The following is a 57,671-nucleotide window of genomic DNA, read 5'->3' on the forward strand; positions in this document are numbered from 1 at the left end:
CCGAAGAAACTGATTTTGGAATCTATGGGCCTAGAATAATATTGTCTCAGATTAAGGAAGAATTTATTTGTTTTTTGCCTCAGTTCTTTGTTAGCGTTTCGTTGTTTTAGATTTAAAATATCTTTCTTTTAAACAAAATCATTTATAGAAGCTAATCTGGATTAAAAAAGTATAAGAAATAATAGGGTTTTTCTTTTTTAATTTGTCTTTATTAAAAAACACATCAAAATGTTTAGTGATACAGAAATTGCAAAAGAAATGGGACGACAACTTGTCAACACAGGTGTCGTGGATAAACGAACTTTAAGTAGCCTTATTAATAATGGTACTACCGAAAATGACGTAAGAGAGGTGGGAAATACTATAGACCAAGGTAAATTTAAAAATTATTGGAACAAAATGGAAAAATGGGTAAATGATAACGGAGGTGATTTTAAACAACTCAGTGGTAACTTAGCTCAAGGACGTAAAGAAGGTAATCCAAGAGGATTCACCGCAAAACCATTATATAATGATGCCTTTAAGGATGTTAATACTCATATAAATTCTGCTGGTTTTAAGCCTATCAAAGCAATTTCAAATCAATTACGCTTTATAGAAATTTATCAAGGTCTAGAGCAAAGCCAGTCCTCATCAAGGTCTTCAAGTCAGTCCTCATCAAGAAGATATAGACCAAGAAGATAATAAATAAAGTGAATTAGTGACAAGAAAGCTGTTATTAAAATCGTTAAAAAGAAAATAATATAAACCCTCAGTCTGTTTATATTTAAGTAGCTATTAGTCTGAGTATTGAAATGAACGCTAACGGCCCGGGACTAGGCCCTGCGGATGCGCAGCATACGCGTTAAGGGTCTGGGCTGGGCATCCGTGGGGCTTATCCCTTGTTGTGTTTCGTTTTGCTTCGGGAGGTCTCTACGGTTCTCTGAGGTCGCTCCCTATATTTTTGCGCCGCCCTTCCCGGGCCGTTGTGGCGTATTGAGCGCACCGGGAATCGAAAAAAGGTATGGGTACGGAGTGTTGCCCGTCTTGCTTTTTTCGATGTAGGGACGCGGCCGAAGGCAATTCGCCACAGCGGTTCGGCTAAGCGTAGTGCGGAGGCAAGGAAACTATTTCGTTTCCGTCTGCCGCCGTAGCTAAAGCTTATTGTTTTGCTTTTTCTTTTATTGTTCCAGAGCTAAATCCATAAGATTTAGCGACTTAGTAAATATACACAGACCTTTCGATTTTGCCCTATAGTCCGCATTACGTTTAGGTTTTGTTAGCAACTGGCTTTTCTTCTTAACCTACAATTGTGTCGTAATCCTTAATTAAAGCTCGCATTAATTTTTCACCACTTCTCCCAAGGTTTTTGTTTTTTAATCCCAAGTCTTTTCGCATTTCTACCATTATTTTGGTCATAAAAAGCAAATGTGTTCTAGAGTCCAATTCTTCATTTTCGTTTTGATTATACATAAATTGAAAATAGTCAGAAAATGCAATTATAACTTTTGGAGAAGCGTACAAAACATATTTTTTATAGAATTCATACAGTTCCGTCAGCATTTTATCAGGGTTGTTTTTTTTATTTACTTTTGTATTCGCAAATATTCCAATCATTAGGTTTACATATTGCTGATAAATCGCTCGTCTTTCCTTAGTTATTTCATTGGTTAACTCCTTTTTCTTTTCAATATTACTTTTTAATAAGTATCCTATTCCCGCACCAATTAAAGGTAATGTTACAGATAGTATAGTAATAATAGTTTGTGAATCCATTCGATTAATTATGTGAAATATCTATAGAAAGTTGCAATTCCAATTAGGAGTAGACCTATAATCCCACCAATTTTTTGAATACTAAATGATTTTCTTATGTAATCATTTTGCTCTAGATTATTCCAAAGTTTAATTTCTCGAACTCCTAATAATATTCCTATTATGAAGCAGATTAATCCAAATATTAGTTCATAATTCCACATCTAATTTTTCAGCTTGTTGCTAACGGTTAGTATATGAAAAGTAGGCGATTTTGAAGCACTAAACTTTCGGTTAAGCACGAACTTTGACACAAGCCAAAAGCTTTGATTTTATTACTGTTTCGCCTATTTTTTATATACATTGTTAGGCTTTGTTATTTTATTCTCACTATAAATTTCATAAATGAACTTGCCATTTCAATGATGATTTCTACTTCATTTTCATTTACATTGTCATTATGCTTTACATAAGTATTTTGATACTTAGAAAAGTAGTCAATTAGTTTTAGAAACATATTATTCAATTCCTTAGAACCGTTTCGTTCATTGATAAATTTGCCTAATTCCGCAATTTGATTTTCCAACGATTTACCATTTTCGAGAATAGTTTTTAGCAAAGTTTCCAATGAAAGTCTCAAGTCGTCCAATAAATTCCTTTGATGTATTCCATTTGAGTGCTTTTCTAAACAGTCATTGTAAAGTTTTAAAACTTCAGGATATTCAGAGAGCCAATGCTGTGTCTCTTCAACCAAAGATTCATTAATCTCTTCTTTTGCATTTCCTTCTCCTAATGCTCCATATCGTGAGATTAATTTTATTCTTAAATCTTTTACACCTGCGTTATTTTTAAAATGAGGAAGTTCAGATAGTTCTTTTATGATTTTAAACTGTTGTTCTGAACTAAACGCTTTTAAATTTTCTCGAAGTGCGGTTCTTTTATTGGGTAAATCTGCTGGAAATGGATATTCTGGATAAGGAATTTCGATGTCGAAGTCAATCGCATATGCTGCACTGTATTCGGCAATTCGACTTCCTGTTAATCCGTTTTGTGTTTCGGCTAGTGTGTCAGCTGCATAATTTATAAATGTTGTTGGAATCATTTAGTTGTTCTGTTTTTTTTAATAAAGCCTAACGGCCCGGGACTAGGCCCTGCGGATGCGCAGCAAACGCGTTAAGGGTCTGGGCTGGGCATCCGTGGGGCTTATCCCTTGTTGTGTTTCGTTTTGCTTCGGGAGGTCTCTACGGTTCTCTGAGGTCGCTCCCTATATTTTTGCGCCGCCCTTCCCGGGCCGTTGTGGCGTATTGAGCGCACCGGGAATCGAAAAAAGGTATGGGTACGGAGTGTTGCCCGTCTTGCTTTTTTCGATGTAGGGACGCGGCCGAAGGCAATTCGCCACAACGTGTTTGTATATGGTTTGTTGCGTGTTTTAAGCACCTAATTTAGTAAATAATTACCGACCAAGAAAGTCCGCGAGGACTTTCGTAAGTAGGCGAGAAGCCAGCAATAAATTATATACGGTGTTAGCCACTGGCTTTGTCACTTTCCAATTATTTTACTTGCAAAATCATTCGGCATTGTTGGTCCAGAATCGTCTTTTAACAAACCAGTATCAGCTCTACTGAATAGAGATTGCATAATTAAATTTTTATCCTTTTCATCTACAGCTTTATCTTTTATTAAAGCTAAATAAACATAAGTTAATTGTTCTCTTTCTTCTGCATCTCGAGCTAAATGAAATGAACTAAAAGCAACTTTGTTTAACGCTCTAATTCCAAAAGCAAGAAATGAAATAAAGGTAACATATACGATTGACCATTTTATAGCTTGTGCATTTCCTTTTACGAAACTCAATAACATTCCCTCTGGCGTTAGCCAAAGCAATAGGTAGAGAGTTATACAAGCAAATACTAAAAGACCAATTAACCAATAAATTGCTTTCCATCCTTCGTTTTTTAAAGTCGTGGCTCTTGATTTCCAGTAGTCAGCAGGTTTTTTTAATCTTAATAATTCTTCATATGTTTTTTCAAGGTCGCTTATTTTTGCTTTAGAATTTGAATCGAAATCTGAAAAACCTGTTTTTGAGTTCTCAAACCATTCGTTAAACAATGATTCTTTAGATACTTTAAACTCGTCAATTTTGTTTACATAATTTTTATAGTCATTTGATGAATTTGTCAAATGTTCTGTCAGCTGGGTTTCTGTTTCGTTTAATTGTTCTCGAAAATCATTTCTTAATTTACTTATTGAACTTTTTTCTTTATTTCGTCTATTAAGTAAATCTGTGAAGTCTTTAGTTTCAAATTCATATGCCAATATCGCTCCAATAAATTCCTGTTTGTTATTTGTTCTATGTGAACCAATAATAAAATGATAAGCACCTTGAAAAGCGTTAGGCTTTTCATTATGAATTTTCATTAAAAATTCAGTTTGTGGATTGTCATAAACAAAGTAATTTGAATTACCTCTTAATTGATTACTTTCTTGCCTCCAATAACTTTCAAGGTTTGATTCATTTTTTTGTGATTGATGTGAATTTATAAAGTTGTCTATTCTATTTCGAAGATTTGTGAAATGTCTTTTAGATTGTTCAAATTCATTCGGAATACTTTCTTGCTTTTCCCAACCGTTAATTTGTTGAGTTAAGAATTTATGAATAGAACTTAATCCTATTAGCTGAATGTCAAATTTAATATGAGCATAAACAATATTTACTTCAGCAGAATTAAACCAATTCGGTAATTCAGATTCCTTAATTTTATTTCTTAATTCTGTAGTTGTCATTGTCGTTTTTTCAGCTTGTGGCTAACGTGCTGCGGTATGGTGTCGTGCGGTTGACAGTCACGCGGAGTGTAGACTGTCAATCGTAAAACGACGACATGGTGCATATTATTTGCAATTTATAAAAAAACCGTATGCACTATACCGCTTGTTGTGCGCAGTGTTTATTTTATTACGATTTTGCCTATTATTTAAGAATCAATTAATTAGCAGTATAGTTAATACAAATAACCGTCCTTCTTGTCATTTCCGCAGTGATTTAGCCCGTTACGATATTGTGTTTTTTCATATGGCAATATCCCCCCGAAACGCTAAACAGAACTTCCTGGTTAATTTAGCTTAATATAAGATTTAAATTTAAGGGAATTTTGTTTCACATTGCGCACAACGTTGTTGTATATGGTTTGTTGCGTGTTTCAAGCAACTAATTTAGCAAATACAAACCGAATAGAAAATCCGCGAGGATTTTCGTAAGTAGGCTAGAACTAGCAATAAATTATATACGGTGTTACCCAACGTTTTTTATTCCGATTTTGTTTTCAATCCAGTCGTGAAAGTATATTATAATTCCAATTATGAAATGAAAACCAATTAATATTTGTCCTAATAATTCAGTTGAGCCTTTTGAGTACATTCCAAAAAGTCCAGAAACTATGTGATAAGCAGCTAACATAAATAAACCAACATTCGATTTCCGAGTCAAAATCAGCGTTATGAAAATCAGTTGAAAAATCAGTCGTCCAATTTGAGAAGGAAGTCTTTCTGCTCCAACTTTATTATAAACCAAAATCATTAAAATCAGTTCTACAATTAAAATCAGAATGATAGCTGAAATCAAAACAGGTCTTTCTTTCATTAGATTCGTTTTATTAGGAAAATCATACACGAGATAATAGTCAATATCAGAATTCCAATTGTTCCGTAAATCATTAAATCAATCCACATTCCAACATTGTGAATTCCTGCTGCAAATTTATTTAATAAAGGCTCAGATATAAATAACAGTAATAAAGTTAATAGTATAAATACTGCTAAATGAAATAATATAATTTTCCTTTTTCTAAACATTTATTCGCTCGGTATTGTTACAAAACCTGTCCAAATCATTACTACATAAATCAAACAGAATATTGAAAAAGCCTTAAAAAAAAGATTAAAAAATTTAAAAATCCCAGGCGCTTTCTCAACTATTCCTATGTTATTTCTGATATGAAAATCTTTCAATTTTCCAGTAATTATTGGTCCGATTATTCTAAAAAAGAAAAATCCGAAAATAAAAAATAATGAAAGTCCAATTTTAAATTTCAATTTCTACGGTTTTTGGTCAAATGTTGGGTAACGTTAAATATATGGCAAGTTGGGCAGAAAATAAGCGATTACTTTCAGTTTAGCCACAAGCCAAATCTTTTGTATTTTGTTTTAATTTTTCTCTTTTAATACCAAATCAAAAGATTTGGCGACTTTGCAAATAGACAGCAATTTTTGGGTTAAGCACTAATCGCCCAATTTGCTATATATAGTGTTGTAAAATCGTTTTATTTTTTTAACCAACCTTTAAGTCCAACAACGTCATTTCTGACCTCTTTTCTCCACTTTTTCCCAAACTCTCTATTCAAATGTTCAAATATCACTTTATTGTATGCTATTATTAATTCATTTTCTGGTCCAGTGCAACCAAACTCATAAAAGTATATTTTATAATCCTTTTCAAATTTGGGGTCAGTCGCAATTATTGTCGGTGCAATTCCACCAGCTAACAATAAAAATGGCATTCCATTTTTTATATCCATTTCCGCCATTTCCTCCGCTTTTTGTTTATCAGTTATGAAAGTCAGTTGTGAGGCTCCTGAATTGTTTATTTGTTCATCAGTCAATTCTCCAATTCTTGAGAATATTATTGTTTCATTGTCAGATTGAGAATTCGCATTAAATGCAAAAAGTCCGGTTATTATTACTAATATGTATTTCATTATTTTTCTGAATGAATCGTTGGTTCTAAAAAAACACTAAATTTTTATTACTCAATATTAATTACTTTTTCTATTTCTGAAAAATCAGAATGAGTAAACCATTCTTTTCGCTGAGTAAAGTGTCTTTTTAAATGTTTTACAACTAGTGGATATACGGCATTTGCCGCATAACATGGTTATTTTAGGATAAATCTAATACTTTTTACGCAAAATCTATATATTCGCTATAACTATGTCCGTTCGTTATTTTGTGAAAATATAGGAGGTTAAACGGCATAGTAAAAATATGGGTTACAGTTTTTTATGAATGCTAATGATGAGCGGGGGTTTTTTGCACTAGAGATTATATGACTCCTAATTCAACTTAAATTCAATTCAATAAAAAGAACGGTTTTATGTTGTAAATAGCTGTGTTTTCTAAATTGATTGTGTAAATTTATACGTAATACTATTGTAGTAAATATCGCAATTTAACTTCGTAAAATGATATAAAATACGGTATACCCTATGTCTTACACAGAAAGAAGAAGGTTTCTTAAGAATACTATTAAAGCGGCCACCGCAATGACTGCGTTTTCTTGTTTGGAAACCGTGGGCATGCCGAAAGCATACAAAACTATGGCAGACCATAAAAATGTACCTGCCAAGACACTTGCAAAAGACGAAGATTATTGGAACGAAATTAGAAAAGCCTTTCGCGTATCTCCTGACTTTATTAACCTTGAGAACGGATACTACAGTTTAACATCGTCTCCGGTTACCAACGCCGAGGTAGATTACCTAAAAACGGTAAATGCGAATCATTCTTTTTATTTGCGTCGCGATTATAAAAAAGACCGGGCGAGAGTCTTGATCGAAGTGGCGGAACTTGCCGGCTGTTCCCCTGAAGAACTGATATTATGCCGCAACACCACCGAGGCTTTAGATACGATAATCATGGGCCTTGATTTAAAGCCCGGAGACGAGGTGGTCATGACAAACCAAGACTATTACAGTGTCTTGCAATGTTGGGCCATGAGGGCCAGAAGGTTTGGCTCTGTCAACAAAATTATCTCCCTGCCTTTCCACCCCAAGTCAGATGAGGAAATCGTAGCCGCATACGAGCGAGCGATAAGCCCTAAAACCAAGGTTTTGATGGTTACCCATCTCATTAATACCACGGGCCAAATACTACCGGTGCGGAAAATAGCCGATATGGCACACCGCCATGGTGTGGAAGTAATATCCGATTCTGCCCATGCCTTTGCCCATGTTAATTTTAAAATACCGGATCTCGACTGTGATTACCTTGGTGCTAGTCTACATAAGTGGCTAGGGGCGCCTCTAGGTACGGGTATTTTATATATGAAGAAGGAAAAAATAGAGAAAGTATGGCCCCTTTACGGAGATGATAAATACCCGGATGACGACATGCGCAAATTTGGTCATATAGGTACGATTCCGTGCCATAATGAGCTGGCCATCACAGATGCAATTACCTTTCACCATAAAATAGGGGCGGAGCAAAAGGAAGAACGACTACGTTACTTAACGGACTATTGGTTGGACAAGGTCAGGGATGTTTCGGGGGTTATCGTTAACACACCGCGGCAGGCCCAACGGCATTGCGCCATTTCCAATGTAGGGATCAAAGGTGTAGATGCTACCGAACTGGCAGAAATTTTGTTTGAGCGATACGGGATCTTTACGGTAACCAAAAACAATCAAGAAATGAGCGGGGTTAGGGTAACCCCGCATTTGTACAATTCCCTATCGGATTTAGATAAGTTGGTATCGGCAATTCAGGAAATAGCCAGCACTTAAGTGTCGCGATGTTAATGTACTACTGCCTAAGTGTTCTTTTTTGTATTAAAAACTGAAGATGATCTGGTCTTCGGTATTATCGTTTAAAGATGGCGGAGACGCTAGGTTATACTAAAGAATGATTTTTGATGATCGACCGGGGTCAACCCGTTTTTTAAAATATATTTTCAACTTCCGCCGCTGCTAGCATTAAATAGTGTAAATCTGTGTTTTTAATAAACGGTTTTAACAATTGGCTTCTCGGTCCGAACATAGCTAACTCAACATAATCTGCGGAATGTTTCATGCTGATCCATCCTATTGAGGTGTGTTTCTGTTGTATTTCCGCCAATAATTTAAAAGGCAAATGCCTCGGGTTATAAAGTCCTTCCTCTGAATGTACATCTGTATAATGGCTTAATAATTGTTTCGTTTCTTCATTGGTAAGAACAATACCTGTGGCATAATTCACTCGCTCTTTGATTTGCGATACGGATGTCTCTTTTCCGATTCCACTCAAAATCCAGTCATTCGTATGCTTGTATTTCTGAAGTGAATCAAAATTACCATTCGCTTCATTTCCATAGATAAGGCCTGGGTTGGCATTGCCGTGGTCAGTTGTGATAATAACTAAAGTCTCTCCGTCTTGCTCCGCAAAATCCATGGCTACTTGTATTGCTTCGTCATGGGCTATTTGATCATAAATAAGTCCGGCAATATCGTTGCCATGTGCGGCCCAGTCTACTTTTCCCGCTTCGACCTGTAAGACAAAACCTTTGGGGTGGTCTTTCATGGCTTCTATGGCTTTTTGCGTCATCTCGGCAAGCGTGGGTACTTTTTGCTGTAGCTCCTTGCTATTTTCTCGGTCTATGGAATACGGAAATCCGTTATCATGAAAAACGCCTAAAATGGGTTGGTCGATAGATGCGGAAAGCATCTCACTTCTTGTTTTGACCACTTTATAACCTTTTGATGTGAAATTTTGGTACATGTCTTTCTTGTCTTTCCGCTTCTCCGGAGAAAAGTAGGTATCGCCGCCCCCCATCATCACATCAAATTTTTGTTGCAGATATTTTTCTGCGATTCGCTCTTGATTGCTACGGGATTTTTGATTTATACAGAATCCGGCAGGGGTTGCATGGGTTATGGGAACCGTAGTAACACAACCGGCCTTTTTTTCCGCTTTTTTGAATTTTTGCCATAACGGCATATGTTCTTCCCCTCTTGTTCCTATATTTAAGGAACCACTGTATACGCGCACACCGCAACCCCATGAAGAACTGGCCGCGGCAGAATCTGTGACTATAGAACTGGCCGAAGCCATGTCCATTAAGGACCTACTTACCCTATTGTCAGTGTACAACTGTAGCCAATTAGAGCCCGTTCCGTACTTTCTTGAAAGATATAGGTCTGTCATATGAAGTGTTCCCGAACTCATTCCATCACTAATGATCATGATGATATTCTTGGCTTTTTTTGTGTTTTGGGCCAAGTCATACCCCATATTATTAGCGGATGAATCAAAAGGCTTAAATAGAGATGATCCGATTATTCCTAAAGACCCATTTTTTAAAAAAAATCGTCTATTCATTTTAATAGAATTATTAATTGCTTAAGACTATACGTTAAACCGGTAGGCTGTCTTGAGTAATATTATAGTGGTAAATGATTTTTGTAGAACTTTACCCGTAAGAAGAAAGTAATAGATAGCATGATAGAACATACTATCTATTACAATACTACTTTGGGGCAATTAGGCAATACTCGTATTCAAGTGTACTCTGCTTGAATCTACACTTATAGATAATTTGGGTTTTGGGTTAAATTCGGGTTATAAAGAATCTCGTCTTGCGGTATGGGGTAAAGATTATATTTATCATCTACATCTTTTCCTTCATGATTGGTATTGCCTGAAGTATCTTGACCTTTCCAGTCCCAGTTATACCCTTTGGTAAATTTATTGAAACGAATTAGGTCTGTACGTCTTATTGATTCGGTCCATAACTCCCTTGCTCGTTCATCTAAAATAAAATCTAGGTCTAGTTGGGAATCGGTTATCGATCCGTCCGCTACATTCCTGTCCGAAATATAATTGCCGGAATTATAGGCACGATGACGTACTTCGTTTACAAAACTCAAGGCTTCCGCTCTTGATCCCGAGCCTCCGCGTAGAATGGCTTCGGCAGCCATTAAATAAGCATCGGCCTTTCTGAACATGGGAAATGCGATACTTACATACTGTTCTCTCTGATCTTCTCCCGTAGCCCTATCTTTTGTTACATTTCTCCACTTCGTAAAAGTATATCCCAAAGTTATGTTTTTCTCAAAAGGTTCGTTTTCTCTCCAGGTCTCCTTCTGATGCGGAACTACTGGGTTTTTGCTCTGGTCTCCTGTTAATGGCCCTCCGTAAAATAGTGCGCGTTTGTCTTTCTTTTTATCGCACCATGTGTCTAAAGGATCATAGGTTTGGTCTTCTATATCGAATTTATCGATCAAGTTGGTTTTTAGGCGTCCATTTATGTTCCAAGGAGCATCACTTGTTATTCCTAATTCCAAGCCTTGGTTGATCATAAATTTATGACTGGAGTACTTAATTAAAAAGTTAGTTCCACCATGGCTTTGGCTATTGGTGTCATCATGTGGTTGTGCCCAAATAATTTCAGGACTGGTATCGTTGTCTTTTAAGAAATTCTCAATATAATTTGGTGCCAATGCATAATTGGGATCTTCGATCACTTTTTTAGCATAGCGATATGCTTCATCGTAGTAACTTTCTTTTGTGTAAACTTCTCCGTTCAGATATAATCGGCTCAATGCAAACCAAGCGGCCACTTGATTCACTCTACCGAAAACTTTTTTATCCGCAGGCATTAAATCGTCTTCTATATCGAGAAGTTCACTTTCTACATATTTAAAAATTTCGGTGCGTGTTTTTTGAACAGGATAGGCACCATTGGGCGAAGATTCATCAATCCAGCCCACAGATCCATAAAGGTCGCACAGGAGATAGTAACAATACGCCCTGAGAAATCGGGCTTCCGCCCTCCAATAGCCAACTTCATCTTTCGCCTCATTATATACCCCGTAACGCTCCATTACATTTTGCTCTGTCTTTCTAAGAAATTCATTACAAAATGCTATAGATATCCATAAGCGATAATACATATTGCCTACAACTTCAGTTCCTGGGTTCCAATTCATGCTGATAAGTGTCCATGTACCGTTACCACTGGAACTATGAAACAAAACTTCATCTGTCGGGCATTCCTGCAGATAAAACAAAGCCCTATTAAACGTGCTTCTGCCCCCATCTCTGGAAATGTCTACGTCACCGTCGCCTTGACCCTGTAGTACGAAAGATGCATAACACTTTGCCAACATTCCCACATAACCATCGTAAGTAGAATATACTTCATCCTCTATGAGTAAGGTAGAATCTATGGGTTGTAAATCTAGTTCCTCACATGAGGAAAATAAAAAAAAGCTTAAAAATGTAATTTTTAAATATATATTGAATCGTTTCATTGCTTTATACTTTTGTGTTAGAACTTCAGGTTGGCGGAAAACATAAATATTTGCGGTCTCGGATAACTTGATCCATCAATACCGCTATAGACCTCTGGGTCGATACCAGGGTATGATGTAATCATGAATACGTTTTGAACACCTGTGGATAAACGTAGAGATTCAATATTCTTTGTTAATTCGGTAAAGGTATACCCTGCCGTGATATTGTCTAATTTGAAGTAGTCGCCTTTATGTAACCAATGATCCGAAAAACGGTGCTCTTGAGACCATTCTGGGGTGTTGACCAAGGAATTTTTAGGATTTAATCCGTAGGTATCATATAGGGATTCATCTGAACCGCGCGACGCCGTTTCCCAAAAAACATATTGCCCAAAGGCAAAGTGACCATTAAGTCCAAAATCCCAATTTTTATATTTTACACTAGTAGACAATCCTCCATAATAGGGAACCAAAGAGCTTTTTCCCGTGTCAAATTTGTTGGCATCGTTAGTATCGTCATAGACATAGGGTTCTGAATCAGGAAGGTTCGGGTCATAAACCGGGTTATGAAAAACGCCGTCCAATGGTTTTCCGGTATCCTCGTCATAAACTTGTTTTGCTAAGAAAAAGGTATAGGGCGTATTGCCTATTTTATGAATTTGGGCATAACGGCTAGAACCTATGCTCCCGGTTTTTATAAAGGTACTTTCAGGGTCTCCGTCATATACCGTCAATTTTCTTATTTCAGAATTATTATAAGCGAAATTGGCATTTAAAGACCAGGTAAAATCAGCTGTATTTACAAGAATGCTTCCTAGGGAAACCTCAATACCGTTGCTTTCCATCTCCCCGATATTCTGATCTATTGTATCTGAGAAATTACTTCCGGCGGGAACCCTGACATCTTTCATCAACAAATGGTCCGTTAACCTTTTGTACAATTCGATAGCGCCGTAAAGGCGGCTGTTATTAACGCCCCAGTCGAGACCTAGATTGTAACTAGAGGTCACTTCCCATTGAATGGAGCGGTCGTATGCATTAGGGCGATATGTGGTATAAAATGTATCTCCAAACCTATATCTTGAATCTTCAAGGGAAGATCTATAGGTTGTTTGATAGGCATAATCATTATCAATATTCTGTTGCCCTGTCTGTCCGTAACTTAAACGGAGCTTAAGGTCTGAAATAACCTCTGAATTTTTTAAGAAGGCTTCTTCATTAAGTTTCCAGGCAAGGGCTCCCGAGGGAAAGTATCCCCAACGGTTTTCGGGGGCAAATCTTGATGATGCATCGGCGCGTAGGGTAAAAGTAAACAGGTACTTACTGTCAAAACCGTAATTGAAGCGACCAAAATAAGAGGACAAGGCGCGTTCGGATGCTCCTGAGGCCCCTATTTCGTATTCTTCGTCCGTATTATTGAGCAAAATAGGAGAGTTTTCCCATCGGCTATAATATTTTTCGCCAGTGTGCCCCAATGTAAAATCAATAGCATGCCGCTTTCCTAATATTTGCTTATAATTAGCATAGTACTCTTGGATGAAAATTCGGGAATACGAATCGTTCCAGTAGTTTACCCCGGTCCCTGTTCCTCCATAGGAATCCCACGTTTGGGGGGAATTGTCCAATACCTTACCGGTATTGTAATAATCGTTGGCCGTGAGACCGAAGTTTGCGGTAAGGGTTAAGTTTTCGAACCCATGAACCTTATAGTCTAGCTTAAAATTTGTTGCCGTTCGGTAATTTTCAGAATACCCCCTGGCCAAGTCTACATCGGCTACCGGGTTTGTGGCATTTGTAGGTAATGTTCCATTTTTATCGGCCCCGAACATGTAGTAACCTAGTCCCATATTATCCGGATATGTCGCATAAATAGGGGCGGTAGGATCCATAAAAGCAGCCTGTTCAACTGGACTTTGACTTTTGGGAATACGGGTATAAGCTTCTTTAAAGGTGATATTTGCCTTGAGGTGCTCTTTAAAAAAAGATGGGTTCAGGTTGATTGCCAGTGTGGCTAAATCTTTTTTTGAGTTTTTGATCGTCCCATTGTCATTTTGATATCCAAGTGAAACGCGGTAAGGCGTATAGGGCAAAGCTCCTTCGGCAGAAATGGTATGTCTCTGTGTATAGCTGGTCCTGTAAATTTCGTCCTGCCAATCTGTATCATTATTACCTAATAAGGATCCCAAGTCTGGGTACCGATTTAAAAACTCGGTTCTAAACTCATCCGTATTGTAAACATCTAAATGTCTTACATTCTTATTTACGGAAAAATCGCCGCGATAATTAAATGATGGGGAAACTGCTTGCCCCTCATAAGAAGCCTTTCCTCTTTTCGTTGTTACAATGATGACACCATTGGCTCCCCGTGATCCATAAATAGCGGTTGATGATGCGTCTTTAAGAACGGTTATATTTGCTATATCATCGCTATTAAGTTGATTAAAACTTTCTCCTGCGACTCCATCGACCACTATTAAAGGGGAATTTGAGGCGTTAAGGGAAGCGCCTTGTCTTATTCGAATCGTACCACTGGAATCAGGATTGCCAGAGGGCATCGTAATTTGTAGACCAGCTACCTTTCCCAGCAATAAATCTGTCGTTTTTGTTGAAATTCCCCTATTTTGTTCATCGGGCTTGATCGAAATAATCGAACCGGTGGCATCCTTCTTGCGAACCTCACCATAACCTACTACTACCACTTCATCCAGTCCGGCTGCATTTTCTTCTAGTACAATGGTAATGTCCGTCCTTCCATTTAGTACAATTTCTTTAGTAGAAAAACCGATGTATGACACTATTAAAATAGCATTCTCGTCACTGACGTTAAGCGTGAAATTTCCGTCAAAGTCGGTTTGTGTGCCGTTTGTGGTGCCTTTTTCAATAATATTTGCACCCAATAAAGGAACTTTATTTTTATCGGTTACAATTCCTCTGATCGTATGTTGGATCAGTTGTGGTTCAACTTCCTTTACGACAACCCTTGGAACCTGTTTTTTTACCAAATAGATTTGATTCTCAATTATTTTATAGTCCGTCTGGGATTTTCCAAATACCGCATCAAGGACGGTAGTGATTTTTTCGTTCTCGAATTTGTGGGATATGAAACGATTGAGAACCACATCTTCCTTTTGATAAACAAACCTAAAATCAGTTGTACTCTCAATGGTATCGATAAATCTTTCCACGGTCTCCCTTTTGAGGTTTAAAGTGACTTTGTCTTCTTGTCCGTAGACAGTTTTAGCTTGAGCTCCGAAAATTGCACAAAACAAAAAGAGCATACTAAACTTCATTTTTAAATCGATTTTAGGGAAGGGAATAAATTTTCTTGCTGGTATAAGCGGTTTTTTCATACTTTTATAGTGTAAATTGTGGTTAAAATTTATTTTAATCATTGTAATCCAATCGAGGAATGTTGCCGCATTTCTCGATTGTCTTTTTAACTCTATTTGAAGATTGGATTTTTACATAGGCTATTGATAATTTTTTGTTATTCGATAGTTATTTTCTTGTTCTCAATTTTATAGGTAAGACCGTAGACATCCTTTAGGCCATCCAATACTTTTTCGATCGGAACGGCCCCGAAACTTGCATTGAACTCTTTGTTGGAAAGATTTTTGTTAAGATTAATGATGGTCACTCCGTAATATCGTTCCAATTTTTTAAGGATATTTTCAAAAGTCATATCCCTAAATACCAGTTCTCCATTTCGCCAAGCGGTGTACACGTCAATAACTACGGGTTTCACCTGAATTTTTCCACTTTCTTTGCTAAAGGTTGCTTTATTCCCAGGGGTCATCATGGTACTATTGGTCGTATCAAAAACCTGGGTACTATCGTATAGGCCTACGGAGCCTTCTACCAACACTACCTCGGAAGTCTCATCCTCAGGATAGGCCAATACGTTGAACTGTGTTCCTAGAACACGTATATTAAAGTTTTCTACATGAACGATAAATGGATGGTTTTTATCTTTTGCAACGTCTAAATACGCTTCTCCCGTAATAAACACCTCCCTGTCTTTTCCTTCTAAAAATTGCACGGGGTATGTAAGCGAAGAACCTGCGTTTAGGTGGGCTCTAGTGCCATCTGATAGGTGTAGCTCAAAGCGTTTTCCATAGGGAACGGTAAGAGTGTTATAAGCTAGTTTGTCACTCGTTTCTTTTTGGTCATAAACTAATTGATTGCCCGTTTGATAGCCCATCAAATTGCCGTTCTGGTTAAAAACCGACAGGGTATCATTTTCCTTTATCGTTTTGATGGTTCCATCTTCAAGCTCAAGGGTTATAACATTTTCGGGCAGTGCTATGGTTTCTGATTTGGAAAAATAGAAAAGGAAGAAATAGCTCGAGACCAATAATCCTATAAAAACAGCGGCAATTCGAGAGGCTTTTTTTATTTTCCTAATTTTGTTTCTTCGCTTGTTTTGGTCAGATACCCCCGAATGGATATTGCTTAAGATCTTGACTCTTAACCTTTCTTCTTTCGAGAGACTCCAAGATTTGGATATATCGTCTACTTGTACTTGCTTACAATATTGAAATAGTACATCTTCTTCCTCTTTGGAACATATATTATTGTTATATTTTTCTATTAAATCGAAAAATTCTTTTTTGGTCATAATCTCCTGTTAACAACAGCAAGACGCAAAAAGAATGTACAACGCACACAAAAAAAATAATTTTGAGTAGATAATGTTCAGATAATGACCAAGAGGCAATAAATAATGAGGGAAAAGTGAAGAAATAAAAAAGTCAAAGAAACACCGGTATGTATGATGTTTCGAAGATGTTTTAGTGCTCGGTGCAGTTGATTCTCTACCGTGCGATGCGAGATTTTGAAATGATTTGCTATCTGTGTGATAGAATATTCTTCGTATCTACTCATGTAAAATATGGCCCTACACCGTCTAGGAAGATCGTTTAATGCCCGTTCAATAGTTTTTTCTAGATCCTCTCTTTCTAAGGCTAACTCTATTTTATTGGGAATTGACAGGTTACTAATAATTGCTTCCTCTACGAAAGAAAGTTTTTCTTTGCGAATTTTGGAGATCGCTTTATTTCTAACGGCGTTAAAAAGATAAGCCTTTAAATTTTGAATCTGTATTTCAGCCCTTTTGGTCCAAATGGTAATAAAGACTTCTTGAAGGGTATCCTCAACATATCCTTCATCCTTTAAAATATTGTAGGTGTAGACAAAAAGCCTCTTCCAATATCTATTGTAAATTTGGTTAAATGCCAATAAGTTGTCCTCTTTCATCAAAAGTAAGAGACGATTATCCGACAGTTTATCAAGAGTATTTTTATCCAATTTAGACGATATTTTGACCAAAATAAATAAAATTCTTGAACAGGAGCTAGTTTTGAATATTAAAGAATTATTAGTTATGTATTAAAAAAGTAATATTTTAATAACCAATTTGTCAATAAATAATGTTATAAGTAGGGAAATCAATAAAAATGCTATGGTGTTAATTTTAGTTGAAGTTTTTGTGTTTTTACGGTTAAATCGATCGTAAATGAAATATTACAATCGTCGACCTCTTCTATAGAGGTATGAAATTAACCCAAATTCGCATAGCTCAAGAGCAGGGGGTAAGCAAGCGTGTTTTTGGCCACGAACTCGAACGTCATATTGGCGCGATGGGCCAGAAGGGAATAGAAGCTTCACCGGTATACCTTCGCCGCTTGCAAAATCGCTACGGTAGATTACACTACAAATGAATCAAGACTGCCCCCAATGTGCTAAAGTTCCGTATCGTCCCTTTACGGGTATCCTAGCCCTTTATGTATGTTTCGGGAAGCGTTGTAAGGCCTAAGCTTTTTTGCCCTTATACCGTAATTCGCCCAGTTCAATACCAATGGCAGTTTTGGCAAGAATGGTAAATATAAAGGCACCCATTGCCCAAATGCCGATAGTTACGCCAATTTCTACGCCGGTGGGCAGGTATTCGACTATTTTACCGTAAGGCCCGGGAATGAAGCCAGGAACGATCAAACCAAAGCCCTTTTCTATCCATATCGCTACAAATAGCATAAAGCAGCAGAAGTATAATACCTTTAGGTTATTTCTAAATTTGTTGAACGTCAGTATCACCGTGGCAAGAACGTTTAGAGGTATAGCGGTCCAAATCCATGGTAGTAGTGCATTTTTGCCATGTAGGCCAAAGAAGAGGTAATAGGCACTTTCACTATGGTGTGTAGGGGCATAAAATTCTTTGAACAGTTCAGAGACCAGCATAATCAAGTTGATCTGAGCGGCAACGGTTACGATCATAGCTATTTTCTTGATCGTTTTGTCTTCTATCTTGAATGCCGTAAAAGAACGTATAACGGCTAAAACTAAAATAATAAGTGCAGGCCCAGCTGCAAATGCCGATGCCAAGAAACGAGGCCCTAACAACGCATTGTTCCAAAAAGGACGTGCCTGCAGACCTTGATATAAAAAGGCGGTTACCAAGTGAATGCCCACGGCCCAAAATACGGATAGAATTGCACCGGGCACATATACGCTTTTCTTTGATTCTTTGTTCTGATAGTGCTTAAAGAGGATGTAAAACGGAATACTGATATTAATGAAAAGATATCCGTTTAATACAATAACGTCCCAAGTCAACATGGAGTTCGGGAAGTTGAAAACCCCGATACCGGGAATCATATGCCATAACACGGATGGTCCGCCCATATCGGCGACTACAAAGGCTAAACACATGATTAAGGCCGCTACGGCCAGTCCTTCGCCGATTAATACGGCTTGTTTAAAATCGATATCCTTTAAAACATAGGTAGGCATTACCAACATTACGGCAGCCGCGGCAACACCTACTAAAAAAGTAAAGTTCGAAATGTACAGTCCCCAGCTAACGCGATCGGACATTCCCGTAGCGCTAAGCCCTTCCTCTAATTGAATGGAATAACAATACATGCCGATTAGCATCACAAGGGTAAGAAACCCCATCCAAAGATGATACTTTTTAGACCCCTTGGTTATGGTATCTAAACTATCGACCACCAAACTTCTAAATACTTTAAATGCTCCCATTGTATATTATTTTAAAATCTGCCGGTTTAGAATTTCTGGTATTCTAGACCTTGTGATTTATATGCTTTCCTTTATGACGTTCTTAGTCCATGAAGTACCAAAACTTGGGTTCTGTGCCCAGATCTTCTTTTAGTCTAAATACTTTCTTGTTTTCAAGTACCCATCTTATGGTGCTGTTAGGGTCTAATAGATTGCCGAAAATTCTAGCTCCGGTAGGGCATGCTTCTACACAGGCCGGGTTTTTTCCTTTTCGCGTACGTTGCACACAGAAAGTACATTTCTCCATGACGCCTTTCTTGCGCATTCTGTTCCCTAAGTAATGTTGATTTTTGTTTACTTCGTTTTCGGGAACTTCGGGTTTGCTCCAGTTAAAGCGTCTTCCATCGTAAGGGCAGGCGGCCATACAGTAACGGCAACCAACGCACCAATCGTAATCTATGACTACAAGTCCGTCTTCCTCTTTCCACGTTGCCTGCACGGGGCAAACTTCCACACAGGGAGGGTTATCGCAATGAAAACATTGTGTTCCCATATAGAAATGACCTTCTGCCGGCACCTCGTGGTAATAGTTGTCATCCGCTTTGTCGAACTTGAAACCTTCCCCATCTTTCATCTCGTGTATGCGGATATATTGCATTTCTGAATTTCGGTCTTGGTTGTTCTCTTCTACACAGGCGCTGACACAATTCATATAGCCTTGGCACTTAGATATGTTGAAGGCATAGCCGAAGAGCACATCTTCTGCCGCATTTTCCGCGGTCATATTTATGTTTTTATTCGTCCGCAGTTCATAGGAGCGCATCAGTCTGTTTATAGTAGCTTGTTTTTCCTCATCGGTCATGAGTTTATAGTTTCCCTTAAACTGTTCCTCCCAATCGATCTGGGCCTTTTCCTTGGTATCACTTCCAGCGGTTACACTACATGAGGTGGTTATCGCGCCAGCACCGATTAAAAGGCTGGCAGTTAGTTTTTTAAAGGCACTCCTTCGGTCCATCTTTACATCAAAAACCTGCTCAAAGCCATCGCGGTGGCGTTCTTCGCCAATAGATGCATTAATGGCGGCCTCGTAAAACTCGTCGGCGCTTAGTTCCTCTTCTTTTTTTTGGCCGCTATTACAGCTTCCCTTAGATTTACCGCAACCACAAGAACCCGAAGATTCTTTTCTGTTATTTAGACCTAGGTCTAGAGAGTACCATTTTTTATTATCGCTCATACCTTTATTTTTAATGACCTAAACCTTCGTTACGTTCTATAGCCGTTTTTGTATTGAATCGCACGGGCCATCTAGTTTCAAAACTGGGACTGTGCGGATTATGACAATTCACACAGGTGTTAGATGCTCGTGGAGGAGCCCATCCTGCTACTTTCTTGCCATGGGCACCACCTTTCCAATCTTCAAATTGATTCGAATGGCATTGTGCACATAGTTTGTAGCTTAAATTGAAATCTATATTTTTTCCTGTCAATGTATGTAGCTGGTTCATGTCTTCCCCGTTATGGCAGGTGGCACAGTTCATGGCATCGCTATTGGCGTGATCGAGTTTAATATCCCAGTGCGCTTTTGGCGCATCTTTACCGATCATCTGCGAGACCGGTTTACTATGGCACTCTGTACAGGCATATGATTTTATTTGTCCTTTCCGTTCTGGAATAAGGAAGGTATGTTCGCCTTCCGTGATTTCTATTAACTCTGTATCGGTCAATAATCCTTCAGAAGTCAGGGGGCCATGATATGGTTTGCTTTCGCCTTCTATCTTATCGGATATCGAATGATATTCCCCTTCCTCTTTACAAGAGAATAAGGACATCCCTAGAAGTACAACTACGAAATATATTAGCGTTCTATTTTTCATTTAGTTTATCGAATTGTCTTAGAAATGTATTCGCATCAACGGTTGGTTGCTCACTATGTTTTGGCAAATGACATTGTCTACAATTAATACGGTCCGGATGCGAAACCCTAATTTCCTTAGGGGCACTTGGTCCTCCGTGACACGAAATACAGTTTTCTCTCATTTGTAATTGATGCGGTATCATTGGTGGACCTCCTAGCAATGCATTATTTGCACCGAGTCCCACTTTTGGTGGTTCCGGTTTTGTAAATCCATTTTCTTTAAAGTTGCTAGTGGTGTTTTGGGTAACGTGGCATTGACGACAGTTTACCATTTCCGGATGCGGGGTAACAGGGGCATAGGCATTGAATTTTTCTACAAAACCACCGTTCTGGTGACATTGTATACACGTGTTGCCTCCAAAGCTGCGCTCTTTTGCTACAGGGTGGGGAATACTTGGCGGTGCTCCCGGATAGGCCCTGTTATCATAATACGTGTCTAGTGTACGTTGGTGGTTTTCATCTACGGGCATATTCAGGTAATCCAAACCTGCACCTGCATCGTCAAATCGTCTGAAAGCACCACTTTCCGATGGAATAAAGTTTCCCGTAGGCGTTTCGATAACAGGTGTGTAGGCTTCTTCCAAACCCTGTTCATAGCTGTAGTTCCATACCACGATAAAGGCGATAAAGATCACCACAAAAAACGATATGATTCCAAGTCTTTTTTTCATAGTCTAGGCTCTTTCAACTTTTACCGCACATTTTTTATAATCCGGTTCTTTGGAAATAGGGCAGAAAGAGTCTAGGGTAACATCGTTAATGAGCATGTTCTCATCAAAGAAGGGAACGAATACTTGCCCTTTTGTAGGTAAACCTCTTTCGTTGATCGATGCCGGCAGCGTACAAGAACCCCGGCGAGAGGTGATTTTAATGTTTTCCCCGTTTCTAATCCCTAAAGATTTTGCATCGTCTGGATGAAACTCTGCATAGGCATTGGGCATGGCTTGATGTAGAACGGGAATTCTACGCGTCATGGATCCTGTATGCCAATGTTCTACAACACGGCCTGTGTTGAGCCAAAACGGATATTCTTGATCAGGTTTCTCAGGGGCGTCTTCAAAAGGACGTTGCCATATAACCGCTTTGCCATCTGGTTTTCCATAGAAATGAAAGTCTTCTCCATTGGAACAAGCAGGGTCGTATTTGGCATTATAACGCCATTGGGTGGACTTTCCATTTACATAAGGCCAGATAGCTCCGGACTCTTTCTCTAAGACTTCAAGTGGTGCCATACCGTGTTTTGCGCCTTCGTGAAATTGTCTGTATTCGTTGTATATTTCTTCTACGTGATTTTCTTTGCTATAAGGGAAGAGGTCTTCAAAACCCATTCGTCTTGCTACTTCAATGAACATCCAAGTATCTGGTGTTGCCTCTCCGGGGGATTCGACCATTTTTTGCCAATACTGTGTTCTTCGCTCAGAATTACCATAGAGTCCGCCTTTCTCAATATGCCAAGCAGCAGGGAGAATAACATCGGCTACATCCGTAGTAGGTGTGGGGAAAACATCTGAAACTACGACGAAACAAGATTTCTTTTCCATTGCTGGACGGTAACGACTGGTCTTAGGCAATGAAACTAGAGGATTGGTAGCTTGTACCCAGATAAAATTAATATCTCCGCGGTCTACTGCGCGGAACATTTCAGTGGCATGATAGGTAGGTTTGGATGGAATACGCTCCACGGGAACCTTCCAGATTTTAGCGGCCATTTCCCTGTCTTTCTTATTCATTACAACCCCATGCGGTAATTTGTGGGTAAAGGTTCCCACCTCACGGGCGGTACCACAAGCAGAAGGTTGGCCTGTTAATGAAAAAGGACCGTTACCCGGTTGCGATATTTTACCGGTAAGTAAATGAATATTGTAAACAAGGTTGTTTATCCATGTTCCTCGGGTGTGTTGGTTCATTCCCATACACCAATAAGACACTACTTTTTTATTGGGATCCCCATAAATTGCCGCTAGGTATTTAATGTCCTTTACGGAAACCTTGGAATACTTCGCCACTTTTTCAGGACTGTAATCCTTGAGGAATTCTTTATACGCCTCAAAATCTATTTTCTCTGGCTTATCCGTAAACTGAAAATTGTCTTCTAGACCATAGCCAATATGGGTAAGGCCTTTGCTAAAGCTACAATGTTTTTCAACAAAGGATTTATTGACCCATCCGTTTTGAATGATCTCATAACAAATGGCATTGGCTACCGCCAAGTCGGTTTGGGGTTCAAATAAGATCGATTTATCGGAAGCCGTACTTGAACGTGTAGTTCGTGTAGCGAAATCTATAATTTTAGCACCGCGCTTCGCTTTCTGTTCGAGCATTCTTGAGAATAGCACCGGGTGCATTTCGGCCATATTGTTTCCCCAGGTAACAAAGTAATCGGCGTGATCAATATCTTCATAACAGCCCATGGGCTCATCCGCTCCAAAAGAGGTTAAGAATCCTGTTACGGCACTTGCCATACAAAGGCGTGCATTACAATCGAGGTTATTGGTGCCTATGGCCCCTTTCATGAATTTAGAAGCGATATAGCCTTCCGGTATCGTAGATTGTCCTGAAGTATACATGGCCACGGAATCCTTACCGTTCTGGGCAATGCTTTCTTTCATTTTTGAAGCAACAAGGTCTAAAGCTTCATTTAATGGGGTTTCTACATAGTTGCCGTTTTTCTTTACTAGGGCGGTTTTAAGTCTGTCCTTAGATTGGATACACATGATCTGGTGGTATCCCTTTACACACAACAATCCCTTGTTTACAGATGAATTGGGGTCACCCTTTACAGCTACGGCCTTTCCATTTTCAGTCCCTACAAGAATTCCACAACCTACACCACAAAATCGACAAGGACCCTTTTTCCAATCCAGGTTGGCATTATCGGGAATTCCTTTCTCTTGCTCACTGGCAAATACAATGCCGGGGAACATCGATGCGGCTGCAGTAATTGCAGACAACATGGCCATTTTCTTTATAAAATTCCTTCTGTTGGTTAGAGAATCGTACATAGCTATATAAATTATTGAGGGGTGTTAAAACCAGAAACTAAAGCCAGTAGTTTTAGACTGCTTAGGGCTTCAATTTTTTCTTTTAGAATTTCGTCTTCTTTGTCGTTTAGGGTGTCGGTTACCAATGCCAAAATATTTTGATTCTCTGCAGGAAGTACCTCACATTGATCGAAACCTTTTAAAGCGGCTAATAACTCGTCTTTCCGCCCTGCAATAGGATGTGCTAAATAACTTTTGATAGGCATACTGTGTTGGTTATATGAGTGTGAAAACTCCGAATTTTCGTTCAAAGTTGTCTTATAATTTAACAAAAATAGGGGGGTATTTTCCTAGAAAAGATGATAAATGTCATAGGGTGAATCATAAATCAATCGCTATATTTGAATGGAAATAACGATTATTTGTCATTCATACTCTCGTAATACATAGGGTTATTCACGAAGAGAATCAAATAGTGGAGATTACGTAGATTTTAAGGGTTTTGTTGTTACTGATGTGCTTGTATAAGTTTGTTGGTATCTAAAATCATTTCATCTATTAAAATTAAGAAGGCAGGGAAATAATGATAGATACTACTACGGCGTTGGAATTGGTTTTGAAACATGGCACGCTCAATACCGATTTTTTTGAGGTAGACCTGAAAGATGCGCTAGATTATGTTGTAGCCAAAGATGTTGTTTCAAGAATAGATATGCCGCCATTCAGGCAATCGGCTATGGATGGTTACGCACTTCATGTGCACGATGATTTTACATATACAGTGGTGGGGGAAGTACAGGCCGGTGATCACAATGATCCTACTTTACGTAAAGGCGAGGCTGTCCGTATTTTTACGGGAGCACCTGTTCCCACTTCGGCAAATACGGTAGTCATGCAAGAAAGGGTAACCTTAGATGGCAATAAGATTATCGTAGAAGGATCCCCGAAGGTGAACATGAACATCAGGCCCAAAGCGGAACAAATAAAAGCAGGAGGTATTGCCATACATAAAGGAACTACGATCAAAGGGGGTCATATCGGATTTTTAGCCAGTCTGGGGCTTACTAAGATTACGGTTTCTAAAAAACCATCGGTCGCCATTGTCGTTACAGGAAACGAATTAGTGGCCCCGGGTATGCCCTTATCCTATGGTGAGATATACGAATCCAATGGGGCGATGCTGAGGGCTGTGCTAAACGAACTAGGCTACAAAAACACTTCTGTGGTGACTATTAGGGACGACTATGATACCACCAAAAATGTATTAAGTGATACTTTAGGGAAATACGATGTTGTTGTCGTTACGGGCGGGGTATCCGTAGGGGATTACGATTTTGTAGGAAAAGCATTTAAGGCCATTGGGGTACAAGAGATTTTTTATAAGGTGAAACAAAAACCGGGAAAACCCCTGTTTTTCGGTAAAAAGGAAGAGACATCCATATTTGGGCTTCCCGGAAATCCTGCTGCTGCCCTTAGTTGTTTTTATATCTATGTATATCCTCTTTTAAAGAAATATGAAGGGGCGGAGCATATGAACCTTCCCACTATTTCTTTGCCCTTGTTATCTGATTACACGGTAAAAGGAACTCAGGCGCAATTTTTAAAAGCTCGAATAGAAGGTGCCGGAGTGCGCATTTTGGGAGGACAAAGTTCTGCCATGGTGCAGGCTTTTGGAGATGCCAATGCCCTGGTTTGCCTACCTGTAAATTCTATGGAAATTAAAAAAGGCCAGAACGTAAAAACACTGCTATTGCCCACCAAATAACAGTTTGTCATGAACGATTACAAAATAAAAAGTAGGATTTGGATCGAAGTAGGGGATAATGTTTTGCTTGGTGAGGGAAGAGTGCGTTTGCTAAAGGAAATTGCGGCACAAGGCTCATTGTCAAAAGCGGCAAAGTCTATCGGTATGTCTTATAAGAAAGCATGGACGTTAGTAGATGCCGTGAATAAATCGGCAAAAGAAGCCGTGGTAACTACATCTGTTGGTGGACAAAAAGGAGGTGGGACGGTTGTTACACCTTATGGAAAAAATCTAATAGCCGCTTTTGAGCAAATCAATAAAAAGTGTTGGGAATTTCTTGACCAAGAGTTTGAAAGCCTAGACGGAATTTAAGAAAAACGAATCAGGATTACTTCTGTAGTAAGGGACCTGTAGAATCAATAAAAGTAATATCATAAATTTATAGTAAAGAAAATAGGATTAAAAAATGGGCACTACTTATAAAAACGTATTTAAACAAGGCGCTATTTCTTCGGCATTTATAGCGGAATCTATTGCCAAACACCAATCTAAAACCGGTATTGGCGCGCATAACATTTTTCTAGGTCAAGTACGGGCCGATGTTGTAGACGATAAAAAAGTTGCCGCAATAGAGTATACCGCATATGAAGATATGGCGAACAAAAAATTCCACGAGATAAGGGAAGCTACTTTTGAAAAATTCAATCTTAGCTGTATGCATATCTACCATAGTTTGGGAGCGGTTAAATCGGGAGAGATATGTCTATTCGTTTTTGTGTCATCGCCCAGGCGGAAAGAAGTCTTTAAGGCGTTGGAATATGTGGTAGAGGCCATTAAGGCCGATGTGCCTGTCTTTGGAAAGGAGATATTTGAGGATGCATCTTCGCAATGGAAGGTAAACAGCTAGCCCTATGGTCGCTGGTACCCGGCCTTCCCCTAAATTCCCTATTATGACGTTCTCGACCACGGTAAAAGAGTGTATTGGTTGGGAGTCTCCATACTAAGGCTTTCGGGTAGCGAAGCCGTAGTAGGAAAGGACATTGCTCTGATCATAGGGAAAATGGGCTCTATATGTTGAGGTAGCTGTATTCTTAGTTTGATGCTTTACCCAAATTTGTTTTAAAAAGGTTTGGATTGATCCTTAGTTGAACCCATCCCCAGTTGTTTGTATTGTCACTTGGTCTGCCACCTTTTACAAGAGTCATACTATCCGAAGCAAACATGTGGGAATAGCCTACATTTAGCTTTACATTCTTCATTAGGGCTTGTGTATATACCAAATCTAATTCCGTTCCTAAATAAGCATCGGCATCTCCGGTAAGGTCTGCATTGGCACTAAAATAATGTCCTTTTAGCAATAGGTTCGATTTTTCGCCCGTGGTAAAGACGATTTTTCCGTACACATCATTAAGTCCGACATTGTTAGCATGGTTGCCTACATAAAAATAATCCATGAATCCATTAAACTTGTGATTGGTTCCATAAAGGGGAAAAAACGATTTGTTCTTGGAGTCGCCGTCTTGATGGGTTCCGCTTAAAAGCTCAACACCTAATCCATAGAGAAATTTATTAGATGTATAAGTAGCCTCTAAAGCTAATTGATACGCTGCTAAATCCGTTGTTGCGTTTGCTTTCCCAAATTGATAATAAGCACTACCGGCAAAATGTACTTTTTGTACTGGGAACTTAAAGTAAGCACCTGTAGTCTGTCTATAGGAAACGCCGTCTGCAATATCATTGGCATCACCGGTAAAATCTTGAAACCCCGTATTAAGAAAAAGAAAGCTCACGGAACTTTTCTCCCAAGATTGCTTTAGGTAGGCATACTGCATGGATTTATAAGTGAAAAAACCTTGAATATTGTATGCCGTTCCTTCGTTACTTGCCGCTTCTTGGCTAAAGGCCCCACCTAAGTCGAGCATAAAACTATCCTTCTTGTAGCTTATGATGGCAGCATCGTGAAAACGTCCTTGCATGGCCCAATCCAAACCGCCAAAAATACGTTGGTCGTCATAAGAAATTACTTGTCTACCTAGCTTGGTAGACCAATTTTCGTTGAATTGTAATTGTGCCCAAGCTTGAAATAAAGAGAAAGAATCGTTTCCGTCTATCGCTAAAATTTGTCGGGTGTCTCCCCAAGTGCTCACATCCTGTACCGCAATGAACAGTTTTAGTTTTTCTGCGGAGTAACCAATATTCAGACGGGTACGTTGGTTTACGAAGGCTGCGGGATCGGCATTGGTAGGAAAAAGGTTGTTGTACCCGTGGCGATATTCAAATCGGGCCCTTAGATCCGCATCAACTTCCAGTGTTTGCGCAGTTAATGGAATACAACTGAAAATAAGTAAAAATAGAATGCCTATTTGAAGTCTTCGTAGGGTCATAATAGCTAGTTTATAACATTTGACAACAAAGGTTCGCTATTTGAATTTCAATAAATATGATATTTGTCACTTAAGTAAGTCGGTTCTAAACACCCGGATTCCAACCAATGGCAATGGCCACTTGCTTTTGCTCCTTTATAATAGAACGTATCATATAAGGTCTGTCGATATCTACGTTTTGAATGTTTTCGGCCATAGGTTTGCCGTCTATTGAAACCTTGCCTTTAAAATTTTTCAGGGGTTGATGGCCCAATCCATATCTATTATCTTCTACTAATAGTAACATCAGCATTTTATCAGGATTGGCTGTGGAGCAATATATGCCACAGTCATCCCATAAATACACTTTGTTGTTCGTGTTTTTAATAGGTTCTATGCGAGAAGCCTCTCCTAATATATTTTTAAGTACCGTATAATTGGTAGGAAAGCTAATACGGGTATTATTCAGAAAAATTTCAGTGGCTGTGCACTCTACTGAAATAGGAGTGCTCTTTTTTTTTCTCTTACTCGGATCTCTAAAGTCAAAAATGCCCATATAATGCAAGGTATTTCTTTTTTTAAGGATAATCGATTATTTAAGATCATTCTATTTTTGATCAGGGCGTTTTTTTGGGAGCGCCCGTATGTCGCTTTTCCGGATAAGCTCGATTGTTTTAATTAAAAAAGTGCTAATCGAAAACAACATATCATCTCTTATAAATAATTTTACCCAGTGTTGATTCAGCACCTATGGTGTTTTTACCCCATGTTCGTTTATTGTATTACCGGGCAATCCGGGAGTAATTTGGTTTTGAGGGGGAGGTGATCGATGGGGGAGAATTTCAACCTCCATTTTAAGTATATTATAGGCAGTTGTTAATCCAACCCTATATCAGTGTTGAAACGTTTACAGTAAGGGAGATTAACAATAGAATCAAGAAATATAGACTGTATAATTAATACAGTTCAAATAAAGAAAGATAAAGATAAGGTACAACGATACGATATATCGTAACTTAAAATTTTTTAATTTTCAACACAAAAAATGAAAGTATGTATTGCTGAAAAACCATCTGTTGCGCGAGAAATAGCTTCCGTTCTTGGGGCAAATACCAAACGTGATGGTTACTACGAAGGCAATGGCTATGCGGTAACCTATACTTTCGGACATCTTTGCACACTTAAAGAGCCAAGCGATTATAAACCACATTGGAAAAGTTGGGATCTAAATAACCTACCAATGTTACCCGAACATTTTGAAACCAAAGTGACTAAAGATTCCGGTATTCAAAAACAGTTTAAGATTATCAAGCAATTATTCGATAAGGCCGATGTTGTTATAAACTGTGGGGATGCGGGGCAAGAGGGGGAATTAATACAGCGTTGGGTATTGAACCAAGCGAACTACAAAGGCAAAGTTGAAAGACTTTGGATTTCTTCACTTACCAAAGAAGCTATAAAAGAAGGCTTCGATAATTTAAAGCCATCTACAGATTACGATAATTTATATTATGCAGGTTTTTCTCGTGCGATTGGGGATTGGCTTTTGGGTATGAATGCTACCCGCTTATACACTTTAAAACATGGTGGCTACAAGCAAGTATTGTCCGTTGGGCGTGTACAAACACCAACCTTGGCTATGCTAGTAGACCGGTTTAAAGAGATAGAAAATTTTAAGCCGCAACCTTATTGGGAGCTGCAAACATTATATCGCGAAACCTTGTTCAGCTATGAAGAAGGTCGTTTTTTAAAAGTAGAAGATGGCGAAAAACTTGCCAATATTGTAAAAGAACATGACTTTGAAATTGTTTCTATCTCAAAAAAAGCAGGTAATGAATATGCGCCCAAGCTTTTTGATTTGACAGGTTTACAAGTGTATTGTAATACCAAATTTGGATTTAGTGCAGACGAGACTTTAAAGATTGTTCAGAAATTATATGAGCAAAAAGTAGTAACCTACCCAAGGGTAGATACCACATTTTTGCCTAATGATGTATACCCTAAAGTGCCAGAGATACTCAAGAAACTTACGAAGTACGATAGGCTAACGAAGCCTCTTGAAGGCAAAAAATTAAAGAAAACCAAAAAGGTTTTTGACGACAGTAAGGTTACGGATCACCACGCTATTATTCCTACTGGTCAACAAATAAACTTGCAGTACAATCAGCAACAGGTTTATGATATAATTGTACGCCGTTTTATAGCTGTTTTTTATCCAGATTGTAAAGTTTCGAATACTACGGTCATAGGTAAAGCTGAAACAGTAAAATTTAAAACCACCGGAAAAGAGATTTTAGAAAAAGGATGGCGTGTTGTTTTCGAAACACCCAATGCACCACCAAAAGAATCGGGAATATTGCCAACGTTCAAGAAAGGCGAAAAGGGACCGCATGAGCCTTCATTTTTAGAAAAGCAAACAAAGCCACCAAAGCAGTATACCGAAGCTTCACTCTTACGTGCAATGGAAACTGCTGGCAAAAAGGTCGATGACGATGAACTTCGTGAGCTAATGAAAGAAAACGGAATTGGTAGGCCTTCAACACGTGCCAATATCATCGAAACATTGTTTCGCAGAAAATATATAAAGCGAAATAAAAAGCAGGTGATTCCCACAGTTACAGGTATTCAATTAATAGATACCATTCAAAATGAAATGCTGAAGTCTGCCGAACTTACCGGTAAATGGGAAAAGCAATTAAAAGATATAGAGAAAGGTACTTGTAGTGCAGGCAGTTTTATCAAGCAGATGAAACAAATGGTCGACCAATTGGTTTACGACGTTCGAAGTGAAACCAGAAAGGCCAATATTTCAGCTGTAAATAACAAGCCGGCGGTAGCGTCAGCTTCTAAGAAAAAAGCAATTAAAAAGGCTACGGATATAACATCAGAGGTTTGTCCTAAATGTAAAAAAGGAAGCATTCGAAGAGGGAAATCGGCTTATGGCTGTTCTGAGTTTAATAAGACTTGCGATTTTGTTGTTCCTTTTAAATTTGAAGGAAAAACCATTTCAGAAAAACAATATATTAGGTTGTTTCAAAAAGGTTCGACAGTAAATTTAAAAGGCTTTAAAGTCAACAATGATTCAGTTGAAGGCTTGGTTAGATTTGATGACAGCTTTAAATTAAAGTTAGAACCTAAGAAGGCTAAAATTCAAGCAAAGAATACCTCCGAAGAAAATAGGTGTCCGAAATGTAACAAAGGCACTATCATAAAAGGAAAAACTGCTTACGGTTGTAGCGAATATAAAACGGGTTGCGACTTTCGTTTCGGTTATGATGCTATTCGTGAAAAGGCAAAAGGAAGGCCATTGACCAAAGAGTTGGTTTTTGAAATATTTAGGGAACACTGATTTTTTTAATTTTCCTGTAAAAGAATTAACAGAAGTGAGTCCATTAATAGTGAATTGGTAAATAGGAAAAGTTGGTTTAAGAGGAATCGGATAAGGTTTGTTCCTATCTAAGGCTAAGATTTAAAACTCGCGGTCGACCCCGGAATCGCATGGTGATAGGGTGGTTTAGGAAAGCTAAAAAACTGGCTTACTCCAATTTCACCACCCAATAGTCCCATTGCCCTTTACCTGTGCCGCTGACATCTCCTCCGATGCCTTGTGTATAACCGGCTACGATATAGCCATCGTCAGTTTGTTGAACGGCATTGGCGTAATCGTTTTCAGGACTTCCGATACTTGTTTCCCACGTCAATTCACCGGACGAATTTAGCTTTACGATCCAATAATCGAGAAACCCTCCATTCGTGGGGCCACTCACATCAAAGTCGGTTGTTCCGGCGCTACCGGAAATAATGTATCCTTGGTCCGAGGTTTGCTCGATAGCATAAGCGGTATCGACCGATGAACTTCCAAGGTTGACTTCCCAAGTTATTTCTCCTGCAGTATCTAATTTTACGATCCAGTAATCCTTGTTTCCGTGATTGGCACTTACGTCAAAATCCGAAGATTCGGAATATCCCGCTACGATATACCCCTGATCGGTGGTTTGGTGAATGTCATAGGCATAGTCTTCAAGTGAACCTCCTAGGTGTTTTTCCCAAGCCAAATCGCCTAGGGCATCCAACTTTACGATCCAATAGTCTTTCTCCCCATAATTACCGCCTACATCGCCATCGATGGATTCGGAATATCCTGCCACAATATATCCTCCATCGCTGGTTTGTTCAACGGATTTTGCAATATCGAAGGCAGCTCCGCCAAGATGGCTTTCCCACACCAATAATCCGTCGTTATCGAGCTTTAGTATCCAATAGTCCAATCCTCCCTTATTACCGCCTACATCGCCATCGGAGGAAGCTGAAAAACCGGCGACAATATATCCGCCATCCAAGGTTTGGGCTACAGAGGTGGCTTCCTCATTGGAACTTCCACCGTAATTCGTTTCCCAAATCAAATTTCCGGAACCATCCAGTTTAACGATCCAAAAATCGGCGGCAGAAGCGTTTCCACTAATATCTTGGTCATTGGAGTAGGTCGTTCCAACGACGATATATCCCCCATCCGCGGTTTGCTGTATATCGTTTCCTGCCTCATCACTTGATCCCCCTAGGTTGGTTTCCCACAGCAAATCCCCTGAATTACTTAGTTTGGTAATCCAAAAATCCCCTCCCAAATAATTTTCCGCATCGTTGTTGCCTCCTACGTCACCATCATCGGATTCGGAAGTGCCCGCTATAATATACCCGCCATCGACCGTTAGTTGCAGGGAATTGGCCATGTCGATTTTAGAACCCCCAAATGATTTTTCCCAGGCGATGGAGACTCCGTCAGTATTGATTTCTTCTTCTTCTTCTTCCGTTGTAAAGGTAAACGTAGCCTCTGATGTATTGCCGTTGCCGTCGGAAGCCACTACCTTGCCCTTATAATCGGTTTGGGCGGTAAGGCTTTCTAAGGGGAAGTCGGTCGTTTCCAGCTTCGTCTTTAGTTCATTGCCTTCTAGAAATAGGGTATAGCTTACTAGGTCGTCATCGGGATCTAGAGCCGCATTCCAGCTCAACAAGGCGCTATTTTCGGTAATTTGGGAAACTTGCACCGTAAAAGTGCCGGGCTTTTGGTTTTCGGGTGTTGGCTTTGGGCTATCATGGTCATCGTTATTGCAACCAATCGCAAAGAGGCCAATGAGGGATAAGGCGGATAAAAAAAGATACTTTTTCATAGGCGATATTTTTTACCCCAAACATGCGGCCCATTTCCGTAGATTACGGGGCGAACGCACCATGTACATAGGGTTGGGTAAAAGTAGAAAGGGGAGGGGACTTCAATGTCCGGATAGTTTGGGTCTCAAAGAATCGACACTGATTTAGGGTTTCCTTTTATGGAGACCATTAAGCGGTTTATATCCCTATATAATCAAAAAGGATAGGTTTGTTTCCCAAAAAACTATTGCTGAATTTTAAAATTGAGGTCGAATGTGGTCTTACTGTCTAGAAAATCGACTATGATGTAGTGGCCCTTGAGTCTGCCCGCTGTTTCTAAATCGGCTTCAAAAGGGTAGGTCGCCTCACTATTCTCATATTCAATGCTACCCTCCATTGTATCATCATTAAGAATATAGGTTCCATTAAAATAATTGGGGTCCTTTATATCACCATTGTCCAATTCGATTTGTGTATAGCCGCTAAAAGTGCCGTCCGCGTTAAAAACCATTTCCATAATTTTGAATGTCGTCTCGTTAAAAGCTATACTCGATGCATAGGTCCCTTTGAAAGTTCCTTTAAATGGATTGTTGATGGTTAGGGAGGCTACATTCTTACCTGCGTTGTTTTGTGCAAAAAGTATTACGGTATGCACGCCTAGGGGCAATGAGCGATCCCACGACAATTGTCCGCTTTCTACATCGATGGAAAGGCCTTGAAGGGTGTTTTCCAATCCGAATTCCCCTTGTTTACCGTTCCATTGTACTTCGGGCAAGGGACTTTCCCCTTTCTGAAAATAACTCGTATTGAGAATGGGCGAGACCTTGAGTTTTGGGGGCAATATGACCGTATCATCGCTTTTCGAACAAGCGAAGAATAGAAATGCGACAATGGGAATGAAGTATGATGTTTTCATAGTATTTTTTTTGTGGAGGCAGTGTTGATAGTCAGGTTTTCAATCCCATTCAAATAAAAACTTTCCTTTGGGATCTAGAATTTCCCCTGAAGCGTCTTTTTCGTCACCGTAGGTTCCTATAAGTGTTATTTCTTCCTGATCGTATACCTGGCCCTTCATATAAGTCGTTTCACCGTTGGAGGTGTATTCTATGGCTATGGCCTCGTCTTCCAGGTTTTCCCAAGTGCCCGATGCCGAAAATGCGGGGTCGTCATAATCTACCATGCTAAAAGTCTGGTCTTCACTGAGAATAATCCCGAATTTTAAAGGAATCGGTGAATTCGGTATTTCTTCGGGATTTCCGGCGATAAATCCACCATAAAAATACCCCTGGTCAAAGCGATTGACCAACTGTATTGTGGTGCTAACGGATTCCTTACTGTTCTTGGCCGTGATGGTCAGGTCATAAGTGCCCAAGGGCAAAAGTCGACTCCAAAAAATGATACCGCTTTCTTCCTCGAATTTGATATGGTTATCGGTAAGGGTTTCGTTTGAGGTGAACATGGAAAGTGTGCCCTTTTCGCCTTTCCAGTCAATTTCGTTGGGCCCTACATTACCTCCATTTTTTAAGGTCGTCTGCACTATGGAATCCGGATACCCCAGGGTTATGCCCGTTTCTTCACCAAGGGCCTTTTGTGCTGTGCCATCATCGTTGTTGCAAGATTGTAGCAGGCCTATACCTATAAAAAGACCGAAACAAGGCCTTAAAATGCTGCGGATGGGTATTGTCTTCATTTGGATCATATATTTTTTCTCTACGGCCGTTGTCTATGGCGAAGAGCTTGATTAGTAATTTTCGTAACTAACGGTATAGCTAATGCTATCGCCCAAGGGGTCGTCAGGAACCATTTTGAACGCGATTAGGTTTCCGTCTTGATCACGGACTTGATTTTCATAGCTGTATGAAAAATTATTGGCCTCAAGAAGTTCAAGGTCGTTTTGATGGAAATAATAAAGCTCGTAACTAGATAGGTAGAAGAGTAATCCATACCAAATAGTCAGTGCAGGCTGGGGAGGCAAGTGATGGAAAACGCCTTTTTCGTTTGTAGAGGACGTCAATTGCAAGTAGTTCGACGATAGACTCATTTCCGTTAAGTTGTCGTATTCATCGAAGCGCCAGCCCATAGGGAAGACACTAGATTCACCGTCGATCCCATAAATACGGTTGTTAGGGTCATAGGAGAAGGCCGTTTCCTGTACGTCACCGCCTATGGTGAAAATGATATCTTCCATATCGCCATTTTCATCATAATCAAAAACGGTATCGTAGGTATACGCATCATCCATAGTATCTACATTCTCTAAAAGTACCCGCGTTACCGAACCGTTTGCATCGTAATCCACCGCTGCTGTCCAATGGATGTCATTGCTATCTTGGTTCAATACAATATCGATGGCCGTTAGTTGTTGTCGGTCACTGTAGGACATGGTGTATGTTCCCGAACGCTCATGGCTGTATACAACAGCGATAACTTTGGGCAAGGGAGTTTGTTTCGCTATTTCAGGAGGCGGATTACCGTCATCTTTCGAACAGCCCGCGAATAACAAGATGATCAGCGCCGTTTGTAGTATGTTCTTTATTTTCATTTTAAGGTGGATATGGAATGAATGAACCGGCAACCTAAGCATTGGAAATAAAAACAAAGTCTTGATTCTTTGACTTTAGAAAAATCGGGATAATTTTTTACGACGGTCCCTGGTAGGGCAAAGGGGGTATGCCCATGTGCTTTTTGAAATGCTTATGGACAAAAACAGGAAGCCCTATGGATACGCGTCCCATGGTCTTGAAGATGGCCAACCGGCGATTTCCCGAAAGATAAAGCCTACTTCCGGTTTTAGTGTTTGGCGCCCCTAGGTTGTGCTCCTTTTATTCTGTCTCGGTGTCTTTGGTAACGGCAGATAGTTTTTTATGAAGCTTTGTTCCCACTCTTATGATAATGTCGATCATTTCTTCAATGTCTTTTTCAGAGGTTCTAAAATTCACGATACAAGCTCTCAAACAATATTGCTCCTTGACTAGGGCATTCGATAAAAAGGCCTCGCCGCCCGCTTGTAATTCGTTCAGTATGCTTTCGTTCAGGGTATTCAGGTAGTCGTTGTCCGTATTATGTTCGATGGGGAGATATCTGAGGGTGGTAATGCTCAAGTTCTGGGAAACGGCCTCGAGTTGGTCATGTTTCCGGGCAAGGTCGAATAGCATTTTAGAGAGTTCGATATCTTCGGTGATGAGGGCCTCATAGCCACTTCTGCCCACTTGTTGTAAGTTTAGCCACACTTTTAGGGCCCTAAAACCCCGGGAGTTTTGGAGTCCGTATTCGTAAAAGTTTTGGGCCATTTCGCCATCAGTGTTGCTGAAATTGTAATATTCGGGATGCGAACTATAGGTGTCTATCAGGTGTTGCGGGTTTTTGACCAAGGTGCATCCCGCTTCTAGGGGACTGTACAGCCATTTGTGAGGGTCTAGGGCAATGGAGTCGGCTTCCTTGATTCCTTCGAACAGATGCTTGTATTTGGGCACTATGGCGGCAGGTACCCCATAGGCACCATCAATATGGAACCACAGGTCGTATTTTTTGCAAATAGCGGATAGTTCGTTGAGGTTGTCAACGACTCCCGTACTGACATCGCCTGCCGTACCCACGACCATTAAAGGGCTGCAGTTGTTTTTTAGGTCGGCTTCGATAGTTGTTTCGAGTAGTTCGGTATCCATCTTATTGGAGGCGTCCGTAGCGATCCAACGTATGGATCTCGTGCCCAAGCCAAATAAGATGACCGCTTTTTCGATCCATGTATGTGTGGTTTTAGAGCAATAGACGGTCAATTGGTTCCTGGCGTTCTGAATGCCGTCTTCTTTAATGTTCTTTGGGGATTTGGCCGTTCTTGCCGCCAAGAAAGCCGTGAAGTTCGCCATATTGCCGCCACTGACCAACAGGCCTCCGTAGTTTGATGGAACACCAATGAACTCGCACAACCACTTCACCGTTTGTTTTTCAATCTCGGTGGCAATGGGACTCAGGATATGGGCTCCCACATTAGGGTTGACCGACGCCGCCAATAAATCGGCCAAGGCGCCAATCGGAGCGGCGGAAGAAGTAATATACCCTAAGAACTTGGGATGGCCGTTGAGTAAGGAATGGTTGAACAGTAGATCGGTCGCCCTTGAAATTAACTCATTGGCCGGTTTTCCGTTTTCGGGCAATGGTAAATGGCCCAATATAGTTTGCAATGTACTCGGACTTTCATTGGGGGTCACCGGTTTTTGGTCTATGGAATGAATAAAATTTGAAATATCGTCAATAAGTTGGTATCCGACTTTTTGAAATTCTTCCCTATCCATTTCAATAGGTGATTTTCTGGTTTTAGCCATAATGTTCGGTTTAGGAATGGTTTACAAGCTTGGGTTTGGGTAATTTGTTCGAACCCCGATGGCTATCGCAACGCAAGCAATGAATTTTAGGCCTTGTGCCTGTTGTACAAGTTATAAAAAAAGCCCCTTTACGGGGCTTGTATACCTCTTATTTTATAGAGGCCTAATGGATTGTGGAAGGGGTGTGGAGTTGTAAAACCTTTATTGGTATTACGAGGAGGTTCCGTGTTCGAATACTGTTATCACTCTTTTGTGTTATATCGGTGCTTTGTTTCTGTATATCTGAACTTATTATAGTTTCAATCGTATGGCCGACCTTCGGTATAAAAGTCGTTGTAATGCTTTTACATGGTCATTTGAAAAACAATGTCTTGATAGACCTGGGCATTTCCTTTTTTCAAGTATTTCGTTTCCATTGCTCCGCCCAGGGCCAAAATAGGGGTGAAGGTGAATACTTCGTTTTTGGCCAAGTGGCCTTGTTCGGCAATCGCTTGTTTGAATAAAGTTTCCCTTAGCCATTCTTCGCGATCTTCCTCATTGGTAAGGAAGTCTTCAAAAAATGATTGAAGGCTCCATACTACGGTTTCTATTTTTCGGTATTGGATATCTATCATACAAACATCTTCGTCCGTTTCCGTTAGCTTCCGATAATAGAACAACTCCCCGAAAGCACTAATGGCAATGGGAACGTAGTTTTCCACTTCTTGCCCGAGCCACGTCCATAACGAAGGCTCAAAATCTTTGGGGTTTACCAATTGGATCAATCCGTTGTCATATTTACCGAATCCCTTCGATTTCCATAGGTCGATTAAGTATGGGGGGACTTTGTCTTTGTAGGTCTCAATAATGGGCTCGGGAACGACTGAGCTGCCTTCTTCGGCTTTCAAGGCCCCATTCGGAGACTGCTTTGGTCGGTCTGTTTGCCTTTTGGTGTTTTTTTTGAATAAATTTTTAAAAAAGCTCATTGGGTATAGGGTTTATCAAATGGTAGAATCGGGTTTTTAGCGGTCTTTTATGCCTTTGTTGACAACGTTTTTTTTATGGCTATTATGATTTTTAAGACCCAACTTTTTTTCGACTTTAATAATTTTGAAGACTTACCCCTTTTCTTACAGCGGTAAATTAAACAAATTAATGTTTTTGATTTCAGTTCTACTAAACATTGCTTTGCCATTGCAAAATCAGGAAGGCCATACGATGCAAGGAAGGATTTGTTTGTTTTTTACCTCGGTTCTTTGTTGTAGTGCGTTTTTATATTTTCTTATTTTGTTCAAAAAATTCAATTATTTTATTTTCATTTATTAGCCTTTTCGTGTAATCTAAAATTGAGTCCGATGTCAATTCGGGACTTTTGATTTGCAAAGACTTTAATGTTTTATCTTTTTGTGGTGCAATAAGAATTGTCTTGCCATAATTCAAGTCAAAAATTCTTGTATTTATTATTGCATAAGCGTTATTTTCGGGAGTTTGAAATGCGACATAATCAATTCTATTGTTTTTAGTTTTAATAAAACCTTGTCCTAAATAATCGGGATGATTTCTTGATATAACAATACCACCACTTAAATTATAATTAATATTATCAATTGTGTCAGTTGATATTATTATCTGAAAAAATATTTCGTCTTTTCTGGTTTTAAGTCTGCTTTTGTTGAATTCATTTTTTTTTATAAAAAAACTATTCATCACAAGGGTTTTATTTTTCATTGTGAATTTATCTCCAACATTTCCTAAACCTTTAAAACTTCCTTCACCTAATAAATCATATTTTGGAACTGGAAAAGTCCCAACCCTAAATGGGCCAAGATTCCCAAGGTCGCCATTATTTTTATCACGTTCAAACATCTCCCAATCCCAAGTTGTTGAATCATTTACATTGTGTAAGTACTCCAACCTTTTTGTTTCAGACCATTCATTTTGATTGATTGTTTTTTTCTCCGAACAACTGATTGTTGAGATTACAAGTATGATTACATAAAATATTCTTTTCATTTGGTTTTTGAATTCGGTAGTTTTTTTCAAATGCACTACAATGGTTGAGCTATGAACAGAACGGGAGCAAACTAGTGTTTGCTTTCCGCCATGCACATAGCAAAATCTTTTTGTTTTGCTTTATTTTTTCCTGTCCAGAGCAAAATTCCATCCCGATGGCTATCGGGATTGTGGACTTCATAAAAATACGCAAACCCAGCGTTTAAGACCTAAGCCCGTATTGTTTATAGGTTGTGTGCCTGTTGCACAAGCATGAATTCCATCAACACCTACTTATTAGGTTATTTTTTATAAAATATAACTAAATGATATATTGGTTTTTGATCATTTCTGATAATTCAAAAACTATCAATTTATTCCGTATGACGGGTTGTGCAACGGTTACCTTTATTAGCCACAGGCTTTTCATCCGAGTGAGTCCACAATAAAAACTAGTCCAAAAATCCAGCCGACGTAAAGAGCAGTATAACCAATTGCATACATTGCAGATGCCCCAATATCTCCTTTTGTTTCCGATGATTTCCTAAACACAAACTTTAAAGCACGGAAGAAGACCCAGTATAGCATTGCTAAAATAATAAAAATCGAAAGCCATAATACAGCTTCAAAAAGCACTAAAAGAATAGTGAGCAGAATAGTTATTCCAATCCATAAGAGTATGGACACTAAAAGTCCACCAATACCATCTCCGACTTCTATACTCGGTGCCAATGGCATATTACCTGATTCAAAAATTGGCGTTTTTGCCTTATAGTCTTCAATTTTAGGAAAGTTATCCAAAAGTCCTACACCTTTATAAAGTCCATAAATCATAAACAGAAAAAGAGCACAAGAAATAACACCTAAAGAAAGATAAAAATTATCGGTTAAACTTCTGTTGTAATTTTCTCCGGTTAGATAAACGGTTAAGATAGTAACTCCAATTACGATTAGAGATACTTTAAAAACGGATTTCCCTTTTAAATATGTTTGTTTCGCTTTCAATTTTTTTTAGATTGTGGCTAACATTTAGGATATGAAAAGTAGGCGATTACGAGGTACGAAACTTTCGGTTAAGCACAAAGTTTGATACGAGCCAAAACCTTTGATTTTACTACTGTTTCTCCTATTTTTTTTATATATGATGTGTGCCCACTATGGGCATTTTTTACGCTACAGAAATGTAGTTAATTAATCTAGAGGGTGCAAGCCCCTTATGCGCTGGAGTAACTTCTGGAAGCATTAGTAAGTCGCAAGGGGGGTAACCGTGAGGTTACATCTGAAGAAAGCGAGTTTTCATTAATTGGGGGACCGATTTCCAAGAAAATCTGTAGCCTATTCTAAAGTATGGAATAGTTACAATTGGTGTAAGGAACGATGGGAAAGATGGATTGCGAACTGCCGCATACGGCCCGTTCCGCACCAGCTGCGGGAAGACCCGTATGGCAGGTGGTGTGAGGGGCGTAGTCCGTTCCTAACTAGGGGCGGACCCGTCTACTCGATTAGCAAACGTCTTATTCAAGATTTTTTTTTTTTGCTAAAATCAATTAATAGTCCTAATAGGATAAATCCAAAACTGCTATATTTAAAACTTTCAAGGGCTCCAAAATATATTTGTCCATCTCTATTAAAATCTAATATGGTTGCCCAATAAATATAAAATCCAAGAGTATGGATTATAAAATATTGTATTATCATTATTCCGATAATATGTTTATTTTCATATGCTTTCTTTTTTGATTTCAATAGAATGATTCCTGTTGTAAGCAGAAACAATATGAAGAGAATAAAAAGCATAGCAATAATAATATTAGAATAGGGTTCACTATCTAGTGTGTCAGAAATGAATATTTCTAATAAAGTTGCTGGCATTATCGAATATGGCGGAATAATAATTGTAAATATTAACAATAGACTAATAGCGGTAAAAATAGAACCTATAATTGTCGCGTTATATTTTTTATTGATTTTCATATTATTTCAAGTTTTTTTAAATACCAAAGTATTCAAAATATATCGACTAACGTCAAATTCATGTAGCTTTCCCTAAAACGGGTAAGGCTACACTATTGCAAAATCGGAAAGACCATACAATGCAACTTACGTTTCGGTATGGTCTAGATAAATAGAAGATGAATCGAATAAAAAAGCCCGAAGAACCTGTTTTTTGAATCTAAGGGCCTAGAATAGTATTGTCTCAGATTAAGGAAGGATTTGTTTGTTTTTTACCTCGGTTCTTTGTTGTGCGTTCCGCTTTCCCCACGATACTTTTCATTCTGTTCAAAATTTAGTCAGTCTATATTGGTTCCCACAATTCAATTTTATTATCGTCTTTGTCTAAAATATGCACGAATTTTCCGTAATCATAAGTTACAATACTGTCAAGCACAGTTACTCCGTTTTTCTTTAATTTTTCTATAAGTCCTTCGATATTTTGAACTTGGTAGTTAATCATAAATTCCTTTTTGGAAGGCGAAAAATGTTTGTCATTTTTTTTAAACGCCTTCCATTGGAGAGAATTTACAACATCAGGATTGTCAATATCTCTGGTATCAAAACTTGAAGAACCCCAATCGTTAGTTTCTATTCCTAAATTTTGGGCATACCATTTCTGCGTTTCTTTCGGATTATCTGAATAAAAGAAAATTCCACCTACTCCAGTTACTTTGGGCGTATCATCAGTTTTCGAAACTTGTTTTTCTGTTTGGACTTTCTTGTCTGCCATATCTTTGGTTTTATCAGTTTTAGAGTTACAACTTATGAGTGAAGTTCCAATTAAAAAGTGAAATTCCAATTAAAAAAGTTACTATAGTTTTGTTCATATCACTAATTTTAATGGTGTCACGATTTTTTTAGCTGACGCACAACGTGTTTGTGTATGATTTCGTTGCGTGTTTAAGCAACTTAATTAGCAAATACAAACCGAATAGAAAATCCGCTAGGATTTTCATAAGTAGGCGAGTACTAGCGGTTGTGCAACGGTTACTATTGTTGTGCAACGTATTTTATTTTTTTCTTACTTCTCGTTGTATTGTTAATCCAATGCGTTTTGGTCAACTCCGTAATATTCAACTCCAAATCGGTCGCTCTTTTCCAAGTATTTTTTTACTAAATCGTTTTCATCTTCTACATAAGTATTTACACCTAAAAAGGAAACATTGTCCTCATATTTATGTACCATAATGACCTTAGGTTGTCCAACCAAAGGAATAAATGGAGAATTCTTTTCATGGCCAATGGTTGGGTTATCCTTTTCTAAATCGTAAATGTATGTTACGTCCACTTTTCTGTTTTGATAGGCGAATTCCTTTTCAACTTTTATTATAAGTCCTTGCACTTCAACAAAGTCCTCTTCGTTATAATCTTCAAAATTCCTTGTCCTTTGTTCTTTACAACCGTGAAATAATATTATAAGTGAAATAATCAGAAACTTTCTCATGGTAATTTGTTGCAAAACGTTTAGTATATGAAGCGTAGCCTGCCGATAGGAGGCTATGATTTCATATACATTGTGTGTGCCCAGTATGGGCATCTTTTACGCTACAGAAATGTAGTTAATTAATCTAGAGGGGGCAAGTCCCTTATGCGCAGGAGTAACTTCTGGAAGCATTAGTAAGTCGCAAGGGTGGTAACCGTGAGGTTACATCTGAAGAAAGCGAGTTTTCATTAATTGGGGGACCGATTATAAGAAAATCTGTGGCCTATTCTAAAGTATGGAATAGTTTGAATTGGTGTAAAGAACGATGGGAAAGATGGATTGCGAACCGCCGCATACGGCCCGTCCCGCACCGGCTGCGGGAAGACCCGTATGGCAGGTGGTGTGAGAGGCGCAGTCCGTTCCTAACTAGGGGCGGACCCGTCTACTCGATTGCCAGTAGTTTTTTAATCACAATCTGCGTGTAATCTATGTTTATTACATTTCACACATTTAAATAAGTAACCAACTAAATGTCCATCTTTCGATAAGAGTTTCATTATTGAATCTTTGTCAAATCCAATATTTTGCTCAATATCATCTTTCAGTTCGTCAAGAATCGGTTTAATCGTTTCACTATCTGCGTAACCAATAAATGCACAAGGTTCATTACAATGTGACAACCATTGTTCTTGTTGCCAAGAAGAATAACTTGGTGTTTTTGTGCAAATTTCAGTCAGCATTTCTTTCGGAATAGTTGGTTCTGGGTCATTAGGATTTGGTGAAACTCCTTCAATTCCACAATAATCATTGAATTCTCCGTCATATTTTTCAGAGGCTTTTCCGTTTGCGATACACCAAGGACAAATATATTCTGGTTCGTCAACGCTGTAAAAAGAACTGTTATATTTCAAACTTCTTTTCTCTTCACAAACAGAACAAGTTCCCTCAACTTTATCAAATAAATCTAATTCGTAAGCATTTGGGCTATATTTAAATTTCGGCAATTCCATATGTTAATCGAGTGTTTTTCAAATTACTGGCAACGGTTTGTGTAAGGATAGTTGCGTGATACAGCAACTAACTTACTAAAAAAGCGAGAACCAAGCAATGAATTATATACGGTGTACCTGTTGCACAAGTTAACGAAAAAACCACATAGGATCAAGGCGATCTTAACGTTGCGTTGTTAATTTTGGGTATGCAGGGAAAAAAGGATTATCAAGAAAAACGGTTCGTCCATTTCCAGTTGAGCGAGCGAATCCCCGAGAACAATTTCTACAGGCGGTTAAAGGAGGTTTTGGAACTCCGGTTCCTTTACGGCCTTACCGAAGGCTATTACGGGAACAGCGGCCAAAAGAGCATAGATCCGGTGGTCTTCTTCAAGCTTTGCCTTGTGGGCTATCTGGAGAACATCGTCAGCGACCGCAAGATTACAAGGTAATGCACCTCTCGGCCATAGCCTATAATCTTAAAAAGTACCTGAAGTTCGAACAGAAACGCTCAAAAAGTGGGGCGGGACGGCTTGATTTGGCAGTTTTGGTAAAAAGTACGCTTCAATACTTGTTCGGGACTTGCATAAAGCATCTAAATTTGGTGCCTCGATTCTGGCCCGACATAAAAAAAGCCCCGTAAAGAGGCTTATATGAATCCGTTTTTTTGCTTTTCAATGGCTTGTGCAACGTTTACCTTTGTTGTGCAACGTATTTAAATTCATAATATCCTTTTGGTGCAGTTATAGGTCTTGTTTGAGTTTCTCCAGTATTCGCTTTTACTTCTATATAGTACTCTATTTCCATTCCTTCACTTCCCTCTATAAATTTAGCCTTCCAATGATTGGGGGTGTTATTCATGTCCATTGTTATTCTGTTCCAATTAGTTTGACCTTTTATCCTCCAGTTAAGAAATACTTCTTTTGTAGACAAGCCTTTTTTTCCATAGTCAATAATAGTTGCATAAAGAATAGCTTCTTGGTTTACGTTAATTTCGGGTAAGACTTTTTTAACGGATATAAGTATTTTGTTTTCATCCCATATCGCTTTTGTTCGGCAATGGATGGCATCCTCATACAGCCATCCAGTTTTAACACCTAATTCGTCAAAACCCTCAAAATGATATTTAGATTTAATTGGTTGGTCTTCCAATATATAATCAAATCCTTTGATAGTATATCCAGGCATTATAGACTTCCATGTTTTTAACGCTACAGAATCTTCTTTAATACCAAACAATGGAACATATACATTTTTGTTAAGAATAATCGAATTGGTATATGCTGCTAGATAAGCAGCTTCTTCATCTTCATAATAAACTCCGGTTTTAATCCTATGAATAGTATATGGACGATTATATACTGATTTCAAATTCGATAATTCATTCTTAACAATGTTATCATATATTTTATATGATTTATGGTCTACCGGTGGTTCGGCAACTAAAATGGTTTCTTCATCAATAAGCTTCAGAAGGCAATCAATATGTTGGATGCCCATTTCATCAAAATTTGAAATGATATGATAAGTTGAGAGTCCAAGGATTGAATCGTTTAACCTAAAAAACTCATTATCGCTTACACCACTATATCTATTTTCTGTCAGTAAAGCACAGGTGGAAAACGCGGTACCTAAACCATCAGTTAGCACATTGCCTCCAGTATTTGCAAAGGGAACATCAATTACTTCAAGTCCAATTTTATTTCCAATAGTTACTATTGCTGTATCTACATGAATACTTTTGTAAATATCTCCAGTACTACTACTTATGTGAAATTCAAGTGAATCATTGCAAACCATATCTGTTGATGGGCATCCATATTTATACTGACCATCAGTAATTTTAACTTCTCCTTTATTTGTAAAAACAGCACTTGGCCCCCAATCTCTAGGAGTGACTTCCCAATTCGTTTTTAGATTAATAAAAGTTATGTTTTGATGATTTAACTCCCATTTTTCAAACCATTCTTTGGCTTCAATTTCCCCTTCTTGTCCATCTACATAAAGATAAATGTGCGTGTCCTTTGCCAATTCAATAATGAGTTCTTTAGAAATTACTGGTGGCCATACGAACATTACTCCTTTAACTGGTTCCCACTCAGCTGCTATTCTATTAGTGTCAATTTGTAGGTAATTCTTGCCTTTGAATTTGTTTTCCACTTTCCCATTTTGACAGGAAACTAGAAAAGAATATAATAATATTAAAAGGCTAAATCTTATCATTATTTTTTTTATGTTGTACAATGGTCTAGGCTATGAGTAGTTGCGTGGGTTAGCACTTAACTTTGTAAGTACACACCAAACTGAAAATCCGTGAGGATTTTCAGAAGCAGGCGAGAACAAGCAATTACTTATAGCCAATGTGCCTGTTGCACAAGCATGAATTCCATCAATACCTACTTGTTAGGGTATTTTTTATAAAATATAACTAAATGATATATTGGTTTTTGATCATTTCTGATAATTCAAAAACTATCAATGTATTTCTGATGACGAGTTGCGCAACGGATACCATTGTTAGCAAATGTTTTTTCCGTTCGAGTTAACCCTCTCCATTATTTTTTTAACTCCGCCTGAGTAAAAAGTCCATTAGGGTTTACTGATTTATGAGGATTGTATAAACCCCACTTTCTTCATTCAATTCAAATTCAGCATTTTCAATTCTTATGTCATTATATTCGGTAAACTCACAGCAATCCTCAGAAGTTCTTTCGGCATCAACTATTAAATTTAAAATATCTATACCAGAGACATTAATTAATGCGTCTATTTTTGCAGATTCCCAACCAATTGAGTTCACTTGAATCAAGTTAATATTGTCTTCATCTATAAAATCGAATTCTATATTACTATTATCATCAAGGTTTGTCACCTTAATTTCATTGGAATTAAAGGTCTCGTTGGTAAATAGGTTTTCCTTTGTGGTTTTGTCTACCAATTCAAAAGTGAACCCAACCGGTGGTGTAAGACAAGCTTTATCATTACAATCATCGCAAGAGTGCAATATCATTACAAATACAACAAAGACTATTAAGACTCTATTTTTCATTTTTAAATATTTGCTAACGTGTTTGTGTATGAAAAGATGCGTTTTTGTACGCGAGGATTTTTCCGAAGGAAAATCAGACGTTACAAATGCACAACGACCTTTGATTAAGCGCTAAACCGCAATTATTTTTATACGGTGTACCTGTTGCACAAGTTAACGAAAAAACCAAATAGGATCAAGGCGATCTTAACGTTGCGTTGTTAATTTTAGGTATGCAGGGAAAAAGGAGTACCAAGAAAAACGGTTCGTCCATTTCCAGTTGAGCGAGCGAATCCCCGAGAACAATTTCTACAGGCGGTTAAAGGAGGTTTTGGAACTCCGGTTCCTTTACGGCCTTACCGAAGGCTATTACGGGAACAGCGGCCAAAAGAGCATAGCCCCAGTGGTCTTCTTCAAGCTCTACCTCGTGGGCTATCTGGAGAACATCGTCAGCGACCGCAAGCTTACAAGGTGATGCACCTCTCGGCCATCGCTTATAATCTTAAAAAGTACCTGAAGTTCGAACAGAAACGTGCCAAAAGTGGGGCGGGACGACTTGATTTGGCAGTCTTGGTAAAAAGTGCGCTTCAATACTTGTTCGGGACTTGCATAAAGCATCTAAATTTGGTGCCTCGATTCTGACCCGACATAAAAAAAGCCCCGTAAAGAGGCTTATATGAATCCGTTTTTTTGCTTTTCAATGGCTTGTGCAACGATTACTATTGTTGTAAACAGTTATTTTGCGCATTGATTATACTCTTCTACAATTGCAATTATTTCGTCAGTTGAGGGTTTGTTACTTTTTAATTTATAAACTATAGCGGGGCAATCATTGAAGTATTCAATAGCTCGTTTTCTAAGAGACTTTGAAGGTCTTGCAGTTTTTAAAGGTGTGGCGATTTCCTCCCCTAATCTTTGAGCATAAAATTCATTTAAACTGTGGAAAGATATTATACCAGGGTTGGATGAAGTCATTCCAACGGCCCTTCCATAAAGAGTTACAGGTCCAGTGGTAACTATACAAAATATTTCTTTTTTCTTTTTGGAAACAGGGATGTATTTATAGTATGCTATTTCGGATTCAGAATACTTAAATTTTATTAACTCAACTTGATTTTCATCAAATACTGTTCTATCTCCATTCAATTTATTTTTTACCCTTACCTTAGATTTTCCATTAAAATGTACTAAGTCCTTTGACACCATAGGAATTTTTATCTCCCCAACAATTATTTCCCCATTTTTTAAAATTATTTCCCCATCTGTCCAGGTATATTGTGAAAAGGATAGACAAGTATTAATAGAAAAAATCATGATTAGTAGTGTGTTTTTTGTCATTTTTTTATAATTGTTTACAACGTCTCGGCTATGGCAAGTAGGGCAGGCAAGGAAACTTTTCGTTTCCGTTTGGTCTGCGAGCCAGAGCTTTTTGTTTTGTAATTATTTTTCTTTTTTAATTGCCAACTTAGCGCAGCGATATCACGAATTCCTATTAAAAAATAGAAATCACATGAGTAAATCCAAAAGATTTGGCGGACTTAGCAAATACCCCCATGCCTTTAAATATAGCACTTTATGCCCTATTTGTTATAGCCATTGTGCCTGTTGCACAACCATGAATTCCATTAATACCTACTTGTTAGGTTATTTTGTAAAATATAACTAGCTGATATATTGTCTTTTAATTATTTCTTATAATTCAAAAACTATCAATTTATTCCGGATGACGGGTTGTGCAACGGTTACCATCTTAAGTTTGATTCTCTTTAAATTTATAGTATTAACCAGAGAGAACGAAAGAGCGGATTAAGGTCAAGGGATAGATTGAAAAAGCAGTGATGTCAAAAAAGCCAAGATTTATTTTTAGGTTCTTGGCAAAGAATAATTATGTTTTAAAATTAACCGAGAAAACAGTTGTTTTTTAACTCAGTTCTTTGTTGGCAACAGTATTTTCATTCAATTATTTTGGCCAATTCGGTTCGAACTTTCGAATAACACAAGGTTTTTCGGTTTCAAAAATTCCTTTTTTATAAGCTTGATAGTGCAATTCGGTTAATTTTTCAAATTCTTTTTGCCGAAGTCTGTCAACTTTTCTAGGAGACATAAAATCGTAAGTAGAAGCCAAAAATAAAATTATCTCTAGATTTTCACATTCCGATGGAACTGTAACAACTGCCCATTCATAGCCCACTCCAGCAAAAATCAATTTATTCGTTTCTTTGGGTAGTTTAATTTGGAAATACCCATTCAAGTCAGTTTGTCCGATTTTGATTGTGTCTTTGTCGAATATTGTGATTCCAATGGCACTTTCTGAAAATTGGTCGATAGTTTTTCCTCTTAAAGTCCGTTGTCCAAATACAGAGAAAAAGCAAAAAAAGAATGATATCAAAAATACTGTTTTAATTCTCAAAGTTTTCGGTTTTTCATATTGTTGCCAACGTTTAGTATATGAAAAGTAGCGGGTTTTAAACACTAACTTTCGGTATACAACTGATTTTAATTTTATTATTTATCTTTTGCTTAAGCACTAAAACCGCTATTTTTTATATACGTTGTGTGTGCCCAGTATGGGCATCTTTTACGCTACAGAAATGTAGTTAATTAATCTAGAGGGTGCAAGTCCCTTATGCGCTGGAGTAACTTCTGGCGGCATTAGTAAGTCGCAAGGGTGGTGACCGTGAGGTCACATCTGAAGAAAGCGAGACTACAAAACTCGGTACCGACGAACAGGAACCGTATACGGAGGCATATTTACTTGGGTAAGCAAGCACATCATTGTAACGCCCTAAGATTACAAAAGGGTAATTATGTAGATACGGCGGTTATTGAGCGAAAGAAGGTGTTCTTACCTGGGGAGGTCTCCAAAGCTACGTGTAGCTACATGGAGAAGTCAGCAGAGGCCATAGTACTTACGGGCAACGATCTAGGGCAATACCCTAGAGGTTTCACAGGTAAGGAAGGACCGAACGTAATTCTCTTCAAAATTCGCATAGGAGCACATGTTGTAGCCTATGCCTAAATTAGAAGATAGTGCCAAGGGTGGAAAGAGCCTTGGTTTGATGATTTACGAACCGCCGCATACGGCCCGTTCCGCACCGCCTGTTACGAGACCCGTACGTACGGTGGTGTGAGGGGGGCACTCCGTCATTTAATGGCGGAGCCATCCACTCGATTGTGCGTTCGTTTTTATTTTCCAGTCAGGATATTGTACTCTGCTGGGATTTCCACTCCATTGAATTCATTTGTCAGTCCGTAGAATATTACAATAGTCAATATTATTCCAATAATCAGAATAATGTAGGATTGTTTATTTGGCTCAATTCCGAGCAATTTTTTTTTCATTTTTTTCGAATGGACTACTGATATATGTGCAAAAAATGAAATTATTGCAAGTCCATAATATGGTATGAAAAACAAGTTTAGAGGGAATGTATTTAATCCCGCAACTCCAAAATAAAAGTTGGTATCTAAATTCATAATTAGTCTACCAGATAAAACCGCACTTAAATGTATTAGCAAGAAAATAGCGAGGTAAAGTCCAGTCCAAATTTGTAACCTATCAAAAAAGTCAGATACAGTTTTTCGTTTTTTTAAAAACAATTTTACTCCCGAAATAATTTGAATTCCAACTGCGAAAAGTAATAAGGTTTCAGCAATTATATTTCTATAAATAACTCTAAATTCATTCATTAATTCAATATGAGCTTTCACCCCAAAAAGACTATATAAATGATTAAATAGATGCATTATTATGAAAATAGAAATTGTAATACCAGATATGTAATGGATTCTTTTCATCTTTTTACTACAAAAATAAATTTAAAAGATGGGTTATCATTTGATATAAATCAAACTCCGATTTTACTTTTTCTTATTCTACTTAATGTTTCAAGTGTTATTCCGATATAAGAAGCAATGTGAGTCAACGGTACCTTCTTAGTTATATTAGGTTGAATGGATAAAATGTTTTCATACTTTTCTCCTGCGGAATGAAATTGCATAGATGAAATTCTTTCTTGCTGCCGTAACATTGTTTTTGTAATTATTACTTTGCTCAACCTTTCAAAATCACGGTATTTGTCAGATAGTATTTCAACATCTTTTCTTGATAATTCTAATATTTCGGAATCTTCTAATAGTTCTATATAATGTGGACTCGGAATATTAAGAAAAAAACTATTGATGGAACTAATGAAATCGTTTTCGAAGGCAAACCAGTCAGAAATATCTTTTCCGTCTTTTAAATAGAAAGCTCTTGCACAACCATTTACAATAAAAAATATTTTATCAGAATACTGACCTTCTTTTACTAATTGTTCTCCTTTTTGTAGAGTCAAAACTTTAGAAACACTTAATAATTCTTGTTGACATTCATATGTCAATTTAGAATATGTTTCACTAATTATGTTAATGATTTTCTCTTTACTCATTGGTGTTTGATAATGACGCACAACGGTTAGTATAAGAAACGTAAGTGATTTCGAAGCTCTTACCTGTCAATTTACACTGAGCTAAATTTGCGATTAGACACAAATTTAATGTTTCAAAACAAACCGTCAAATCGCAGATTTGGCGGAGCTGATTAAATGTGCAAATATCCCGTAAACCACTGAGCCACTTATGTTTTTTATACATTGTGCCTGTTGCACAAGTTAACGAAAAAACCACATAGGATCAAGGCGATCTTAACGTTGCGTTGTTAATTTTAGGTATGCAGGGAAAAAGGATTACCAAGAAAAACGGTTCGCCCATTTCCAGTTGAGCGAGCGAATCCCCGAGAACAATTTCTACAGGCGGTTAAAGGAGGTTTTGGAACTCCGGTTCCTTTACGGCCTTACCGAAGGCTATTACGGGAACAGCGGCCAAAAGAGCATAGACCCGGTGGTCTTCTTCAAGCTTTGCCTTGTGGGCTATCAGGAGAACATCATCAGCGACCGCAAGCTTACAGATGCACCTCTCGGCCATAGCCTATAATCTTAAAAAGTACCTGAAGTTCGAACAGAAACGTTCCAAAAGTGGGGCGGGACGGCTTGATTTGGCAGTCTTGGTAAAAAATGCGCTTCAATACTTGTTCGGGACTTGCATAAAACATCTAAATTTGGTGCCTCGATTCTGACCCGACATAAAAAAGCCCCGTAAAGAGGCTTATATGAATCCGTTTTTTTGCTTTTCAATGGCTTGTGCAACGATTACCATCTTAAGTTTGATTCTCTTTAAATTTATAGTATTAACCAGAGAGAACGAAAGAGCGGATTAAGGTCAAGGGATAGATTGAAAAAGCAGTGATGTCAAAAAAGGCAAGATTTATTTTTAGGTTATTGGCAAAGAATAATTATGTTTTAAAATTAACCGAGAAAACAGTTGTTTTTTAACTCAGTTCTTTGTTAGCTGTAGTTATTTTTACATCTATTCTTTTAAGTCAATCATTCTCAATTCTGTATTATAAGATTCAATTCTTGAATATGCTGTGCCGTCAACTATTAGAATGACTGTTAGCATAGCAATGGTTGTAATACTAATTGCTCTCCAAGTTGGCGTGTTAACAAACAGAATTAATAATGCTGCTAAGATAATCATAATTGGAATTACTTTAAAAACAACGGTATACTCCTTTAATGTACTTTCTGTACGTTCTATTTCGGATTGGTAAAAAGCAGCTGCATCAGCATTAAAGTCTTTCTCAAACTGTTTAACTCTTTGAATATTTGTGTAGTTAAGACCACTACCAATAATTAAAAGTAGAATGCCTGCTATTAAAGTCGGAATGAAATAGGCCCTTGCTAAATCTGTTTTGCCTAACTGCCAAAACCCAATACTTGCGATTAAAAATCCAATCGCAAAAAAGATGAAAAAACGTGTTGAGAATACTTCAGCTTTTGCCCACTCTGTGGCTAATTTTAATAGTTCCATTTTAGTTTAGTTTATACTTTTCTCTGTATTCCTTAGGGCTTATACCTTCTTTCTTTTTAAATAATCGTGAGAAATATTGGGGATATTCAAATCCTAATTCATAAGCAACTTCTGAAATACTTTTATTTGGTTGTAATAGTATATTTTTTGCTTTGTCAATGAGATGTAGGTGTAAATGTTCGGTTGTCGTTTTACCTGTTTCTTTTTTTAAAGTGTCACTTAAATAACGTTGCGAAACCGACATTTTATTTGCGATTTCTTCTATACTTGGAATGCCTCTTTCTTCTAATTGTCCAGATTCAAAATATTCAGTTAAATGGTGATTAAATTGCTCTAACAAATTATTTGATATTTCTTTTCTATTTAAAAATTGTCTTTCATAGAAACGATTGGCGTATTTTAGTAAAGTGTCCAACTGCGAAATGATGATATCTTTGCTAAAAGCATCTTGGTTGTTTTGATACTCAATTTCAATATTTTCAACAATGGACTCTATTTGCCTTTCTTCTTTAGGCGAAAGGTGCAAAGCTTCATTTACGGAATATGAGAAGAAACCGTATTTTTTAATTTGTTGAGCCAATTCCGTTCCTTTCAAAAAATCTTCGTGGAAGTTTATTGAAAAGCCTTTTTGCTCAAATACTACGCTATTATCCCATTGCAAAACTTGTCTTGGGGAAATGAAGATTAAAGCTCCATTGGTAAAATCATATTTTGTTCGTCCATAGTTTAAATCTCCCTCCACATATTTTTTAAAACTTATAGAATAACAATCATTAGTTATTGGTGGCGAACTTTTTCTTGGACAAGGTAAATAGCCGTCACCTTTCGAGTTGAACACGCTCAACATAGGATGCTCTGGACGAGGCAATTCTAAATACTCTAAATAGGATGATAAGGTTTTGAAGTGTTTCATTTCACTAATTTAGATATTCCATTTTACACCTGTCTCTTTTTCCGATAGCTCCCACAGTCGTTTAGCTACTGTTTTATCTTTAGCATGTGGTTCTATTTTGTGTGCTCCAACCGGACCAACCCAATTGCTTCTTCCTGTTGGACCGTAAAATCCGCTTTGGTCCAAATTTGGTTCTGTTGCACACATTAATTGCGGATAAGCACCTTTTTCAGCGGATTGCGTTAATGGGGATAATTTCATTAGATTAAAGATGAATTTCATCATAAAACTACCGCTTGTATTTATCAAGTTGGTTCTTGAAGAACCAGGATGACACGCATAGGCTTTAACATCTGTTTTTCCAGCTTCTTTCAATCTATCTTGCAATTCATACATTGACATTATCTGTGCAAGTTTACTTTGGCTGTAAGCATTATTAGGGGTGTAGTCTTTCTCCCAATTCAAGTCATCAAATTTTATCGTTTTGATGCCCATATCATATCCCAAACTTCCAACGGTTACAATTCGACCTTTGGATTTTTCAATAAGTGGGAACAATAAAGCCTGCAATGTCCAATTTCCAAAATAATTCGTTCCCATTTGACTCTCCCAACCGTCAACAGTTAGCGTCTGTTTTGGTACTTGGGCAATTGCTGCATTGCAAATAAGAGCATCTATTTGAGGAACTGTTTTTAATACTTCTTCGGCTGCCTTTTTTACAGATGCTTGTTTAGATAAGTCCATTTGAATATTAATTGCTTCAATGTCTTTACCCAATTCTTGTTTCAATGAAGCAATGGTGTCTTCTGCTTTTTTTGAGTTTCTATTAAGCATTACCACTTTTGCACCTTTTGAAAGAAGAATTTTTGCAGCTTCAAACCCTGTTCCGCTTGTGGTACCTGTTACAACGAATACTTTTCCGTTCAAATCCCCAATTCTGTCAGGTGTCCAACCTTTTTTGCCAAATTTATTTGCTTCCATTGTGGTCTGTTTTTTGTGTAAAAATTATAAGACAAAGGTCGGATGGAAGTAGGTTAAACTCCTTATACGGATTTTCGAATGTTGTATACTTTTTGGTTTGAGTGGTAATTACACACAACGGTCTCGTGTATGAGCAGTAGCGGATTTTAAGCGACACTTTTCGGATCGAAATAAACTTAAATTAAATGGGAAAACGGTTCGAATTAGCACTCAAACCGCTATTGCTTATACACATTGTTGGCGGTAGTGTTTATTTATTTAGCTTATTTCCATTTTCAAAATATTCTTCATATTCAAGTTTACCTTCCTTGTCATACCTCACCCATTTTCCTTCTTTTAAGTTGTCTTTAAAATTACCTACTTGCCAAAGTTGGCCTGATTCCCTAAAAAATTTCCATTCTCCTTGCATTATATCATTTACTGATTTTCCAAATGCTTTTATCTCACCATTTTTAAAGAAATAAGTCAATGTATCCCCATTTTGCTCATAGGTTTTTTGTCCATTTGCGTATTTCTTTTTCTTCATCATATCAATTGAGCGATTTGTATTAGGTTTCCACAAGTGTCATTAAAAACCGCAATTCGTGCAGCTCCCATATCAGTAGGTCTTACAGTAAAATCAACATTTAACTTTGTAAGCCTGTCATACTCCGCCTGTACACTCTCAACATCAAATTGAACACACGGTATTCCTGCGTTAAAAAGTGCATTTTGATAAATTTTAGCTGGTTCAAAATCTTTTGGTGCTGGCTCTAATAAAACTTCAGGACCATCAAGCTGTTCTTTTGAAACCACCGTTAACCACCGATTATCTTCGGTCAATGGAATATCTAATTTCTTTATGAACCCTAATATTTCGGTGTAAAATTTTAGAGCTTTGTCTTGGTTCTGGACAGGAATACTTAATACTCGTACTTTCATAATTATTGATTTTAAATTTAGCTGCAATATCTCAAATCCGATTATGATTTACTTTGTGAAAATTGCTCTTTTGATATTCACTTGGTGTCAATCCTGTTTTTGATTTGAATAATGTGCTAAATGAGCTCGGGGTTTCAAAGCCCACAGAATAACAAGTTTCCGAAACAGACCTTCCCATTTTTAAATAGTTTTTTGATTGTTCAATCCTTTTATCGATTAAGTACTGTTTGGGTGTCTGTCCGTAGTATTTTTTAAAAAGTCGTAAAAGATGAAATTTTGAAGTAAACCTGATGTGCGAGAGTACGTCCAAATTCAATTTTTTGTCAAAGTTGTTCTCAATGTAACTTCGTGTTCCAATTACTGTTTGACTTTGTCCATCATTTGAGTAACAAATTCCTTTAATTCGATTTATTTCTTTTTGATAGAATGTCATTTTTTTTTGATTATAGCTAACGGCCCGGGACTAGGCCCTGCGGATGCGCAGCATACGCGTTAAGGGTCTGGGCTGGGCATCCGTGGGGCTTATCCCTTGTTGTGTTTCGTTTTGCTTCGGGAGGTCCCTACGGTTCTCTGAGGTCGCTCCCTATATTTTTGCGCCGCCCTTCCCGGGCCGTTGTGGCGTATTGAGCGCACCGGGAATCGAAAAAAGGTATGGGTACGGAGTGTTGCCCGTCTTGCTTTTTTCGATGTAGGGACGCGGCCGAAGGCAATTCGCCACAACGTGTTTGTGTATGATTTCGTTGCGTGTTTAAGCACTAAAGTTAGCAAATAAATCACAGATAGAAAGTCCGCGAGGACTTTCGTAAGTAGACTATAACTAGCAATGAATTATACACGGTGTTAGGCATCTGGCTTTATTTTTTTCCTCCGAATAATCTTGATAGAAATCCTTGTTTTACTTTTTTCTCTACAATCCAAATCGGTTTATCTGTCGGTCTTATGATTTTCGTATTGGGACCTGATTTTCCCCAAGGAAATCCGGTTTTTATTGGTTCATTTGTTAAATCTACAATTAAAAACATTTCAGGAAATGCTATTTTTTTGTTTTCAAAATCATAGTCTTTCTCATTCTTTTCCATAATTCCGACTTTTTCAGTCCAAATTTCCATAACGGTTTGTTCGTGAATTATGTCAAGTGTTGATTCATTTCCTTTTTTTCCATATTCGTCAACCTGCTCAATAAATTGACTTAAATTTTCGGAATGTTTTACAATAACTGCTGGGTCGTGACAAACATAATAGACTGAATTCCAATTTCCTTTTGTGTCAATGTCAAGAATCCAAAAATTCCCAAATCCATCTCCAGCAAGTTGGATTGAATTAGGAAACATTTCTTCAAAACCAAAATGTCCAAATGAGTCAAATCGAACTTCTTCTAATCCGTAAAATTCAAAACCTTTACTAAACTTTAAAAGTTCTTCAATTTCAGTAGGAAGAAAATTGTTAGGTAACTGCTTTTTGTATTCAACAATTTCTTCATTGGTCATTCCGTCCAACAATTCTACTTTATATAAATCTCCATCTTCAGATTCGTACTTATTGGTTAAAATTGATTCTAATTTTTGTTTCGGATTCATATTTTGAGTTGAGTGAGTAGCTTGTGCCTAACGGTTTATGTATGATTAGTTGCGGACTTTTCCAACGGAAAATGTCCGCCTGACTCTAAAGATAATTGATTGCAGGAATTTCCAAGTGGAAATTCCGACCGCAATTAATTATACACCATGTTGTAACACGTTTTTATTTTAAAAATTCTAAGTCCAGATACATATTTTTTCTGTCGTCTGGGTCAATATATAGAATGGTTTTCTTTTTCAATGCAAAATGAATTTTCAGGTTATCCGTATCCATTTCAATTGACTCTCTATAGGTTATTGTTCGGCCCTTAATGGTTTTTTTAAATGATATTTGATTTAAAGTCCGATTTACCAACTTTAAATTTCTATCTCCTCTTCCCACAACCTCATTAAGTCCAGCATATCGTGTATTGTCTGTTATAATTTGTTCTTGCCAAGAACTTGAATTTACCTTAACCTTATTTAAGTCTATCTCAATTTTTTGTCCATCTTTTTTAAGTTTTTCAATTCTTTTTTCGTTCTCCGCTTTTGCAGCTCTGTCTGTCAGTTTTGTTTTTATTATCCAGTAAAGAAGTGGAATTATTAGGACAATTCCGAAAGCAACAAAGTAAGGATTTAAGTCTCCCATTGGTCTCCATCTCCCCCGGTAACCAAGGCCAGCAAGTATCGCAAGAAATCCGATATAGACAATTCCAAAAAAGATATAAGTCTTTAGAGAATTTA

51 protein-coding genes and 3 pseudogenes (1 of these 54 running past the window's edge) are annotated in these 57,671 nt (G+C 38.1%); 10 read left to right on the forward strand and 44 right to left on the reverse strand.

Going from position 1 to position 57,671, the window contains the following annotated elements; genetic code table 11:
• Positions 1 to 228 precede the first annotated feature (228 nt).
• Complete coding sequence (locus BW980_RS04730; protein ID WP_076453813.1) at positions 229 to 684, forward strand: hypothetical protein; 456 nt, start codon at positions 229 to 231, stop codon at positions 682 to 684.
• A 594-nt stretch (positions 685 to 1,278) separates the two neighbouring features.
• Here BW980_RS04730 and BW980_RS04735 read toward each other — a convergent pair.
• The 5 genes from BW980_RS04735 to BW980_RS04765 form a co-directional block, all read right to left on the reverse strand.
• Positions 1,279 to 1,755: a hypothetical protein gene (locus BW980_RS04735; RefSeq protein ID WP_076453814.1), complete on the reverse strand. Its 477-nt coding sequence runs from the start codon at positions 1,753 to 1,755 to the stop codon at positions 1,279 to 1,281.
• A 355-nt stretch (positions 1,756 to 2,110) separates the two neighbouring features.
• Complete coding sequence (locus tag BW980_RS04740; protein ID WP_076453815.1) at positions 2,111 to 2,836, reverse strand: hypothetical protein; 726 nt, start codon at positions 2,834 to 2,836, stop codon at positions 2,111 to 2,113.
• 437 nt (positions 2,837 to 3,273) lie between these two features.
• Positions 3,274 to 4,518, reverse strand: a complete 1,245-nt coding sequence (locus BW980_RS04745) for a DUF6161 domain-containing protein (protein WP_076453816.1) — start codon at positions 4,516 to 4,518, stop codon at positions 3,274 to 3,276.
• 505 nt (positions 4,519 to 5,023) lie between these two features.
• Positions 5,024 to 5,371, reverse strand: coding sequence for a hypothetical protein (locus tag BW980_RS04750; RefSeq protein WP_076453817.1), 348 nt, complete (start codon positions 5,369 to 5,371; stop codon positions 5,024 to 5,026).
• A gap of 679 nt (positions 5,372 to 6,050) precedes the next feature.
• The gene (locus tag BW980_RS04765) at positions 6,051 to 6,485 is read right to left on the reverse strand and encodes an FEKKY domain-containing protein (RefSeq protein WP_076453820.1); all 435 of its coding nucleotides are present in this window, start codon (positions 6,483 to 6,485) and stop codon (positions 6,051 to 6,053) included.
• 507 nt (positions 6,486 to 6,992) lie between these two features.
• On the opposite strand from BW980_RS04765, the gene BW980_RS04770 reads away from it, so the two are divergent.
• Positions 6,993 to 8,288, forward strand: coding sequence for an aminotransferase class V-fold PLP-dependent enzyme (locus BW980_RS04770; protein WP_076453821.1), 1,296 nt, complete (start codon positions 6,993 to 6,995; stop codon positions 8,286 to 8,288).
• A 154-nt stretch (positions 8,289 to 8,442) separates the two neighbouring features.
• On the opposite strand, the gene BW980_RS04775 is transcribed toward BW980_RS04770, so the two are convergent.
• The 11 genes from BW980_RS04775 to BW980_RS04825 form a co-directional block, all read right to left on the reverse strand.
• Complete coding sequence (locus BW980_RS04775) at positions 8,443 to 9,858, reverse strand: alkaline phosphatase (RefSeq protein ID WP_076453822.1); 1,416 nt, start codon at positions 9,856 to 9,858, stop codon at positions 8,443 to 8,445.
• A gap of 206 nt (positions 9,859 to 10,064) precedes the next feature.
• A complete protein-coding gene (locus BW980_RS22770) occupies positions 10,065 to 11,792 on the reverse strand; it encodes a RagB/SusD family nutrient uptake outer membrane protein (RefSeq protein WP_076453823.1) in 1,728 nt (575 codons plus the stop codon).
• Between the two features lie 17 nt (positions 11,793 to 11,809).
• Complete coding sequence (locus BW980_RS04785; RefSeq protein ID WP_175609848.1) at positions 11,810 to 15,124, reverse strand: SusC/RagA family TonB-linked outer membrane protein; 3,315 nt, start codon at positions 15,122 to 15,124, stop codon at positions 11,810 to 11,812.
• Positions 15,125 to 15,261: 137 nt separating this feature from the next.
• Positions 15,262 to 16,392, reverse strand: a complete 1,131-nt coding sequence (locus tag BW980_RS04790) for a FecR family protein (RefSeq protein WP_076453824.1) — start codon at positions 16,390 to 16,392, stop codon at positions 15,262 to 15,264.
• A gap of 77 nt (positions 16,393 to 16,469) precedes the next feature.
• Positions 16,470 to 17,081: an RNA polymerase sigma factor gene (locus tag BW980_RS04795; RefSeq protein WP_139327600.1), complete on the reverse strand. Its 612-nt coding sequence runs from the start codon at positions 17,079 to 17,081 to the stop codon at positions 16,470 to 16,472.
• A gap of 504 nt (positions 17,082 to 17,585) precedes the next feature.
• Positions 17,586 to 18,812 (reverse strand): sulfate reduction electron transfer complex DsrMKJOP subunit DsrP, encoded by a 1,227-nt coding sequence (gene dsrP, locus BW980_RS04800; protein ID WP_076453826.1) that lies wholly within the window; start codon positions 18,810 to 18,812, stop codon positions 17,586 to 17,588.
• Between the two features lie 82 nt (positions 18,813 to 18,894).
• The gene (locus tag BW980_RS04805) at positions 18,895 to 20,025 is read right to left on the reverse strand and encodes a 4Fe-4S dicluster domain-containing protein (RefSeq protein ID WP_076453827.1); all 1,131 of its coding nucleotides are present in this window, start codon (positions 20,023 to 20,025) and stop codon (positions 18,895 to 18,897) included.
• A gap of 10 nt (positions 20,026 to 20,035) precedes the next feature.
• The gene (locus BW980_RS04810; protein WP_076453828.1) at positions 20,036 to 20,665 is read right to left on the reverse strand and encodes a cytochrome c3 family protein; all 630 of its coding nucleotides are present in this window, start codon (positions 20,663 to 20,665) and stop codon (positions 20,036 to 20,038) included.
• Entirely contained in the window at positions 20,655 to 21,377 is a 723-nt protein-coding gene (locus BW980_RS04815) for a cytochrome C (protein WP_076453829.1), read from the reverse strand. The genes BW980_RS04810 and BW980_RS04815 overlap by 11 nt, the downstream gene beginning before the upstream one ends.
• A 3-nt stretch (positions 21,378 to 21,380) precedes the next feature.
• On the reverse strand, positions 21,381 to 23,708 hold the full coding sequence (locus BW980_RS04820) for a molybdopterin-dependent oxidoreductase (RefSeq protein ID WP_076453830.1): 2,328 nt from the start codon (positions 23,706 to 23,708) through the stop codon (positions 21,381 to 21,383).
• A gap of 11 nt (positions 23,709 to 23,719) precedes the next feature.
• A complete protein-coding gene (locus BW980_RS04825) occupies positions 23,720 to 23,953 on the reverse strand; it encodes a hypothetical protein (protein WP_076454664.1) in 234 nt (77 codons plus the stop codon).
• Between the two features lie 317 nt (positions 23,954 to 24,270).
• Here BW980_RS04825 and BW980_RS04830 point away from each other — a divergent pair, with 317 nt between their 5' ends.
• From BW980_RS04830 to BW980_RS04840, 3 genes are all read left to right on the forward strand, one after another.
• Positions 24,271 to 25,452 (forward strand): molybdopterin molybdotransferase MoeA, encoded by a 1,182-nt coding sequence (locus tag BW980_RS04830; RefSeq protein ID WP_076453831.1) that lies wholly within the window; start codon positions 24,271 to 24,273, stop codon positions 25,450 to 25,452.
• 9 nt (positions 25,453 to 25,461) lie between these two features.
• Positions 25,462 to 25,803 carry a winged helix-turn-helix domain-containing protein gene (locus BW980_RS04835; RefSeq protein WP_076453832.1) on the forward strand — a complete coding sequence of 114 codons (342 nt, stop codon included), beginning with the start codon at positions 25,462 to 25,464 and terminating at the stop codon, positions 25,801 to 25,803.
• Positions 25,804 to 25,897: 94 nt separating this feature from the next.
• A complete protein-coding gene (locus tag BW980_RS04840) occupies positions 25,898 to 26,338 on the forward strand; it encodes a molybdenum cofactor biosynthesis protein MoaE (protein ID WP_076453833.1) in 441 nt (146 codons plus the stop codon).
• Between the two features lie 184 nt (positions 26,339 to 26,522).
• On the opposite strand, the gene BW980_RS04845 is transcribed toward BW980_RS04840, so the two are convergent.
• Positions 26,523 to 27,815, reverse strand: a complete 1,293-nt coding sequence (locus BW980_RS04845) for an alginate export family protein (RefSeq protein ID WP_076453834.1) — start codon at positions 27,813 to 27,815, stop codon at positions 26,523 to 26,525.
• An 85-nt stretch (positions 27,816 to 27,900) separates the two neighbouring features.
• Complete coding sequence (locus BW980_RS23055; protein ID WP_076453835.1) at positions 27,901 to 28,350, reverse strand: DUF7738 domain-containing protein; 450 nt, start codon at positions 28,348 to 28,350, stop codon at positions 27,901 to 27,903.
• A gap of 489 nt (positions 28,351 to 28,839) precedes the next feature.
• On the opposite strand from BW980_RS23055, the gene BW980_RS04855 reads away from it, so the two are divergent.
• Positions 28,840 to 31,143, forward strand: a complete 2,304-nt coding sequence (locus tag BW980_RS04855) for a DNA topoisomerase 3 (RefSeq protein WP_076453836.1) — start codon at positions 28,840 to 28,842, stop codon at positions 31,141 to 31,143.
• 187 nt (positions 31,144 to 31,330) lie between these two features.
• Here the strand turns inward: BW980_RS04855 and BW980_RS04860 are convergent, their stop codons facing one another.
• The 12 genes from BW980_RS04860 to BW980_RS04915 form a co-directional block, all read right to left on the reverse strand.
• Positions 31,331 to 32,959, reverse strand: coding sequence for a fibronectin type III domain-containing protein (locus tag BW980_RS04860; RefSeq protein ID WP_076453837.1), 1,629 nt, complete (start codon positions 32,957 to 32,959; stop codon positions 31,331 to 31,333).
• A 224-nt stretch (positions 32,960 to 33,183) separates the two neighbouring features.
• Positions 33,184 to 33,855, reverse strand: coding sequence for a hypothetical protein (locus BW980_RS04865; RefSeq protein WP_076453838.1), 672 nt, complete (start codon positions 33,853 to 33,855; stop codon positions 33,184 to 33,186).
• Positions 33,856 to 33,894: 39 nt separating this feature from the next.
• Positions 33,895 to 34,629: a hypothetical protein gene (locus BW980_RS04870; protein ID WP_139327601.1), complete on the reverse strand. Its 735-nt coding sequence runs from the start codon at positions 34,627 to 34,629 to the stop codon at positions 33,895 to 33,897.
• A gap of 51 nt (positions 34,630 to 34,680) precedes the next feature.
• Positions 34,681 to 35,481 carry a hypothetical protein gene (locus BW980_RS04875; protein ID WP_139327602.1) on the reverse strand — a complete coding sequence of 267 codons (801 nt, stop codon included), beginning with the start codon at positions 35,479 to 35,481 and terminating at the stop codon, positions 34,681 to 34,683.
• A 280-nt stretch (positions 35,482 to 35,761) separates the two neighbouring features.
• Positions 35,762 to 37,261 carry a pyridoxal phosphate-dependent decarboxylase family protein gene (locus tag BW980_RS04880; protein WP_076453841.1) on the reverse strand — a complete coding sequence of 500 codons (1,500 nt, stop codon included), beginning with the start codon at positions 37,259 to 37,261 and terminating at the stop codon, positions 35,762 to 35,764.
• A 344-nt stretch (positions 37,262 to 37,605) separates the two neighbouring features.
• Positions 37,606 to 38,226, reverse strand: a complete 621-nt coding sequence (locus BW980_RS04885; protein WP_076453842.1) for a T6SS immunity protein Tdi1 domain-containing protein — start codon at positions 38,224 to 38,226, stop codon at positions 37,606 to 37,608.
• Between the two features lie 286 nt (positions 38,227 to 38,512).
• On the reverse strand, positions 38,513 to 39,253 hold the full coding sequence (locus BW980_RS04890; RefSeq protein ID WP_139327603.1) for a hypothetical protein: 741 nt from the start codon (positions 39,251 to 39,253) through the stop codon (positions 38,513 to 38,515).
• A 405-nt stretch (positions 39,254 to 39,658) separates the two neighbouring features.
• Positions 39,659 to 40,237 carry a hypothetical protein gene (locus BW980_RS04895; RefSeq protein ID WP_076453844.1) on the reverse strand — a complete coding sequence of 193 codons (579 nt, stop codon included), beginning with the start codon at positions 40,235 to 40,237 and terminating at the stop codon, positions 39,659 to 39,661.
• Between the two features lie 513 nt (positions 40,238 to 40,750).
• Positions 40,751 to 41,206, reverse strand: coding sequence for a hypothetical protein (locus BW980_RS04900; RefSeq protein ID WP_076453845.1), 456 nt, complete (start codon positions 41,204 to 41,206; stop codon positions 40,751 to 40,753).
• A gap of 322 nt (positions 41,207 to 41,528) precedes the next feature.
• Entirely contained in the window at positions 41,529 to 41,957 is a 429-nt protein-coding gene (locus BW980_RS04905) for a VOC family protein (protein ID WP_076454666.1), read from the reverse strand.
• A gap of 309 nt (positions 41,958 to 42,266) precedes the next feature.
• Complete coding sequence (locus BW980_RS04910; RefSeq protein ID WP_139327604.1) at positions 42,267 to 42,671, reverse strand: hypothetical protein; 405 nt, start codon at positions 42,669 to 42,671, stop codon at positions 42,267 to 42,269.
• 443 nt (positions 42,672 to 43,114) lie between these two features.
• Positions 43,115 to 43,660, reverse strand: coding sequence for a CbrC family protein (locus BW980_RS04915; protein WP_076453847.1), 546 nt, complete (start codon positions 43,658 to 43,660; stop codon positions 43,115 to 43,117).
• A 188-nt stretch (positions 43,661 to 43,848) separates the two neighbouring features.
• Here BW980_RS04915 and BW980_RS04920 point away from each other — a divergent pair.
• Positions 43,849 to 44,082: pseudogene (locus BW980_RS04920) on the forward strand (transposase); the annotation flags it as partial.
• A 250-nt stretch (positions 44,083 to 44,332) separates the two neighbouring features.
• Here the strand turns inward: BW980_RS04920 and BW980_RS04930 are convergent.
• Both BW980_RS04930 and BW980_RS04935 read right to left on the reverse strand, forming a co-directional pair.
• Positions 44,333 to 45,799, reverse strand: coding sequence for an agmatine deiminase family protein (locus BW980_RS04930; protein ID WP_175609850.1), 1,467 nt, complete (start codon positions 45,797 to 45,799; stop codon positions 44,333 to 44,335).
• Between the two features lie 436 nt (positions 45,800 to 46,235).
• Positions 46,236 to 46,688: a hypothetical protein gene (locus tag BW980_RS04935; RefSeq protein ID WP_139327605.1), complete on the reverse strand. Its 453-nt coding sequence runs from the start codon at positions 46,686 to 46,688 to the stop codon at positions 46,236 to 46,238.
• Between the two features lie 259 nt (positions 46,689 to 46,947).
• Between BW980_RS04935 and BW980_RS04940 the strand changes: the two are divergent.
• Positions 46,948 to 47,133, forward strand: a pseudogene (locus BW980_RS04940) (transposase); the annotation flags it as partial.
• Between the two features lie 269 nt (positions 47,134 to 47,402).
• Here BW980_RS04940 and BW980_RS04950 read toward each other — a convergent pair.
• Together BW980_RS04950 and BW980_RS04955 are read right to left on the reverse strand one after the other, a co-directional pair.
• Complete coding sequence (locus tag BW980_RS04950) at positions 47,403 to 48,005, reverse strand: hypothetical protein (protein WP_076453853.1); 603 nt, start codon at positions 48,003 to 48,005, stop codon at positions 47,403 to 47,405.
• A gap of 622 nt (positions 48,006 to 48,627) precedes the next feature.
• Positions 48,628 to 49,077 (reverse strand): carboxypeptidase-like regulatory domain-containing protein, encoded by a 450-nt coding sequence (locus tag BW980_RS04955; RefSeq protein ID WP_175609851.1) that lies wholly within the window; start codon positions 49,075 to 49,077, stop codon positions 48,628 to 48,630.
• Between the two features lie 471 nt (positions 49,078 to 49,548).
• On the opposite strand from BW980_RS04955, the gene BW980_RS22510 reads away from it, so the two are divergent.
• The gene (locus BW980_RS22510; RefSeq protein ID WP_175609852.1) at positions 49,549 to 49,686 is read left to right on the forward strand and encodes a hypothetical protein; all 138 of its coding nucleotides are present in this window, start codon (positions 49,549 to 49,551) and stop codon (positions 49,684 to 49,686) included.
• Between the two features lie 167 nt (positions 49,687 to 49,853).
• Here the strand turns inward: BW980_RS22510 and BW980_RS04965 are convergent, their stop codons facing one another.
• Positions 49,854 to 50,465, reverse strand: coding sequence for a succinate dehydrogenase/fumarate reductase transmembrane subunit (locus tag BW980_RS04965; RefSeq protein WP_076453856.1), 612 nt, complete (start codon positions 50,463 to 50,465; stop codon positions 49,854 to 49,856).
• Between the two features lie 50 nt (positions 50,466 to 50,515).
• The gene (locus BW980_RS04970) at positions 50,516 to 51,097 is read right to left on the reverse strand and encodes a Crp/Fnr family transcriptional regulator (protein WP_076453857.1); all 582 of its coding nucleotides are present in this window, start codon (positions 51,095 to 51,097) and stop codon (positions 50,516 to 50,518) included.
• Between the two features lie 328 nt (positions 51,098 to 51,425).
• Here BW980_RS04970 and BW980_RS22265 point away from each other — a divergent pair.
• Positions 51,426 to 51,611: pseudogene (locus BW980_RS22265) on the forward strand (IS1182 family transposase); the annotation flags it as partial.
• Between the two features lie 462 nt (positions 51,612 to 52,073).
• Here BW980_RS22265 and BW980_RS04980 read toward each other — a convergent pair.
• From BW980_RS04980 to BW980_RS05015, 8 genes are all read right to left on the reverse strand, one after another.
• The gene (locus BW980_RS04980; RefSeq protein ID WP_076453859.1) at positions 52,074 to 52,577 is read right to left on the reverse strand and encodes a hypothetical protein; all 504 of its coding nucleotides are present in this window, start codon (positions 52,575 to 52,577) and stop codon (positions 52,074 to 52,076) included.
• A 1-nt stretch (position 52,578) separates the two neighbouring features.
• Positions 52,579 to 53,490, reverse strand: coding sequence for a helix-turn-helix domain-containing protein (locus tag BW980_RS04985; RefSeq protein ID WP_076453860.1), 912 nt, complete (start codon positions 53,488 to 53,490; stop codon positions 52,579 to 52,581).
• A gap of 9 nt (positions 53,491 to 53,499) precedes the next feature.
• Positions 53,500 to 54,450: an SDR family oxidoreductase gene (locus BW980_RS04990; RefSeq protein WP_076453861.1), complete on the reverse strand. Its 951-nt coding sequence runs from the start codon at positions 54,448 to 54,450 to the stop codon at positions 53,500 to 53,502.
• A 250-nt stretch (positions 54,451 to 54,700) separates the two neighbouring features.
• Complete coding sequence (locus BW980_RS04995) at positions 54,701 to 54,979, reverse strand: toxin-antitoxin system YwqK family antitoxin (RefSeq protein WP_083690420.1); 279 nt, start codon at positions 54,977 to 54,979, stop codon at positions 54,701 to 54,703.
• Positions 54,976 to 55,371 (reverse strand): VOC family protein, encoded by a 396-nt coding sequence (locus tag BW980_RS05000; protein ID WP_175609853.1) that lies wholly within the window; start codon positions 55,369 to 55,371, stop codon positions 54,976 to 54,978. The genes BW980_RS04995 and BW980_RS05000 overlap by 4 nt, the downstream gene beginning before the upstream one ends.
• A gap of 31 nt (positions 55,372 to 55,402) precedes the next feature.
• Positions 55,403 to 55,804, reverse strand: a complete 402-nt coding sequence (locus tag BW980_RS23005) for a helix-turn-helix domain-containing protein (protein ID WP_076453863.1) — start codon at positions 55,802 to 55,804, stop codon at positions 55,403 to 55,405.
• A gap of 421 nt (positions 55,805 to 56,225) precedes the next feature.
• A complete protein-coding gene (locus BW980_RS05010) occupies positions 56,226 to 56,948 on the reverse strand; it encodes an SMI1/KNR4 family protein (protein WP_076453864.1) in 723 nt (240 codons plus the stop codon).
• Positions 56,949 to 57,111: 163 nt separating this feature from the next.
• Positions 57,112 to 57,671, reverse strand: partial view of a hypothetical protein gene (locus BW980_RS05015; RefSeq protein ID WP_076453865.1) — the 3' portion only. Its footprint extends 19 nt past the window's final position; only the last 560 of its 579 coding nucleotides appear in the window; its start codon lies off the right edge, out of view; it ends in the stop codon at positions 57,112 to 57,114.

The sequence above is a fragment of the Zobellia uliginosa genome, assembly GCF_900156625.1.
Taxonomy (GTDB): domain Bacteria; phylum Bacteroidota; class Bacteroidia; order Flavobacteriales; family Flavobacteriaceae; genus Zobellia; species Zobellia uliginosa.

Bases quoted from the DNA above. Each gene is read 5' to 3' on its own strand.
- BW980_RS04810 (WP_076453828.1), bottom strand. From the start codon at position 20,665: ATGAAAAATAGAACGCTAATATATTTCGTAGTTGTACTTCTAGGGATG.
- BW980_RS04875 (WP_139327602.1), bottom strand. From the start codon at position 35,481: ATGAAAATAAAGAACATACTACAAACGGCGCTGATCATCTTGTTATTC.
- BW980_RS22770 (WP_076453823.1), bottom strand. From the start codon at position 11,792: ATGAAACGATTCAATATATATTTAAAAATTACATTTTTAAGCTTTTTT.
- BW980_RS04735 (WP_076453814.1), bottom strand. From the start codon at position 1,755: ATGGATTCACAAACTATTATTACTATACTATCTGTAACATTACCTTTA.
- BW980_RS04830 (WP_076453831.1), top strand. From the start codon at position 24,271: ATGATAGATACTACTACGGCGTTGGAATTGGTTTTGAAACATGGCACG.
- BW980_RS04750 (WP_076453817.1), bottom strand. From the start codon at position 5,371: ATGAAAGAAAGACCTGTTTTGATTTCAGCTATCATTCTGATTTTAATT.
- BW980_RS23055 (WP_076453835.1), bottom strand. From the start codon at position 28,350: ATGGGCATTTTTGACTTTAGAGATCCGAGTAAGAGAAAAAAAAAGAGC.
- BW980_RS04980 (WP_076453859.1), bottom strand. From the start codon at position 52,577: ATGGAACTATTAAAATTAGCCACAGAGTGGGCAAAAGCTGAAGTATTC.
- BW980_RS04865 (WP_076453838.1), bottom strand. From the start codon at position 33,855: ATGAAAACATCATACTTCATTCCCATTGTCGCATTTCTATTCTTCGCT.
- BW980_RS04805 (WP_076453827.1), bottom strand. From the start codon at position 20,025: ATGAGCGATAATAAAAAATGGTACTCTCTAGACCTAGGTCTAAATAAC.
- BW980_RS04825 (WP_076454664.1), bottom strand. From the start codon at position 23,953: ATGCCTATCAAAAGTTATTTAGCACATCCTATTGCAGGGCGGAAAGAC.
- BW980_RS04745 (WP_076453816.1), bottom strand. From the start codon at position 4,518: ATGACAACTACAGAATTAAGAAATAAAATTAAGGAATCTGAATTACCG.
- BW980_RS04840 (WP_076453833.1), top strand. From the start codon at position 25,898: ATGGGCACTACTTATAAAAACGTATTTAAACAAGGCGCTATTTCTTCG.
- BW980_RS04970 (WP_076453857.1), bottom strand. From the start codon at position 51,097: ATGAGTAAAGAGAAAATCATTAACATAATTAGTGAAACATATTCTAAA.
- BW980_RS04885 (WP_076453842.1), bottom strand. From the start codon at position 38,226: ATGAGCTTTTTTAAAAATTTATTCAAAAAAAACACCAAAAGGCAAACA.
- BW980_RS04880 (WP_076453841.1), bottom strand. From the start codon at position 37,261: ATGGCTAAAACCAGAAAATCACCTATTGAAATGGATAGGGAAGAATTT.
- BW980_RS05000 (WP_175609853.1), bottom strand. From the start codon at position 55,371: ATGAAAGTACGAGTATTAAGTATTCCTGTCCAGAACCAAGACAAAGCT.
- BW980_RS04855 (WP_076453836.1), top strand. From the start codon at position 28,840: ATGAAAGTATGTATTGCTGAAAAACCATCTGTTGCGCGAGAAATAGCT.
- BW980_RS22510 (WP_175609852.1), top strand. From the start codon at position 49,549: ATGGAGAAGTCAGCAGAGGCCATAGTACTTACGGGCAACGATCTAGGG.
- BW980_RS04935 (WP_139327605.1), bottom strand. From the start codon at position 46,688: ATGAAAAATAGAGTCTTAATAGTCTTTGTTGTATTTGTAATGATATTG.
- BW980_RS04730 (WP_076453813.1), top strand. From the start codon at position 229: ATGTTTAGTGATACAGAAATTGCAAAAGAAATGGGACGACAACTTGTC.
- BW980_RS04835 (WP_076453832.1), top strand. From the start codon at position 25,462: ATGAACGATTACAAAATAAAAAGTAGGATTTGGATCGAAGTAGGGGAT.
- BW980_RS04820 (WP_076453830.1), bottom strand. From the start codon at position 23,708: ATGTACGATTCTCTAACCAACAGAAGGAATTTTATAAAGAAAATGGCC.
- BW980_RS04905 (WP_076454666.1), bottom strand. From the start codon at position 41,957: ATGGCAGACAAGAAAGTCCAAACAGAAAAACAAGTTTCGAAAACTGAT.
- BW980_RS04785 (WP_175609848.1), bottom strand. From the start codon at position 15,124: ATGAAAAAACCGCTTATACCAGCAAGAAAATTTATTCCCTTCCCTAAA.
- BW980_RS04910 (WP_139327604.1), bottom strand. From the start codon at position 42,671: ATGAGAAAGTTTCTGATTATTTCACTTATAATATTATTTCACGGTTGT.
- BW980_RS04950 (WP_076453853.1), bottom strand. From the start codon at position 48,005: ATGACAAAAAACACACTACTAATCATGATTTTTTCTATTAATACTTGT.
- BW980_RS04790 (WP_076453824.1), bottom strand. From the start codon at position 16,392: ATGACCAAAAAAGAATTTTTCGATTTAATAGAAAAATATAACAATAAT.
- dsrP (WP_076453826.1), bottom strand. From the start codon at position 18,812: ATGGGAGCATTTAAAGTATTTAGAAGTTTGGTGGTCGATAGTTTAGAT.
- BW980_RS04890 (WP_139327603.1), bottom strand. From the start codon at position 39,253: ATGAAAAGAATATTTTATGTAATCATACTTGTAATCTCAACAATCAGT.
- BW980_RS04965 (WP_076453856.1), bottom strand. From the start codon at position 50,465: ATGAAAAGAATCCATTACATATCTGGTATTACAATTTCTATTTTCATA.
- BW980_RS04845 (WP_076453834.1), bottom strand. From the start codon at position 27,815: ATGACCCTACGAAGACTTCAAATAGGCATTCTATTTTTACTTATTTTC.
- BW980_RS04985 (WP_076453860.1), bottom strand. From the start codon at position 53,490: ATGAAACACTTCAAAACCTTATCATCCTATTTAGAGTATTTAGAATTG.
- BW980_RS04740 (WP_076453815.1), bottom strand. From the start codon at position 2,836: ATGATTCCAACAACATTTATAAATTATGCAGCTGACACACTAGCCGAA.
- BW980_RS04765 (WP_076453820.1), bottom strand. From the start codon at position 6,485: ATGAAATACATATTAGTAATAATAACCGGACTTTTTGCATTTAATGCG.
- BW980_RS04995 (WP_083690420.1), bottom strand. From the start codon at position 54,979: ATGATGAAGAAAAAGAAATACGCAAATGGACAAAAAACCTATGAGCAA.
- BW980_RS04870 (WP_139327601.1), bottom strand. From the start codon at position 34,629: ATGAAGACAATACCCATCCGCAGCATTTTAAGGCCTTGTTTCGGTCTT.
- BW980_RS04775 (WP_076453822.1), bottom strand. From the start codon at position 9,858: ATGAATAGACGATTTTTTTTAAAAAATGGGTCTTTAGGAATAATCGGA.
- BW980_RS04900 (WP_076453845.1), bottom strand. From the start codon at position 41,206: ATGAAAATCAATAAAAAATATAACGCGACAATTATAGGTTCTATTTTT.
- BW980_RS04815 (WP_076453829.1), bottom strand. From the start codon at position 21,377: ATGAAAAAAAGACTTGGAATCATATCGTTTTTTGTGGTGATCTTTATC.
- BW980_RS04860 (WP_076453837.1), bottom strand. From the start codon at position 32,959: ATGAAAAAGTATCTTTTTTTATCCGCCTTATCCCTCATTGGCCTCTTT.
- BW980_RS04990 (WP_076453861.1), bottom strand. From the start codon at position 54,450: ATGGAAGCAAATAAATTTGGCAAAAAAGGTTGGACACCTGACAGAATT.
- BW980_RS05010 (WP_076453864.1), bottom strand. From the start codon at position 56,948: ATGAATCCGAAACAAAAATTAGAATCAATTTTAACCAATAAGTACGAA.
- BW980_RS04915 (WP_076453847.1), bottom strand. From the start codon at position 43,660: ATGGAATTGCCGAAATTTAAATATAGCCCAAATGCTTACGAATTAGAT.
- BW980_RS04770 (WP_076453821.1), top strand. From the start codon at position 6,993: ATGTCTTACACAGAAAGAAGAAGGTTTCTTAAGAATACTATTAAAGCG.
- BW980_RS23005 (WP_076453863.1), bottom strand. From the start codon at position 55,804: ATGACATTCTATCAAAAAGAAATAAATCGAATTAAAGGAATTTGTTAC.